Origin of the sequence: Campylobacter sp. RM10537 (genome assembly GCF_022369435.1) — a bacterium.
GTDB classification, from domain to species: domain Bacteria; phylum Campylobacterota; class Campylobacteria; order Campylobacterales; family Campylobacteraceae; genus Campylobacter_D; species Campylobacter_D molothri.
Window position 1 is genome coordinate 691,240 of record NZ_CP059597.1, and the last position, 57,671, is coordinate 748,910.

Here is a 57,671-nt window from a genome sequence, read left to right on the forward strand (position 1 = left end):
CTATCTTTAGCAAGTAAGATTTGTATTTCTTTGCCTCTTTCATCATCGATTAAAACATTTATTTTAACCTCTTTTGGACTAAAATTTGCCTTATTCCATTGAGTTATTTTCATAAATTCTCCTTTATTGTCTCCACCAAAAATCCTGCTTAAACTCATCGCCTATTTTATAACTTTCTCCCATTTTTGGCGTTATAAAAGCTATATCAAGATTTTTATAAAGAAATTCTACAACCTCATTCCAAGCATGAGTTCCTGCTAAAAATCTTCCCCAATGTATAGGCATTAAAGCTTTTGCATTTAGATCTTTTGCTTCTTGTAAAATTTGATCTGGAAAAGAATGCGAAAAAGGCCAAGCTTTATTAAATTGTCCGCTTTCAAGACAAACAAGATCAAATTCTTTAAAATATTCTCCAATTCTTTTAAAATGTGTAAAATATCCACCATCGCCACTAAAAAATACTTTTTTATCTACGCTTTTAAATTCCATCACAAAAGAAGCCCAAAGGGTTTTATTTTTACCATCTCCACGACTAGAGCTATGTTGTGAAGGTGTTGCGATGATATTTAAATCATTAAATGCAATGCCTTCCCACCAATCAAGCTCTATGATCTTTTTTTCACTCACTCCATAGCTTTTAAGATAATTTCCTACTTTTAAAGGTGTGATAAAAAATTTCGCTTTATCTTTTAAGGACTTTATGCTTTTTGCATCCAAATGATCAAAATGAGAATGCGTTATAATCACTGCAAAAATTTCACTAAAATCATCCGCACTATAAACAGGAGCATTTTTAAAAGCACGGTTTATAAAAGAAAAAGGTGAAGCGTGAGTATTAAAAATAGGATCAATTAAAATTTTATACTCTTTATAACTTACAAAAATCGAAGAATGCCCCAACCAAGTAATATGAGGTGAATTAAAATCGCTTAAATTGGGTTTATAAAAAGGAAGTTTAAAAGGAGCAATGGCATTTTTAGGGTAAAGAAAATAATACTTCAAAATTTCTTTAAAAGAAACCTTAAATCCCGCATGACTTTTGTTATTTTCATTTAGAAATATTTCGTATTTGCCTTGCACTCTTTTAGCTTTGAGTCTTTCTTTGCCATCGCAAAGATCAAATTTATAATACATGTTCTTTAATTTCTTCGCGGATCATATTAAACATTTTATTTATAATCTTATCTTTAAAATTGGAATTATTGTTAAATTCATTGAAAAAAACCGAATTTAAAAACAAGACCTTTTGAAATTGTTCATTAAAAATTTCTTTAAATCTAATATGAGCATTTTGGATATCTGCGGATTTTAAAGAATTGCGATCTTCTTCATTTTCTACAATTTTATTTTTAATATTATAAAGAATTTCTGCTCTTTCATTTTCTTCTTTAAAATTTATACCGCCTTGCTTGGTATTGAATTCTTTTATAATATTAAGAAGTTCTTCTAATTGACTTTGAGGTTTATTGGAAGTATTAAGCATGTTAGGCTTTAGTTCTCCATTGCCTTTTAAAATGATATCTTTGGTTGCTTCAAGCTCTATGCGATAAGCTTCTAAGCTTATATTATCTAAAATTTCACCCATAGCTTGTGCTTTTGGTAAGATGATCTTAGAAATAAGTTTTTTAAGTAAGATATTAAGTTTTTCTAATTCACTATCTTCATAAGGCAAAACTTGCGCAAGAAAAGAATATGCATTGATGTATTTTTTTGCTTTATTGTAAAAATCTATTTTTACTTCTTCATCTTTTGCATTAAAACGCATTATCATTTGATCTAATTTAGCATGGATGATATTTTCTCTTTCTTTTCTTAAAATAGCACTAGCAAAATCGTCAATTTCTATCTGAGTATAAATTTCATAGCTATTGAGCTCTGCTTTAAGATCATAAATTTTATCCTCACTATCTATATCTTTAAATAAATAAGTTTGTTCATAAAAAACACTAAAAGATTTTTCTATATCTTCATGAGTATTGACAAAATCTAAAACAAAAGTATCAAATTTATTTTGGCAAATTCTATTAAGCCTTGATAAGGTTTGAACGGCACTGATTCCACTTAAGGCTTTATCAACATACATTGTATGCAAAAGCGGTTCATCAAATCCGGTTTGATACTTTTGTGCAACGATTAAAAAACGATACTCATCTTTTTTAAATTCTTCTTTTAAGATAGATTCTGAAAAACCATTTAAAGAACTTTCGCTATAAGTTTCACCTTCAAAATTTAAATCCCCAGAAAAAGCTACTATGGCTTTAAATTGAGGATAATATTGGCTTAAATACCTTTTAAAAGTCAAATAATACTTCACAGCATTTTCTCTTGAGCTAGTAACAACCATAGCTTTTGCTTTTGCTGCGATCTTTTTAAAGCTATTTTGAAAGAAATGCTCGATCATGATTTTTGACTTTTCTTCTATGGCTTCGATATTGCCTTGCACATAGGCTTTTAATTTTGCATTGGCTCGTTTTTTATCGTATTTTGGATTTTCATTTGTATTTGATACGATTTTATAGTAACTTTTATAAGTGGTGTATCCTTTAAGCACATCAAGTATAAACTTCTCTTCTATAGCTTGTTTCATAGGATAAAGATGAAAAGGAATAAATTGTTTAATGCCATCAACCATACAAGCATTTCCAAACATTTCTAAAGTTGTTGATTTTGGTGTCGCTGTAAATGCAAAATATGATGCGTTAGGTTGAAATTTTTTACTTTTGATAAGCTCGATAATCTCATCTTCTAAATTCTCATTTTCTTCAGCACTTTTGCTTCTAATAACCTCTGACATTTTTTCTGTATTTTTTCCACCTTGGCTAGAATGTGCTTCATCGATGATAATGGCAAAATTTTTATCTTTAAATTCTTTGACTTCATCTAAGATATATGGAAATTTTTGAATAGTAGTGATGATGATCTTTTTACCCTCTTCTAAGGCACTTTTAAGCTGTTTGCTTCCTTGTGTTATCGCCTCTACTACGCCTTGTTTGTTTTCAAAAGTTTTGATCGTGTCTTGAATTTGTCGATCAAGAATTTTTCTATCAGTTACTACTATGGTAGTATCAAAAACATTTTTTAATTTCTCATTTTGCATTCTATGTAAGCTTACAAGATTGTGTGCAAGCCAAGCTATAGAATTACTCTTTCCACTTCCTGCACTGTGTTGGATCAAGTAGCGTTTTCCTACTCCATTTTCTTTAAGATCTTTAAGCAGTTTTTTAACAAGATCAAATTGATGATATCGAGGAAATATTATTGCATCTTTATCTTTTAAAATTTGCGCAAAATTAAAAAACAAATCCATTAAAGTATCTTTTTTAAAGATCTCTTCCCATAAATATGCCGTTTTCATCCCTTCACTTGGCGGGTTACCAGCTCCGCTTGGTAGCCCTATTTTACCGCTTGAGTTATTTAATCCGCGATTGAAAGGTAAAAATTTCGTAGCATTTTTTTGTAGCTTAGTGCTCATATAACAAAGATCACTATCTAGAGCAAAATGTATGATAGAATGACTAAATATAGGCTCTTTTGGATCCCTATCTTCTTTGTATTGATTTATAGCATCATATACATTTTGTCCGGTAAGGTAATTTTTAAGTTCTAAGGTGATGATGGGTAGGCCGTTTAAAAATATCACCATATCGAGTGAGTTTTTATTGTAAGTGCTATAATACAATTGACGAACAACCGAAAAAATATTTTGTGTATAATTATACAAACTTTGCTCATTTGCATCGGTATTTGGCTTTGAAAAGGCTAGATGGATTTTTACCCCTTTGATCTCTACATAAGTTTGCAAAGCTTTAAGCATACCTTGATTTTGAATTTGTGAAGAAACACGCTTATAAATTTCTTTTTTATAGTCTTCACCTAAACGCTTTTTAAGCTCTTCTAATGCTTTATTTTGCGTAGCTTGTAAAAATTTTTCAAAAAGCTCTACATCAAGACTTAAATTTTTATCATAATCTTGAGAGCTTCTTTTTATATAGCCATTTTGGTTTATCAGGTATGATTCTATAAATTCTTCAAAATCTTTTTCTTGGTAATTAGTCATTGTTAATCCTTAAACTTATTTTTCTAAAAACTCATCAATAATTTTTAAAATTACCTTAAAATTTTCAAAATCTTCTTCTGTTCCATGTTTGCAAATCCAATCGCACATTTCTTGTTTATTATTTATTTGACGATTTATGATTTTATCATTATTTTTTATGATGCTAATGGTGTCATTTTGATTATGTTTTTCTAAGAATTTTTCAAACAAATCACACTTAAAAAGATTTTCTATTCCTTTATTGAAAAAATTTCCTTCAAAAAGTGGCATTTTATTAATTCTTAGTTTTTTTCCAATCCATCTTTTTTGAGCTTTATTTTCTTCTGGATCATGCAATATTAAAACTTTATTTTTTAAAAAATTTTGATTAGCTTCTAAAAATTTTTCCGCACCAAAAAGTGCCTTATTATTTGAATTTTTAGCACCATTTTTATTTTCAAATCCAATTTGTTCTATCTCTATTTTTTCACTTAAATCATTTCTATTAAAAATTTCAATTGCTTTTTTAATATATTTAACATCGGTTTTACCCTCCACAAAAACTATAGGTTTTTGCATAGATTTTATTTTATTATTTATATCTTCTTCAAAAGTCTTTGTTTTTGTAAATGCTTCGTAAGCTTTTTGAAATTCACTAAATCTTTCCGCACTTATCCTTATGCCACTTGGCATTTCAAGCAAATCAAAACCATCATCTTTAAATTCTTTTTGCATACCTAAAACAAAAAGCGGAGAATGAGTTGTGATAATAAATTGAATTTTTGGAAATAATTTAATTAAACTAGGTAAAACTTCACTTTGCAAATTACTATGTAAATGCACATCAATTTCATCGATAGCAACTATCCCTTCAAGTTGATCAATGCTTTTATTAGATGAATCTGTATGTCTTACGATATTGATAAACAAATTTAAAAGTGTGAGCTCTCCTAAAGAAAGTTGTTTGATATTCTTTAGAAAAAATTCTTGATTTTTACGAATTGCAATTCTACTATTGAAATTTCTAGGACCTATACTAAAATGTAAAGCTTCATCTTGCTTAATTTCTTGTAAAATTTTATTGATTGCTTGCCATATATTCTCATCTTTTCCATTTTGAGCCATTATATCTAAGACTATATCCAAGATATAAGAATAATTTTTTTCAACTGAAGTTACGATTTCTAATTCTTTATTATACACATCATTATAAAATTTTTTTTCTTTGAAATTTACATCAAAATTCGGATTTTTCCAAAAAGGTTCTTCATATCTATTTGCAGGTTGGTAATAATGTGCTTGAGTATGCCATTCTTGTCGCAATTTTTCTATGCTATTTGCATCAAAATAAGTAGTTTCTTTACCAAACTTTGTTTCTAAATTAAAAGAGCAAAAATTTTTAATATCATCAGTATCACAATTAACATAATCTATATATTCTATAGGTTTTTCTATATTTTTACTTTTATATTTTATTATTGCAAAGCCTTTATCCTCATTAAAACTAAGATTTAAACCGCCATTTATTTTATAAAATTTTCTATTAGCATTTTCCATCTTAGCAACATTATTAAACAATTTAGCGACAATTTCATAAAAACTATCTATAACATTTGAAAGCAAAGTAGTCTTACCACTCCCATTTTTACCGACAATTACTATAGGTTTTGGATTTCCTTCTTCAGTGAAACTAGCAGTAAATTCAAGATTTTTTATAGCAGAGATATTTTTAACAATCATTTTTTCTAAATACATCTTTTCTCCTTTACTTTAAATCCATTCTGCCGCAGACGGCTTCGTTTATGAGTGTGGTTTTGTATTCTTTTATGAGTTCGATTTGCTTTTTGATTTTTGTTATAAGAGAGTCGATTTTTTCGCATTTTTCATCTAAGAAATTTGCGATTTGCTCTTGCTCTTTTAATGGTGGGATAGGAATTTTGATATCTTTTAAATTTGAAGCATATATATGAACTATAATTTCCCCTTTAGAGTCAATACCTTTTAAAGATTTAACATATTTTGTATTTAACGCATAAGAAAGAAATAAAGCATTATTTTTCTTTTGTCTAAAAATAATCACATCTCCACCCGCAAATGCTTTTTCTTTGCCTAGATAAACAATATTTTTTCCTATATCTTCTTTAGTTTCCCCTGAACCGGCAAAAAGAATATCTCCATTATGTATAGATGTTATATTTTGTGCTGTTTCTGTAGAAATTCTAGATTTTAAAGCTGTGGTGCTGATTTCATACTTTGTATAAATATCTCCATAATGAATAGCAGGCTCCCCATCTTCGATTAAATCTTGTCGTGATATTCCATTTCCTTTAAGAAATATTCCAAAATTTGCAAGTCTAACCATTTCCCAATGTTCTGGAATTTCGCCAAGCCATTCTATACCGCTGTTTTTTAATTTTACATTTTTATCAAGCCCTTTGGTGATGGTTTCATTTATCAAGGCTTGTTTTTGTTCTTGCAAAAGCGAGAGGAGTTTTTCTTTTTTCTCTATAAAATTTTGGATTTTTTCGCATTTTTCATCCAAGAAATTTGCGATTTGCTCTTGCTCTTTTAATGGCGGAAGTATTAATGGAATATCTAAAAGATGTTCTTGTCTTAAATTAATTCTCGTAAAACCACTGCAATTGGATAGAAAATATCTCTTATAAGTTAAGCTGATGAAAATATAATTTAAAAATAAGGGATAAGCCGATTTTTCAACCCTAAATCCCTTGCAAAAAGTATTTAAATAAACTTCTTTATCATCTAAATAAATAGCGGTTTTTCCGATATCATCAAATGTTTCGCTAGTCTGTAGAAATAAAATATCATTTTTCAATACTTTATTTTGAGTTTCCAAATCACCTATGCTTACATATTCCATTTTATTTGAATCAATTATTATATTATTGCATACATTTGTAAAAGTGATATAAGGCTTAAATCCTTTTTGATATTCTCGATTAAAATCTTTGGCAGTTTTGCCCGTAAGTCCTCCAAAAATATATCCTACATAACGTAATCTTTTTATCTCCCAATGTTCTGGAATTTCGCCAAGCCATTCTATGCCGCTATTTTTTAAATTTTTCATTGCATGATCTCGCCTAAAAGTTCCTGAACTTCTTTTTCTAAGGCTCTTAGTTCGTTGTCTATCTCGTCCAAACTTCTTGGTGGTGTGTAGGTGTAAAAATATTTGTTAAAAAGTATTTCATACCCTACGCTTGCACTTTCCCAAGCGATCCAAGAATTTTTTACATAAGGTTTTACTTCATTTTCATAATACTCGCGTATATCTTGCTTGAGTGGAATTTTTTCTGTATTGTTGGTTTTATCGTTATCTATAAGACAATTTTCTTCACTTTTTTTGAGTTTTACGCCTAGAAATTTTATAAATTCTTCTTTACTTTCAAATTCTTTAGGATTTTTTTCCAATTCTTTTAATTTTTCTAAAATTTTGTCTTTATCTTTAAGTTTTGCAAATCTTTCATCAAGCTCTAAATTTTCGATACTTTTTGGCTTTTCTATAGTGATTTTAGTATAACCAAATTCGATATTGTCTAAAATTTTGCTGTCTTCATTGCTGATGTTTTCCAAAAATAATTCAGTGATTTTTTCTAAGTGTTCTTTTGTCATCTCATTTTGTTTTGAACCCAAAGATTTTTTCATCTTAGAATAATACTTTTGGCTTGTTGCGTTGATAAGCTGAATTTTACCTCTTTTGTGTTTTGGTTTTTTATTGGCAAGGATCCAAATAAAAGTCGGAATTCCTGTATTGTAAAACATATTTGTAGGTAGTGCGATTATAGCCTCTAGATAATCATTTTCAATGATATGTTTTCTAATGGCCACCATACCGCTATCAGAATTAAAAAGCGAGCTACCATTATGCACACTAGCGATACGTGAACCTATAGAAGTATCAAATTTCATTTTGCTAAGCATATTTAGCAAAAACATCATTTGCCCATCACTTTTGCTTGTGATACCTACGCTAAATCTAGGATCATCGCAAATTGAATTTGAGCCTTTCTTTTCAACCCTTAGAATTTTTTGATCGTTTTCCCAAGATTTTCCATAAGGTGGATTGGTCAGCATAAAATCAAATTTTGTCTCTTTGTGCTGATCATCGCTTAAGGTTGAGCCGTATTTGATATTGTTAGGATCTTCGCCTTTTATCAGCATATCGGCTTTACATATGGCGTAAGTTTCTGGGTTGATCTCTTGTCCATAGAGATAAATTTTTGCTTTAGATTGTATGAGGCCTTGAGGATCTGTGATGAATTCTTTTGATTCGGTTAGCATTCCACCACTTCCGCAGGCATTGTCATAGATGAGAAAAATCTTATCTGGTTTGTTGATTTGTTCTTTTACGGGTAAAAATACAAGATGTGTCATAAGATCTATAATTTCTCTTGGGGTAAAGTGCTCCCCTGCTTCTTCGTTGTTTTCTTCGTTAAATTTACGAATGAGTTCTTCAAAAACATATCCCATACCAAGGTTACTTAAGCCTTCTTGTATAACATTGCCTTTGCTATCTAGTATAGGTGCTATGGATAAATTTATCTTAGGCGAGCAAAATCTTTCTATAACACCAAAAAGAATATTGGCATTTTCCAATCTATCTAGCTGATTTTTAAATTCAAATTTGGAAATGATATCTTTGATATTTTCACTAAAGCCATCAAGGTAATTTTCAAAATTTACTCTTATATTTTTAGGATCATTTAAAAGAGTTTGCAAGGTAAATTTAGAATAATTATAAAAGCCTAAGCCATTGCCTGTGCTCATACCTAAAAAATCAAAACTATCTATTTTATCTTTAAATTGCTCGTAAAGATCTAAAATCTTATCTTTTGTAGGCTCTAAAATCACATCCACTCTTCTTAAAACAGTCATAGGCAAGATAATATCGCGATATTTTCCCTTAACATAAACATCGCGAAGCAAATCGTCTGCTACTCCCCATATGAAATTTATGATTGGTTGAAAACGAGCTGTATCCATAAAATTCCCTTAAAAATAAAAAGAATTATAGGAAAATTTTGCTAAAAGTCATTTAAAAAATATTTGAATTTTAAAGGCCAAGCTAAAAAATAGCTTGGCGTGAAGATATAAAGAAGATTATTCTACTTCAGCATCGATAACATCATCGTCTTTTTTCTTTTTATCGTTAGCTTGTGCATCATCTTTTTTATACATATTTTCAGCTAATTTGTGAGAAACTTCGCTTAAAGCTTTCATTTTGCTTTCGATTTCTTCTTTGCTTGAATTTTCATTTTTTAAAGTCTCTCTTAGATCATCTAAAGCTTTTTGTATATTTGCTTTTTCATCTTCTGGAACTTTTTCTCCAAGCTCATTTAAAGATTTTTCAACTTGATGCGCTAAGCTATCTGCTGCATTTCTTGCATCTACAGCTTCTTTACGTTTTTTATCTTCTTCTTTGTGAAGTTCTGCATCTTTTACCATTTTTTCGATTTCTTCTTCACTTAGACCGCTTGAACCTGTGATTTTAATCTCTTGTGCTTTACCTGTTGCTTTATCTTTAGCAGAAACGGTTAAAATACCATTTGCATCGATATCAAAAGTTACTTCAATTTGTGGCATACCGCGTGGTGCTGGCGGAATTCCTTCAAGATTGAAATTTCCTAAAGATTTATTGTCACGGCTGAATTCTCTTTCACCTTGTAAAACATTGATAGTTACGGCACTTTGATTATCTTCTGCAGTTGAGAAAACTTGCTCTTTTTTGGTTGGGATGGTTGTGCCTTTTTCTATGATCTTAGTCATCACACCACCTAAAGTTTCAATACCTAAAGAAAGTGGAGTTACATCAAGTAAAAGCACGTCTTTAACATCACCTTTTATAACTGCACCTTGGATAGCTGCACCAATAGCCACAACTTCATCAGGATTTACAGATTTGTTAAGATCTTTTCCAAAAGCTTTTTTAACTTCTTCTTGGACTAAAGGAACGCGAGTAGATCCCCCTACCATAACGATTTCTTTAATTTCATCTTTTTTAAGTCCCGCATCATCAACTACTTCATTAATTTTAGCAATAGTTTCAGCTACTAAACTTTCTATCATGCTTTCAAATTTGGCTCTAGTGATAGTTTTTGTTAAGTGTTTTGGACCACTTGCATCAGCTGTAATAAATGGTAAGTTAATGTTAGTTTCATTAGCTGAGCTAAGTTCTTTTTTAGCATTTTCAGCTGCTTCTTTTAAACGTTGTAAAGCCATTACATCATTTTTAAGATCGATTCCTGTTTCATTTTTAAATTCACTTGCAAGAAAATCGATTAATTTATTATCAAAATCATCTCCACCTAAGAAAGCATTACCACCAGTTGATAAAACTTCGACTACATTATCGCCTGTTTCAAGTACGGTAACATCAAATGTACCACCACCCAAATCATAAACAACGATTTTTTCGCTATCTTTTTTATCAAGTCCATATGCTAAAGCTGCGGCTGTTGGTTCATTGATAATCCTTAAAACGTTAAGCCCTGCGATGGTTCCAGCTTCTTTAGTTGCCTTTCTTTGCGCATCATTAAAATAAGCAGGAACAGTGATAACTGCATCCACTACAGTTTCGCCCAAGAAAGCTTCAGCATCTTCTTTTAACTTCATCAAAACCTTTGCTGAAATTTCTTGTGGAGTATAAATTTTTCCTGCAATTTCAATTGCACAAGCTCCATTTCTTTCAGTAATATGATAAGGAAGTCTGCTTTTAGCTTCTTTAGCTGCTTCTTCGTTGATCATCAAACCCATAATTCTTTTAATAGAATATATAGTTTTTTCAGGATTGGTTACAGCTTGACGCTTTGCACTATCTCCAACTAAAATTTCACCCTTGTCAGTAAAAGCCACTACTGAAGGAGTTGTGTTTTTACCTTCTTTATTTGGAATTACTTTATTTTCTCCGCGTTCATAAACAGAAACACAAGAATTAGTTGTTCCTAAATCTATACCTATAACTTTACTCATTTTTTATCCTTTCGATTATAATTTATTTTGCTACACTTACTTTTGTTGGGCGTATCACGCGATCGTTAATTTTATATCCTTTTTGTAAAACTTGCACGATACTTCCGCTTTCATGATCCGCACTATCTACATGAAACATTGCTTCGTGTAAATTTGGATCAAAGTCTTTTAATTCTTCTATGGTTTTAATACCATTTTTTTCAAGTTTTTTAACAAACAAATCTAAAGTATTTTGCACTCCTTCTTTGATTTTTAAACTAATTTCATCTTTTGCTTCAACATTTAAAGCCGCCTCTAAAGCATCTAAAACATCAAGCAAATCTTTCGCAAAGCCTTCATTAGCATAAAGCATTGCGGTAACTTTTTCTTTTTCCATTCTTTTTTTGATATTTTCAAATTCAGCGTTTGCACGCATATATCTATCTTTTAATTCATCGAATTCTTTTTGCAATTTATCTTGTTCATTTTCTTCATTGCATGTATTTTCTTCTTGCAAATTTTCGCATTCTTGTGAATTTTCATTTTCGACTTCTTGCTTTTGTTCGCTCACGCTGCCTCCTTTATTTGTTTTAATATTTTTTTATAATCAGTATAAACACTACCTGCTAAGATAATATTTACATCTTCGCCCAAAAATTGCCCATCTACTTTAAGCCCCATAAATCCTTCTTTAAACAAAGGTTCAAATTCTAAGCTATCTTTGAAATAATGGTGCACACCGCAATCTAAGAGCTTAACAAATTCATCGTTTTGATAAATTTGATAAGCTCTTTCCTCATTGCTTCTATAATAAATCAAATTTTGTCTTAAACAAGTTATTTTATCTACAAGCTCCATAAAAGAAACTCTTAAAGCTATATTTTCTATGCTAAAAAGATCAAAACCGATTAAGGTTTTTAAAAATTCCCAAGCTTCTTTGGTGTATTTTAATACAAGTTCTTCATCTTCAAAATCCAAAATTATAAATTTAGCATTGAGATTAAAAATTTCTTTTAAGATTAAATTTCTACCTCCATAGACCAAGCAATAAATTTCAAATTCTTTGCTTAATTCTTTTAAAAAAACCTCATTAGTAATCTTAATAAGATTTTCATTTTGTTTTTCTTTCCAATAATTTTGCCAATAATTTTGCATTGTTAAAACAGTTGGAATTCTACCGCTACTTATATGAAGTTGAGTGATCAATCCTTCATCGCTCAATCTTTTCAAATAAACGCGTATAGTTGATGCTGGAATGCATAAATTTAAATTAAGTTCGCTAGAACCTATAGGAACATTATCTAATAAATAAGTTTCGATAATAGAATCTAAAATCAAATCTTTTTTATCGTGATTTTTCATAACTTCCTTCCTTTAAAATTAGCACTCTCTTTTTTAATTGCTAAGGTTATTATACAACTTTGAGTGTTATTTTGTCAAGTATATATGTAAAAAAATTTACTTAATTTAATTTAGTCTATATAACTAAAGTTTTATGAGTTAATATTATACAATATATTTTATTAACTTATATAAAGACACATTGAAAATATAAAAAATTCAATGTGTTATAAATTTATGGGGATTAAATTTGCATAAAAAGTTTGATATCTTTGTATTCTATTTTTTCTTGATCAAGTAAAAGTTCTGATAGTTTTAAAATTTTTTCTTTCATAGGACTTAAGAATTCATCCACTTCTTTTTTATATTCATCCAAATTAGCCTGTTCTATCATATCAAAATTAACCATATATTCTAGTAATTCTTTGATTTTTAAAAAGTCATTTTGTGAGTTTGTGTAGCTTTCATTGTAGATTAAATTCATAGCTCTAGAACCAGCTAAATAAACCTTGATACGATTAATAAGTTCAGATTTTGATCTAATATTTTTTTCATATTCTTTAAAGCGATCTTCAATAAGAGTAAATTTTTCAAATCCTATATCAAAATAATACGCACTTAAAGCTTTAGCGGCTTGATAAGTAGCTTGAATTTTCTTTTCTTCGTCATTAAAAGTTAAAATTTTCTTTTTACCTATAAGCACTTTATTAAGCACAGCATAAAAATCATTTTCTTCAACCAAAGTGCTATTTCTTCGTAAGGCATTAATTGCCGCTTCATTAACTAAAGTTTCAAGCCCTGCTCCGCTAAAACCAACGCTTGCTTTAGCAATTTTATTTAAATCAACATTGTTATTTTTATCTTTCATATAAATTTTTAAAATTCTAAGTCTATCTCTAAAATCAGGCAAAGATAAAAAAATTCTTCTATCAAAACGTCCTGAACGCAATAAAGCTGGATCCATAAGCTCTATTTTATTTGTAGCTGCTATAACGATAACGCCATTATTGTCTTCAAAACCATCCATTTGAGTTAAAAGCTGATTTAAAGTGCTATCTCTTTCAACATTTGACATTTCGCCTCTTGCTTTTCCTACTGCATCAATTTCATCAATAAAAATAATACTTGGCGCCATCATCTTAGCTTTAGAAAAAAGCTCTCTAACTCTTTTAGCACCCATCCCAACATAAATTTCTACAAAACTAGAGCCACTTTGATAAAAAAACGGAACCCCAGCTTCTCCTGCAACAGCTTTAGCTATGAGAGTTTTTCCTACTCCTGGGGGTCCAACCATCAAAACTCCTTTAGGCATTTTTACGCCAAATTCTTTATATTTTTTAGAATTTTGCAAAAAATCTACCAATTCGCTTAATTCCATTTTTACTTCATCAACGCCTGCAACATCTTTAAAGGTTATATTTGAAATTACGGGCTTGATATTAGAACTCTCTAATTGAGTATTTTGACTTAAATTGGATGCTTTATTTGTAGAAATTGGATATTTGGCAATTTCTTTTTTTTTCAAAAAAGAAAAGATTAGAAAAAATAAAATAATTAAAATAATAAAAATACTTATTATCCATAAAGTATTATCTTTTTTTATCTCAACTGGAACTTTAGTTAAAAGGGTTTTTAGATCTATTCCATCTTTAATAACTGCATAATTTCCTTCTTTGGTTTTTAACAAAACTTCTTCACTATTTATAATAGCTTTTTGGATTAAATTTTGACTTAAAAGACTTTGGTAAAGACTTTCATCAATATATTTTGGTTCATTTTTAATATATAAAATTCCAAAAAGAACACATAAAATCAAAAAAGATATTAGTATGATTTTTTTATTTTTCATTTCTTAGCCTTGTAAATTTGAAAAATTATATTTTTCTTGTATTTCATATCGGTCTATTAATAACCATTCTTTAGCTATATCACGATCGCTTTTTATTTTTATTTTATTAAAAAATTGGTCATAGCCCTCAAAAAGACCATCTTTTTGAGTTTCGACTAAAATTTCAAGTGGAGCTTTATTTTTCTTTCTAAATTCATAATTATTTTTTTCTACAATATCTTTTAAAAGATTTAATCTTTCTTTGGCCACATCCCCACTCACAAGATCTTCTTTCATGGTAGCTGAGTGAGTATTATTTCTAGGACTAAAAATAAAAGCGTGTATATGAGTGAGTGGAAAATTTTTAAAATGATTTAAAGCTTCACTCCATATATATTCGCTTTCCCCAGGATGCCCTACGATAAAATCAGTCCCTAAAGCAAAACCCTTACTTGCTATATGGTCAAAAAGTTTTAAATCATTATCAGTATGCGAACGCCTTCTCATAATACGTAGCATTTTTTCACTGGTATGTTGTAAAGCAATATGCAAATGTTTTTCAATCCAAGCTTCATTTAAAATTTCTAAAAAACTTTCATCAATTTGTGCAGGCTCTAAGCTACCAAGTCTTATACGCTTTATACCTGAAATTTTTCCCATTTTTTGTAAAAGTTTTCCTAAGGTTGTACCATTTTTTATACCATAAGATCCTATATTAGTCCCTGTTAAAACGATCTCAGAATAACCATTTTGTGCAAGAATTTCTACTTGTTTTAAAAGATCTTTTTCTTCTACGCTTCTTGATTTACCTCTTACACTAGGAATAATACAATATGAACATGCAAAATCGCATCCTTCTTGAATTTTAACAAAAGCTTTAGTGTGATTTTCATACTCACAAACTATATCTTTATCTATAAAATTTAAATTTCCGAGCTCATAAAAACTTGTTTTTGCACTTAAAAATTCATTGATTTTATCTTTATTTGACGCTCCTAGTACGCCAAAAATTTGCTTTTGTTCTAAAAGCTCTTTTCCTTTACTTACAGCCCCGCATCCTGTAAGTATAACTTTAATCCCCTGTTTTTTCATGGTATTAATATATGATTTTATTCCGCTATCAGCTCCATTTGTAACCGTACAGGAATTTACAACTACAATTTGTGCTTCTTTTTCATCATTGGTAATTTCAAAATCTTTCACATAGCGTTTCAAAAGCTCTGTATCATAAATATTTGTTCTACAGCCAAAGGTTTTAAAAAAAACTTTTTCTTTCAATCTTTATTCCTTTATGGGAAAATTTTTAATTTTATGATTTAAATCCATTTTATCTAAATACAAATTTTGTGCTGGATAAGCGATTTTTATATCTCTATGTTTTTTAAATTCTTTAATAATTTCTTTACTAATTGTACTTCTAAGCACTAAGGCTGCATAAGAACTCGTCATATACCAAGCAGAAATTCTCATCCCCCAATGTTCAAAAAATACAAAAAACCTAGGATCTACCTTAGGATTTTTAATACTATATTCATCTTGCAAACGATGCATGTTTTTTCTTGCAAGTTCTGTGTATTTTTTTGAGTGATGAGTTACGATTTTTTCCACTATTTCTTGTGCTTTTTCGATATTGCTATCAAAACTGATATTAATATCAATACCATCAAGAATAGTTTTCATGCCATGATGAGTATAATTAGCCAATAAATTTGTAAAAACGTAATTATTTGGTATAAAGATAATACGACCACTGCGACGATTTTTCATGTAAGTTTCTAATGTAAGTTCTTCATAAAGAGTGATTCTTAAAAAAGAAATATCTATGATATCACCCACGTAAGTAGTATCATTTTGAAAAACTTTAATACGATCTCCTACTCTAAAACTACCTCCAAAAACGATTACACACCATCCAAGCATAGACATAAACATATCTTTCATAGCAATTGCCAAACCTGCAGAAGCAAAACCTAATATCGTTACGAGATAGCTTATATTTTCTATGTAAGCAAAAAGTACAATAAGCAAAATAATATTGATATTAATAAAATTAATAATTTTGGTTGCTGTATAATATCTTTCATTATCTTTGATGTATTTTTTAGCAATATATTTAAGCAAAAACGAAACAGCAATAACAAAAACAATAAAAATAAGAATATTAATTGCTTTTAATGTTTGAAGTTTAATTTCAGAACTAACTCTTGAAATTTCTTCATCAATTTTTTTTTCATATACAGAATAAGAAGTACTGATAAAATTTAAAATTTGTTTAAATTCTTTTAATTTTTGATCAGATTGTTTTAAAGCTTGTATATTTTTAGGATCTGGATCAAAATCAACCAATTCTTTAAGTTCTAAATTCTTTTCTTTAATCCTATCAACTAAATTTTTAAATTCATTGAACTTAGATAGATATTCTTCTTTTTCTCCTCTTATTTTTTTAATATGAGAAAAAGCTCCAATTATAGCTAAAGGATTGGTAAGCTTTGGTAAAACTTCAACATGATTTGGAGCACTAAGAATTTGAGCAAAATTTAAATCTTTATATTCTTTTAACAAATTAAGCTGTTCTTTTAGATTATTGATTTTGCGTTTTATCTCTTCTTGTGTAAGAATATCTGTAGTTTTTTTAAGATCCAAATTTAAGACAAGAATTTCATCGTTAATATTTTGATATTTCATAAAATTTTCATATCTTATATTCCAAATACTTGCATTAATAATCGTATTTAAAGTATCAATTTTTTCTTGGATGCTCTTAGAAATAGTGCGATTAGTATCCGCAAAGGCTGTGATAAAAAATAAAGCCAAAATAATAATTTTTTTCATGAAAATTCTTTTAAAGTTTTAATGATAATTTTTAAATCAATATTATCTTTAATCAAACCCTTACCTAAAGAGTCAGGAAGAATGAAATTTAATTTTTGATTGGAATTTTTTTTATCCATAAAAAAAGCTTCATAAAAAGCATTGATATTATCGATTTTATAATGTGTCGGTAGATTAAATTTTTTTAAAATTCTTTCGATTCTGTGGCATTCTTTTTCGCTTAAAAGTTCTAAATTTAAAGCTAAACGATTTGCCATATTCATACCTATAGCAACAGCTTCACCATGTAAATATACACTATATTGAGTTAAATTTTCTATCACATGGGCAAAGGTATGACCATAATTTAAAAGCATCCTAAGATGATTTTCTTTTTCATCTTGTTCCACCACTTTAGCTTTAAGTTCTATGCTTTTAGCAATGATTTTAGAAAAAATTTCATTTTCACATCTTGCATTTAAAAAAGATTTTTCATCTATACTTTCTATAAAATCGAGTAAATTTTTATCAAATATAACTGCCATCTTAATGAATTCTGCTATACCAGCAGATAATTCTTTTTCGCCTAAAGTTTTTAAAAATTCACTCTCACAATACACAGCTTTTGGCTGATAAAAAGTTCCTATAAGATTTTTTCCAAAAGAATTATTGATTCCAGTTTTTCCACCAACAGCAGCATCAATACAAGCTAAAAGCGTCGTTGGGATATTAATAAAATCAATACCTCTTTTATAAATACTTGATACAAATCCTCCTATATCGCTAATTACTCCGCCACCAAAACTTATTAGAATGCTTTTTCTATCGAGCTTAGAATTAAACATTTGATTTAAAATTTCTTCTACAGTATTTAAATTTTTATACTCTTCTCCATCTTTTATTGTAGCAATAAAAATTTCTTTAGCTTTAATTTTATTTAATAATTTTTTTAGATGAAGTCCTGAAATTTTAGGATTTGAAAGTATAAAAACTTTAGTATCAAATTCTAAATTTTCTAACTCATCAATATAAACTTTATACGCATTTTCTTTTAAATTAACTTTTATTTGCATTTTTTCACTTTTTTGTTTTATTCTTTATAAATTTATTTTATCAAATTAGGACTAATTATTCTCTTATTTTGCTTAAAGTTGCTTTATTCAACCGGTATAAAAAGTTGGTAATTTTCCTTCATCTTAGCATAATGTCTATTTAAATTTGTACTTAAACTTTTGCTAAAATTTCCACCTAAAAGCTCTTTTTCAAAGCTTACAAATTGCAATAAATCATTGCGGTATTGCAAATTTAAAAGAGGATTATTGTCTCTTTTATTAATAATTTGAATATTTTTATCATAAAGCTTAGACAAACTGCTAAAATATTCTTTCATATTGCTAATATTTTGAGAATTAGGATTATAATAATAAAGCGTTAAATTAAAATCAAGCTGTTTGCTAAAATCAGTAATTACATTTGCATTATTTTCAAGTTCACTTTCATTAGCACTTAAAATTACTGATTCTTTTAATTTTTCAAAACTGCATTTTCCTATTTTCAGTATAGGAATTTTTAAATCAAAAAATCTCTTTTTCTCTTTTTGAAAATGTTTATAATCTGTAATAAGTATCCCTATATCATTATTTTGCAAAAAAGAATTTAAATGAGTAAAATCTGTATTAAAATAATCAAAAAATATTCCTTCTCTTTCGTAAAATAACTCTTTTAATCTATAAAATATAGGACCGATTTTAGGATTAATCACCCTTATAAAACTTTTCTTTGCATTACTTTTTTCTTCAAGATATAAAGTTGTATTAATCAAATTTTCTTGAGCTTTTTCACTCATATTTTTCATATCAATGAGAGTGAAAATATTGCTTCCAAAAGGTATAGGAAATTGTCCTGCTTTATCCCTAATATTATGAAAAATACTTTGAAGAACAACTGGATCTCCTACAATTAAAATACTATCATTAGGCTCTAAAACAAAACTAGGCTTTACAAAATAGATTTTTGAATTTCTATAAATTAATACTATACGCCATCTTTTTTGCTGAATAGATCTAATATGCCTATAGGCAAAAATAGATCCTGAAGGAATTTTAAGCTCCATTATTTCTCCCTCTCCAAGTCCTATATGCTGAGCAGTAAGAGCAATATCTGGAAAAAAATTCATCAATCTGCGGCTTAAAGTCATTCTTGCATCAACTAAATTTGCATGGGAATCGCTAATGCTTAAGCCCCAAAAATCCATAATTTCAATTTCTAAATTAATATCTAATAAACGTAAAGCTTCATAGGTTTTTTTTGCCTCAAATTCATCTTGCATATAAATAAAAGCTTGTTTAAATTCTTTACTCATAATCGTTTCAAGACGTGCTGTACTAGTAGGATCAAAGCGATATAACTCTAAATAATCACTTTTAATATTAAGTTCTTCTTGGCAAACAATTGTAAAAAAATACCCCAAACCTTTTTCAAAACAAAGCCTTTCTAAGAAATGCTTTGCTAAAATTCCATCAATTATAATTAAAATACGATTCATTATATTTATCTCCAAAAAAAGGAATTATATCAAATGGAATTTAAATTAAAGTATAAAGATGGTATGGCTAGAGTTTGTGAAATAACTACAGCACATAGTACTTTTCAAACCCCTATTTTTATGCCTGTTGGAACAGTAGGTGCGGTTAAGAGCCTTGATGCTAACGATCTTAAAAAAGAATTGGATGCAAAAATTATTCTTGCTAATACTTATCATATGTATTTGCGTCCTGGTTTGGAAGTAATTAGAAATTTTAATGGTTTGCATGGTTTTACTCAATTTGATAGAAGTTTTTTAACAGATAGTGGCGGTTTTCAAGCTTTTTCTTTAAGTAAAAATTCAAAACATTTTAATGAAGGTATAGAATTTAAAAGTCATATCGATGGAAGCAAACATCTTTTTACACCTAAAAGCGTTTTAGATATCCAATATACCTTTAAATCAGATATTATGATGATTTTAGATGATTTAGTTGCCCTACCTGCAACCAAAGAAAGAATTAAAATTTCTGTTGATAGGACTATTTTATGGGCAAAAGAAGCTATAGAGTATCATAAAAAAATGCAAAAACAAAATATAGGTTTAAACCAAAATATTTTTGGAATTATCCAAGGTGGAACTGACTATGAAGAAAGAAAACGTTGTGCTTTATCTTTAAATGAAATGGAATTTGACGGACTAGCTATAGGTGGGCTTAGTGTTGGAGAAGAAAATATTCTTATGTATGAAACTGTAGAAAATTTAAATCCTTTTTTAGATGAAAACAGACCAAGATATTTAATGGGCGTTGGCACCCCTGAGGATCTGGTAGAAAATGTTGCGCGTGGAGTAGATATGTTTGATTGCGTTATGCCAACAAGAAATGCTAGAAATGGAACATTTTTTACTAGTTTTGGCAAATTTAATATCAAAAAAGCAGAATTTATTAATGATCATGAACCCATAGATAAAACTTGTCAATGCTATACTTGCCGCAATTTTTCACGTGCTTATTTAAATCATCTTTTTAAAGCTAAGGAATTAACTTTTTTTCGCTTAGCAAGCTTGCATAATTTGCATTATTATCTTGATTTAGTAAAACAAATGAGAGAAGCTATTCAAAAAAATGAATTTAATAAATTTAGAAAAGATTTTTATTCTAAGAGGCTAAACAATGCAATATGATGATAATTTGGCTAAATTTTTAAGCAAAAATTCTAACACCTTGTATATGGATTTTTTAGGACAAAAAATTTTAATTTTATCTTCTTTAAATACTAAAACAGATAAAGAAAAGGTTCATGTTTTTGGTTTTGAGGATGAGTATATATTTAAATTAGAAAATACAGAATTTAAAATTTTTAATCTTAATGATTTTTTGAATATTATCCGTGCTAATTTAGATGAATATAAAGCTATAAATACGCATTTTGAAAATATTATAGAGCATAAAGAAAATATCCTTTTAAAGGGCAATTTGATTAAAAATTTTTTTAAAAAAAGTTTTATTTTAAAGCAAAAAATCAATAAAAATTTAAAAAGTCTTTCGCTATTTAATGAAGCTTTAAATTTACTAGCCGAATCAAGTCCGCACAAAAAAGCCTTAAGGCCTTTGCTTTTTGGTATTAATATAGCCTTAAAAAATAGCAAAGAAATTCTAACAAGACTTAACGAATTGCACTTATTTATCAATGCGATTAAAAATGAAAGAATCAATCAAAGTTTATATTTTTTAAGTGTGCTTTCTGCGATATTTTTACCTCTAAATTTAATCGTAGGATTTTTTGGGATGAATACAAATGGATTATTTTTAAGTGGCGATAAAAATGCTACTTGGTATATTTTTACACTTATGTGTTTGATTTTAGCATTTGGGCTTATTGTTTATTATAAGAAAAGAAAAAAAGAATTAGAATTTGATGACAAAATTACTAAAAAACCAAACAAATAACCTATTTTTAAGAAAAATATTATATAATAGCGTCTTTAAAAATGCGCTCATAGCTCAGCTGGATAGAGCATTTGATTGCGGTTCAAAAGGCCAGAGGTTCGAATCCTCTTGAGCGCACCATTAAACTTCAAAAATATTCATTTAAATTTATCAAAATACTAAAAATTAAGCTTTTCATCTTTTAAAATTACTATAAAAAATAAAATCATTTTAGTTTATGTATTTTTATAAAATATATAAATTTAAAATTAAGGTTCAATTATAACAGCGCTAGGAGATTATATTTTAGTTGCTTATAGGCTGCATTTATCATTTGTATTTTATAAGTTTTAAAAGGCTTAATGCCTTTTATCTTAGCTTTATTTTTTCAGACAATCCTATCTAAAAAGAAAAGTATTAAATTTATTGATTTTATATCATATGCAAATTAATTGCTTACATATCATCTTTGATAGTATGAAAATTACTGAGTATTTTATAACCCTAATACTTTTTTATAAGCATTATTATTAATTCTCGATTGTTGATTAGTTAAATCTTTATATTAAAATAGTTACAATAAAAAACATAATATATAATTTTTAATATTTTACAATAATTTAAATTTTTAATTTTAACATATACAAAAATGCAAAAAAATTTAAAGATTTTACTGCTTAAAATAAATATGCCTTTTTTAGATTTTGATGAGATAACAGCTGGAATTTATTGTGAGATATCTTAAAAATGGTAATATCTTTAGTAAATTTTTTTACACAAAAAAGCTAATAATATAAATCATTTAGCAACCAAATATCGATTTAAAATATCTCACAAGCTATTATAAAAATTTTTAATATTTACCTTATAAAGACTAATTAAAAACAAATGGCTTAAATTTATAACTTTATCTTTTAAGCATAAGCATTGTTTATGTAAATATTAATTATAAAATATCTACATAAAATCAAGCTATTTTATTTTAAAAATTTTCACCTATTGTTCTTCTTTAATTTTTCTCTTTGCTAGTCCCATCTGCTCATAAGCATCAATTTCTTTTTTATAAGAGGCAGAAATTTTCTTAAGTTCTTTATTTAAAAAACTTACAGTTTGAGGACTTGCATTTATATTTGAAGCCAGAGATGCCACAAATTCTAATTTTTTCTTTGTAGCTTCATCTAATTCTTTAGAGGTTTTAGAACCTAATTTATGTGTAGCAAGATATATTTTAACTAACTCCTGTAAATCAGAATCGCTTAAATTCGGATCAGCTGCTGCTGCAATCATATTGTCTAAATTAGTATCAAATACTTTTTTAGCTTTTTTTGGCTTAGCAGTAGGAATATTTTTATCTTTTTTAGATATTTTTTTACTACTGCCACTCGTAATAAGATAAGCAATCAAGCTTAAAAATAAAAAGAGTGCTAAAGCGACGCAAAAAATTACCATAAAAATATAATTCATTAAAGCCTACCTACAAAATGACGTTTTCTTCTTGAAAAATACGCTAAAACAAGCATAGCAATAAAAATCCAATAAACATAATTAGGAATTTGAACTGCTTCTCCAGCTGCATAAGAGTGCATACCGGTTAAAAAATGATTCACACCAAAATAAGTCATAGCAACAACCCAGTAAGCAAACATACTCCATAAGGCAAAGATAAATTGATTACAATACTTAGGAATCATTCTAAGATGTAAAATTGCAGCATAAACTAAAATAGTTATTAGAGCCCAAGTTTCTTTAGAATCCCAACTCCAATATCTTCCCCAGCTTTCATTTGCCCAAATTGCACCTAAGAAATTTCCAGCTGTAAGTAAACAAAGTCCTAAAATCATAGCCATTTCATTGATTCTAGTAGCTTCTGTAATATTTCTTAGAATATTAGGATTATATTTTCCATCTTTTTTAAGAAAGCACATTAATAATAAAACGAAAATGCCCAATAAAGCACATAAACCTAAAAATCCATAACTAGCAGTTATAACAGATACATGTATACTTAGCCAATAAGAATTAAGAACAGGTCTAAGATTTGTAATTTGAGGATTGATCTCATTTAAGTAAGCCACCATTAATACTATGCCCGATAAAATTGAAGTAAGAGATAAAGCTATAGGACTTTTTTTAGAGAAAAATATCCCAGATAACGATAAAGCCCATGCAATATAAATCATACTCTCATAAGCATCGCTCCAAGGTGCATGTTCAGATAAATATGCGCGAAGGATTAATCCTATGGTATGAATAACAAAGGCTAAAATATTTAAAGTATAAACAATTTTAAATATCTTTGTTATTTTTAAATTTGGGGTAATCATTTTAGCAAAAACAATTACCAAAAGTAAAATTCCTGCGATCAGATAAACAGGAATTAATTTTGAGAAAATTTTAATCTTATTTGAAAAAATTTCAGTCTTGATTTTATTTTCACTTGGCATAACTCTATATCCAACTTTGCTTTGATATTCTTTAATCAATTCCAAAGCTTTATCTGCCTTAGTCCAATCATTGTTTTTAAAAGCTTGATCAACAGCTCCAAAGTAATTTCTCACTAAAGCCAAAACAATCTCTCCTTCTTCCCCTTTTAAAGTTGTGATTGCAGAATAAGGCGCTAACCAAAGATTATTTTTGTCATTTTGTACAGGAATAAATTTAAAAAGCTCACCACTAAAAACCAAATTAACAATATTGGCTCTCTCATCTAATTTTATAATCTCTTTATCAAAAGTATTTCTAGTGTTTGGATTTTTTCTGTTTGCATTTTCTACATATTTTTGAAGCTTATAATGATTGTTTTCGTCAAAAAAATCCCTATAAGAAATATATTTTTCATCAGGAACCTTTAGAATTTTAGCAACATCTCTACGAATAGTACTATCGCTAGGCATCAAAATGAAGGGTTCATTTTGCCATTTATCCACACCTATAAGCATAGAAAGCATAATTGCATTAGCATCTTGACCCTTATAAGTATCACTTTGATGAATTTTTTCTAAAATTTCTCTTGATAGGGTATCAAAAGGCATCATTCTGCCATCTAAAGATTTTTGCAAAACCAAAGAAGCAAGTGCTTTAGAATGTTCTGGACTTACAACAGGTAAGTCATTATCTTTGGCAAAAGCTTTATTTGCTCCACAAAAAATAAAAAATACCAATAAAAAAGTTCCGATATTTTTCAAAGAATCTTGATTTATCAATCTTACTAAAGTTCTAAATCTTGAATTTGGATTAAAGAAATTTAAAAACATTCCTAAAATTAATAAAAAATAACCTATATAAGTTGGAGTTTTTCCTGGATCTTTATTAACTGAAAGAATTGTTCCTTTTTCATCTGAATCGTAAGAATTTTGATAAAATCTATAGCCATTATAATCTAAAACATTGTTCATAAATATTCTATAATCAAAATTTTTACTTCCATCTTTAACTGTAATTTCACTTGCATAAGAAGCAGCTGACATAGATCCTGGATAGCGATCTAAGACAAATTTATTTAAATAAATTTCAAAAGGTAATTTATTATAAGAAAGTCCCCAAGAAATAAAAAATTTCTGCCCTTCTAATTCGATCATTACAGGTTTATCGTATTCAAAAATATAAAAATCTTTACTTTTATTTTTATAAGTCAATTCCAGTTTTAAAGCTTTTTCACCTTTTAAATTTAGGGCTTGATATTCTTTACTCATTGCAAAATCTTTAAATCTTAAAAGCCATGAAGTTTTCCAATTTTGTGGCTCTCCGAAAGTTGAAACTAACATTGTTCTAGCTAATTCCATCCAAGAATATTTAAACCATAACCAAAAACTTTCATCTTGGGGTCTATTGACACCTTGAATTTCACGATCTCCATGTAAAGAAGCAAATTTTATAACAAAATTTAAATCACCGATATTATAAAGTCTAAGATCTTTAGCATTTTGAGCCTCTGTAGCTTTTAAGATAAAATTTTTACCTTCTTTCATGTTAAACGCATTTAAATCTTTACTTGAGCTTAAATTTAAATTTTGATCAATTTTTACATAAGGTTTTGTAACATTGTCATTCATAAAAGAAAAATTTATCCCATCGATATTTTTAATTTCTCCTTTTTTAAATTCCATTGTTACACCTTGCATATTTTTTTGAGAAAATGTTATGGCAAGTAAAGGATCTGAAGTATTGTTTTCTTTATAAACATAATCAGCATCTAAAATCAAATCTTTATATTTTAAAATCGCCTTATCATTACCCATATTTAAAGCAAGTTTAAAATGATTAGCAAAAGGCAAATTCCCGATATAGCGATCATTTACAACACTATATTGCTCTGCGTCTTTAATAGCGGAAATACGAACTGAAGTTTTCAAACTCTCTATTAATGAATTTTGCGTATGTTCTCTAATGGATAAAGTTCCTTCAAATCCGAAATATCTAGTAATTCCAGCCCCTACAAGAATAAAAAGGAAAGATAAGTGAAAAATCATTAAAGGTAACTTTTTTAAATTAAACATTTTATAGCGAAACATACCGCACAACAAATTAACACCTAGCAACAATTGAATATATTCAAACCAAAAAGCGTCATAAATCATAGCCCAAGCAGTAGGAGTTCCATAAGAACTTTCTATAAAAGTAGCCAAAGCACAAAATAGAGCAAAAATTAAAAATAAAATTATCGAAATTCTTAAATCCCCTACACTTTTAATTATTCTTTTCATGTTTTAATGTCCTTTTTTACAATCCTAAATATTTTTTTCTGATATCATCATTTCCAATTAAATTTTTAGCTTTGTCTTGCATAGCAATTTTGCCATTTTCTAAAACATATGCATAATCACTTATTTTTAAAGCAGAATAAGCATTTTGTTCAACTAAAAGTATAGTTATACCTTCATTTTTTAAACGAACTATAATATCAAAAACCTCACCAACAATTTTAGGTGCCAGACCTAAAGAAGGTTCATCGAGCATTAAAAGCTTTGGCTCACTCATTAAAGCCCTTGAAATAGCCAACATTTGAGCTTCTCCACCGCTTAAACTTCCAGCCATGCAATTTTTTTTACTTGCGAGTCGTGGAAATAATTTATACATTTGCTCTCTTAAATGTTCATAGTTTTCACTATTATTATAGGCTCCGATTTTTAAATTTTCCTCAACACTAAGATTGATAAAAACACGTCTTCCTTCTGGGACTAAAGCTATACCTTTTTGAACTAAGGTATGGGTTAAATGCCTTTTAGTATCATAACCTAAAAAATTAACTTCTCCGGTGCGTTTAACAGAATTTAAAAGAGCATTTAAAGTAGAAGTCTTACCTGCTCCATTCGAACCTATAAGTGAAACTATATTACCTGTATCAACCTTAAAATCTATGCCTTTAACAGCTTCAATTAAACCATAATATACATGCAAATCTTTAACTACTAGCATCAAAATCCCCTAAATAAGCAGCGATTACCTCTTTATGTTCAACCGCATCGCTTAATTTTCCTTCAAAAATTGTCTTCCCATAATCAAGGACTAAAACTTTATCGCAAAGCTGATTAACAAATTTCATATCATGTTCTATTAATAAAATACTAATTTTATATTTTTCTCTTAATTTTAAAATAAGTTCAGCTAATTCATCACTTTCGCTTGAATTCATACCAGCAGCTGGCTCATCCAATAATAAAAGTTTTGGATTTGTTGCCATTGCACGAGCAATTTCAACCTTTCTTTGCTGTCCATAACTTAAACTCGTAGCTTTTTCATTTGCTAGTTCTACTATTCCTAATTCTTCTAAAATATTAAAAGCTTTAAGATTAAATTCTTTTTCAACCTTGCAAAAACGACCTAAATGAAAAAATGCCTCTAAAATACTATATTTCATTTGTTTATTAAAACCAATCATAACATTTTCAAGAACATTCATACTTGAAAAAAGTCTTATATTTTGAAATGTTCTTGCTATGCCTAAATGTACAATTTCATAAGGTTTAAGATGATTGATTTTTTGTTCTTGAAAAAACACTTCTCCACTAGTTGGTTTATAATTTCCTGTGATGATATTAAATAAAGTTGTCTTTCCGGCTCCATTAGGACCAATTAAACCAAAAATTTCTCCTTTGTTAATGCAAAAAGAAGTTTCATTAATTGCTTGTACCTCTCCAAAAGATTTAGTGATATTTTTTAATTCTAGTATCATTTAAACCCTTTCTTTTTAGAGTTTTTATTTAAAAAGAAATTCAATTCTTTATCACCAAAAATTCCTCTTCTTGCAAAAAGCATAACTAAGATTAACACCAAAGAAAATGCAACCATACGAAGACCTGGCATAGATTCGATATTAATATTTAAAATATCAATTTTAATTTGCAATTCATCTAAAAATCTTAACCATTCCATACCGCCTATAACCAGTATAGAACCAATAATAGCTCCAGTAGTTGAACCAAGTCCGCCTAATACAATGATAATTAAAAGCACAAAAGTAAATTCAAAACCAAATTGTTCAGGAGAAACTGATCCAAGAAGACATACCAAAAGTCCTCCACCTACTCCTTCCAAAAAAGCAGAGGTTGAGAAAGCAAGAGTTTTAATCCAAAAAGTATTAATACCCATAGCACTTGCAGCATCTTCATCATCACGTATAGCTTTCATAGCTCTACCAAATTTAGAATATACCAAATTTAAAATCAAAACAACTGCGACAATTGCAATACCACCAGTCCAGTATAAATTAGAAAATAAAGGAACACCATTTAACCCCATGGAGCCATTGGTTAAACTTGGAAAATTAATGGCTAATTTTTGTATAATAATTCCAAAACCTAAAGTTACAATTGCTAAATAATCACCTCTTACGCGAAAAACTGCAAAAGAAAGAATTAAAGATAAAACACAAGCACTTATTCCAGCAATTATAAGAGCTAAAATAAAAGAATTCGTATGTAAAGCTAAGATAATAGGACTAGGATCTTCTAGATTAAACAAATCATTTTTTTGATCAACGCTTAAAAGCACCAAAGCAGCCGCATAAGCACCAATAGCAATAAAGCCATTAGGTTCTAACGAAAATTGTCCAGTTACACCATTAATAAGATTATAACTCACAGCTAAAGTAATATAAATAGCAATTTGATTTAAAATCCCCATTCCATAACTATCAAAAAAATGTGGTGCTACTGCAATAAAAACAATAGCTAAAATAATATAAATTAAAGCAGAAAATTTCATCTTTATCATTTAAAACCTACTTTTTTCAAAATTTATTCCTAAAATTCCTGTTGGTCTAAAAAGCAAAATAAATACTAAAAAGATAAAAGCGAAAGCATCTTTAAAACCTGAAAGATCAGGAAAAAAGGCAACAACCATCACCTCAGTAAGACCTATAATCAATCCCCCTAAAACAGCTCCAACAACAGAACCAATTCCACCTAAAACAGCTGCTGCAAAAGCTTTAAGTCCAACTAGTGTTCCCATAGTAGGATAAACAGAATAATAATTGCTTGACCAAAAAATTCCTGCTAAAGCTGCTAAAGCTGATCCTAAAGCAAAAACAATAGCTATAATACGATTTGCATTTATACCCATTAAATTTACTGTTTGTATATCAAAAGCTAAAGCCCGAATAGCAATACCGTATTTGCTTTTGTATAACAAAATAAGAACAATAAGCATTACAATCAAAGTCACTAAAGGAACCAGTAAAGAACCTAAAGTCATACTGATTTTACCTAAGGTAATCATTTTTTCAAAAACTGGAGGGACTGGAAATTGTTGTTCTGTCGAAGTAAAAATCATATTAAATAAATTTTGCAAAAAGAAACTAATTCCAATAGCTGTAATTAAAAGTGAAATTCTAGGAGCCTTTCTTAAAGGTTTATAAGCAATTTTATCGATAATCATTCCTATAAAAGAAGAAAAAATCATAGAAGCTATTAGAGCAACTATGAAAATTGCCAAAGTATAATGATTATCCAATAAAGTAGTATTGATAAATGGAGAAAGACAATTAATGAGTAAAAGTGCTATATAAGCTCCAACCATCATTATATCACCATGAGCAAAATTTATAAGCCTTAAAACACCATAAACCATAGTATAACCTACGGCAATAAGAGCATACATACTCCCTAAACTTAAACCATTGATAATTTGCTGAAAAAATAAAATAGAGTCCATTTTAGTCCTAAGGATTTATTATATCTTTATATATTGGTTTTTGATCTTTAATTTCTTTTACAATTATAGAACGAATAGCATTACCATTTTTATCAATACTGATAATTCCAGAAACGCCTTCATAATTTTTAGTTTGATGAATTTTATCATTAATACACTCACTTGTTAGTTGATCTTTGCAAGCATTCATAGCATGAAGCATTACAAAATATGCATCAGCACCCATTGCTGAGAAAGCAGGAACATCTTTATCTTTTTTCTCTTTTTCATAGGCTAAAATAAAATCTTTACCTAATTTTGTCACAGGATTATAAGAATCAAAACTGTCGGTAAAAATATAATTATTAGACGCTTCTTTTGCTAATTTTATAAAAGTTGCATCTGCAACACCATCAGCAGAACCCATAGGAGTGTTTAAGCCTATAATTTTTGACTGTCTTGCAAATAAAGCCGCTTCGCTATAATAAAGCGGTAAGTAAATAAAATCCGGATTTAAAATTTTAATCTGAGTTATTATAGCTCTAAAATCTTTATCTCCTGAATTTATTCTTAACACTTTTAAGATTTTTCCACCTTTTGCTTTAAATTCTTTTTCAAAAGCTTTTGCTAAACCTAAAGAATAATCAGTACTTTGATCTACTACTACAACTGCTTTTTTAAAACCAAATTTTTCACTAACATATTTTGCCAAAGAAGAACCTTGAAAACTATCCATAAAACACACTCTACTAGAATATTGTTTATTTTCCAAAAGTTTATCTCCAGTTGCTGCAGGCGCGATCAATGGAATTTTATTCTCTTCAGCCACCCTCATCACTTGCAAAGTATTAGCAGTAATCATCTCACCAATGATACCTAATACCTTATCTTGAGTAACAAGACGAGTTGCAGCACTTGAAGATTCTATTTTATCACCTTTAGTATCTAAAACCACCAATTTAATCTTATCGCCATTTTGCAAAGTTCCTTGCATCTTATTTGCGATCTCAATACCATCTAAGGCACTTTGTCCATAAGCTGCCGTAGATCCACTTAAAGGCAAAACTACCCCTAAATTAATATCCTTTGCTTCTAAATTTAAAATTAAAAATGCAATTAAAATTATTTTTTTACTCATAGGCTCTCCTAAGGTTTTATCAAAGTTTTATAAACCTGTTTGCCATTTTGAATTTCTTTTATAATAACAGGACGAACAGCATTTCCATTAGCATCAATACTTATAAAACCTCCAACACCTTCATAATTTTTAGTTTGATGAATTTTATCATTAATACACTCACTTGTTAGTTGATCTTTGCAAGCATTCATAGCATGAAGCATTACATAATAAGCATCAGCACCCATTGCTGAGAAAGCAGGAAGATTTTTATCCCCTTTTTCTTTTTCATATTCTGCAATAAATTTTTTGCCACGATTTGTCGAAGGATTACTAGAATCAAAACTATCAGTAAAAATCACACCATTAACAGCACTAGATCCTAATTCTATAAAAGTTTTATTATTAACCCCATCTCCTGCGGTTAATAGTTTATCAAATCCTAGTTGCTTAGCTTGTCTAGCTATTAAAGCTGCCTCTGGATGATAAATTGGCATATAAACAAAATCAGGATTTAAACTCTTTAATTGCGATACTATAGCCCTAAAATCTTTATCTCCCGAGCTGATTATTAATTTTTTTAAAACTTTTCCGCCATTGGCTTTTAAAGATTTTTCAAAAGCCTTTGCTAAACCCAAAGAATAAACATTACTTTGATCGATTATAATAACAGCATTTTTTAAATTTAGATCTTTAGTAATATAAGTTGCAAATTTATCACCTTGGAAACTATCGCTAAAGCAAACGCGAGAAGCATACTTCTTACCATCTAAAAGTTTATCCCCTGAGGCTACTGGAGCTATAAGAGGAATTTTTTTATCTTCAATAATAGAAATTGCTTGAATTGTATTTGGTGTAGTAGTTTCTCCAATAATACCTAAAACTTTATCTTGAGTAATTAAACGATTAATACCACTCGTTGTTTCAAATTTATCACCTTTAGTGTCAATTATAATTAATTTAACTATATCGCCATTATCAAGCTTTGGATTTAATTTATTAGCAAGTTCAATCCCACTAAAAACATCTTGTCCATAAGCAGCCACTGATCCTGTTAATGGTAAAACAACGCCTATATTAATTGTTTTTGCATATAAACTACAATTTATAAAAATAAGTATATTTAACAAAAAAACTACTTTTTTCATTTATTAATCCTTTTAAATTATTTTAAAAAAATATTATGCTCAGTTTTTTTAGGAGGTTCCTTTTCTATCAAATCTTTAACTTGTAAATCAAGAGCAAAATCACCTCCTTTAATATAAGCGATAATATTATCCATATCATCATGACTTAAATTTTTAGCATATAAGGCCATTTGAGAAGTCATAGTAGAAGCATTATCTAAAGTATAACCCATTAAAGCTGTTTTAATTTCTTCTGCAGACATATCTTTTAATGCTTTAAAGCGAGGACTACTTTTTTCGCCATTATCACCATGACAGATATTGCATTTATTATTAAAATAAATCTTTTTGGCTTCAATTAAATTATATTTTTTATTAGCATCAAAAGTATAGCCAAAAATAGATTTTAAGCTAACGCCAAAAAGTGCTACCATAAAAATAGAACTTGCAAAAAATAAACGAAAAATCATTATATTTCCTTAATTTATTTTACTCATATTAATATCATTTTTATTAAAATTATAACCATGGATATTTTTACCCTTTGAAGTTCCATAAGTATAACGTATAACTCCAGACACTTCAACATCTTTCAAAATTTCATCCAAAGCTGATGCATTACAAATATTTAAATAAACCATCATTAAAATAAAAAATAATATTACTTTCATATATACTTTCTATTAAAATTAAGAGTTGATTATATCAAAAAAAGATAATCAATCTTAATGATTTCCTTTATGTAAAAAATAAAGACCTAAACAAAGTGCTAAAATAGAACCTGCTAAAAAAGTCATATCCATAGGTGTTGAAAATTTCATTTGCAAAACTCTTTGAAAAAAGTTTACAATTAAAACCATAATAATAACTTTTGCTAATTTATCTTTAAGTTGATCTAAACTATGTACTTCCAAAACTTTACTTTGTTTCATTTGCTTAAATTCTTCAATTTCGCTAATAAAAAGCTCATAAACACCGAAAGAAAAAATAAATAAAACTAAAGCCATCAAATAAAGATCTACAGCTCCTATAATCAAAGCAACAACATCTTCGTGCAAGTCAATATTTGCATTTAAACCAAAAAAATAATTATAAGTATACAAAATCACCTTAAAAACATCATAACTTGCAATAATAAAAAGTACAAAAGCACCTATTAAACCAAATATCACAGGTAAAATGGTAACAATACGACTCTTAATCAACAAAAATTCAAAAATTTTTTCTAGCATTATTATTCCTACTACTTTTTCAACTCTAGCCATTTTTGAGCAATTCTAACAGCATTGGTAGCCGCTCCCACACGAATTTGATCAGCAACACACCATAAATGTAATATTTTTTTATCATATTGATCAAGGCGAATTCTTCCAACATAAGTTTCATTAGTATCACTTGTAGTTAATGGCATAGGATATTTTTTATTTTTTGGATCATCTAAAACAACAATATTTGGAGCCTTTTTTAAAATTTGATATACTTTAGCAATATCAACTTCTTGATTAAAATGCATAGTAATGGATTCACTATGGCTTCTAAGAACTGGAACTCTTACACAGGTTGCTGAAATTTGAAGTTTTTTATGTAAAATTTTTTGAGTTTCATTAATCATTTTTAATTCTTCTTTAGTATAACCACTATCTGTAAATTCATCAATTTGCGGAATTAAATTTAAAGCCAAAGTATATGGAAAAGTTTGGGCTTTAAACTCATCTAATTTAAAAGCAAAAAAACTTTGCATTCCTTCAACTAATTCTTGCATTCCTTCCTTACCTGCCCCACTAGAAGCTTGATAAGTGCTAACATCTACTCGTTTGAGATCAAAGACATTATCTAGAGGTTTTAAAACATGTACCATTTGTATCGTTGAGCAATTTGGATTTGCAATAATCCCTGTTTTTTTCCAATCTTTAATATCCTCAAAATTACATTCTGGAACGACTAAAGGAACATCTTTATCCATTCTAAAATGACTTGTGTTATCAATAACTACAGCTCCGCACTCAACAGCAAATTGTGCATATTGCTTACTTATATTTCCTCCTGCACTAAAAAAAGCAATATCTACTGGATTTTCTTTAAAAGTATCTTCTTTTAATTCTTTTACTCTATAAATTTTTCCTTTAAATTCTATCTCATCACCTACACTTTTAGCACTCGCTAAAGGTAAGATGCTCTCAACTGGAAATTCAAGTTCTTCTAAAACATTTAAAAGCTCTTCTCCAACAGCACCAGTTGCACCAACTATGGCTATTTTTTGTTTTTTTGCCATTTTATTCCTTTATTTTATATTGTTCAATTTTTTTCTCTAAAACTTCAGCACTCATTCCAAGTTTATCCGCTGCTTTTTGTTTATCAAAACATTCTTCTTGTAAAATTTGTTCCAATAATTCTTTTTCCATTTGTTTTACATCTTTTTTAAAAGTTCTAGCTTCTAAAAATAAATCTTGAGATAAAATTTTATCCCCTTCACTTAAAATACAAGCACGTTGCACTATAGAAATAAGTTCTCTTATATTGCCTGGATAATTATATTCTAATAAAGTTTTTTCAGCTTCCTTGCTTAAACATTTATTTTCAAAATTATACTCTTGACAAGTTTGCTCAAGAACTTTATTAGCGATTTCTAAAATCTCTTCTTTGCGCTCTCTTAAAGGTGGTATATTTATAGGAATGGTATTTAAACGATAATAAAGATCTGATCTAAAATCCCCATTTTTTATTTTTTCATCTAAATTAGCATTGGTTGCACTTATAATTCTTACATCGATTTTAACATTTTTAGTACTTCCAAGTCTAACAATCTCTTTTTCTTGTAGGGCTCTTAAAAGTTTTGCTTGTATTTCATAAGGCATTTCTCCAATTTCATCTAAAAATAAAGTTCCCCCATTAGCCATTTCAAAAAGTCCTATTTTAGTAGCATTAGCATCTGTAAAGGCTCCTTTTTCAAATCCGAACAATTCACTTTCTATTAAATTAGCAGGGATTGCTGCCATATTGATAGCTACAAAAGGTTTATCAAAACGTTGCGAATTTTCATGAATAAAACGAGAAAAAACTTCTTTGCCTACTCCACTTTCTCCAAAAAACATAACCGAAGCATCTGTTTTTGCTGCTTTTTTACTTAAATTTAAAGTTTGTTCTAGCTTTTCAGATGTAGAAAAAAAACCTGTATTCTTATGAGTATTTTGACTTTTAGATTTTTTATCAGAAGTTTTTTGACGTATGATCTTTGCACGCTTAATAGCCTCAACTAAAGTTTCTATATCAAAAGGCTTGGTTAAAAAGTCTTTAACCCCAAGACGCATAGCCTCAATAGCACGATTTAAGGTTGCATTCCCTGTCATAATAATAAAATCATATTTATTTTCACAAGCTTTAACAAATTCAAGACCATCCATTCCAGGCATATTTATATCTGTAATAATCAAGTCCGTATTAGAATCAATTTTTTTAAGTGCTTCAGTAGCTGATTTATAAGATTTGATTTTAAATTCCTCATATTCGCTTAAAGCTATTTCTAGAGATTTTCTCATATTAATATCATCTTCTACAATCACTAAATTCATTACTAACCTTTAGAATTTTTACAATAATAACAAAATAAGGCTTAAAGTCACTTTTTTTTAAGATAATATATCGTAGCACTTTTTAAACCAAAATCTACGCTAAAACGTAATGGTAAAATTCTAATATAAATTTCATTTTGAGCTCTCATAAGATCTGTTTTAGTAATATCTTTGATAGAAACATTTGCACCAGTAAAACAATCAATTAATTTCTCTTTATGAGAATTTAAAAAATTAAGTTTGATATTTTTTGTCATATAATTATCGATTATACCTAACTCGGTTTTGGGAAATTGTTTTAAATCATTATTACTATAGGGTATTTCGCAAGCAAATTCGCTGATAGTGTTTTTACTTTGAGTCATAGCCAAAGATATGTTTTGACTTTGATGAAAAAGAATTAAATTTTTACTTGAAAGTTCTGCCCAAAATATAAATTCATCTTGAGCAAAAATCTTCAAGCTTAAAAAAATCAATAAGCAAATAATTCTTTCCACTTGTCTGCATCGATTTTAAGTTCTACATTTACTCTATAAAGACCTTGATTGAAATTTTCATCAATAATACTTGCATTTTTAATCAATCCATTTACTTGAGCAGTAATAGTTGAACTTCTAAGCATAGCATCTTTAACAGTATCTTTACCATTTACTTTCACACCATAAAGCTTACTTGCAAGTTGTCGATAAGCATCTGTAATAGCAGCTCTTTTTGCTAATGCAAGTGCTTGAGCCGTAGAAACAGTATTCATTGGAGCAATACCTTCCCCAACAGCAGTAAAGCTAAGCTCACTATCAGTTGTATCAGGAGCTAACATTTTTTCTTGCTTGATGATATCACGCACATCATCTTTATCAACTTTTTGTACAATAATTTCTGGAGTCTGAGAATTTACAGAAGTATTACTTGCATTCTTACCAGCTACTCTATTAGTGCTTGGTACACAGCCAACAAAAATTCCTGCTACAACTAGCATCATAAAATTCTTTTTCATATTTACACCTTCAAAATTTTTTGTCATTAATTTAAAAGCAAAAAGCGTTCCAACTTTTTAAAAATTATTCTAAATTTAAATCTGGACTGTCATCGCTATTTTCCTCATCTATTTCTTCCTTAGGACATTTAGCAATGCTAACAACTTCATCATTTTCTACGTTAACAACAATAACTCCACTTGTATTGCGTCCGGCTTTTCGAATGCTTTGCATATCAACACGGATCATTTTTCCACTACTTGTAAGTGCCATCAAATCCATACATTCATCTACAATCACCACACTAATGAGTTCTTTAGTCTTATCAGTGAGTTTCATACAAATAACACCCTTACCTCCCCTGCTTTGAAGTCTATATTCTCCAGCATTTGTACGTTTTCCTATACCTTTAGCACTAATACTTAAAATTTCTTGTTCATCATTTTCTATAACAACAGCACCTACTAATTCATCATTTTTTTCTTTAAATTTAATAGCTGTTACTCCACGACTTACGCGACCAATTTCACGTACTTTTGCAAGAGGAAATTTGATACACATTCCTTTTTTTGTAACTGCAAAAAGCATCTTTCCTTTTGTTTCTTCTTCTAATGATTCCTCATTTTCTATTTCGCTTTCTGTATCAAAATTATCCAAACAATCAGCTGATTCTAAAGGAAATTCTTCATCATCTCTTTGAACAATAATTGCAGTAACTAACTCATCATTTTCATCTAAATTAATTGCTTTTACACCAACGCTACGTATATTTTGATATTCACTTAAATTAGTACGCTTAACAATACCATTTTTCGTAAAGAAACACAAAGATTTACTTTGATCAAAATCAGTGGTCGGAATAATTGCCATAATTTTTTCGTCAGCTTGCAAATTAATCAAATTAACAACGGCTTTTCCTTTAGCGGTTCTTGATCCTTCTGGAATTTTATAAACTTTAAGCCAATAAAGCTGACCTCGATCGGTTACAAACATTAAAGTATCATGAGTATTCGCTGTAAAGAAACTTTCTATAAAATCATCATCATAAGTTGTAACAGCAAGCTTACCCTTTCCGCCACGTTTTTGTTTTTCATACTGCTTGCTTGGAACACGTTTAATATAACCACGATGAGTTATAGTAACCACCATATTCTCATTTGGAATTAAATCCTCTACATCTATATCATCATAATCATCTTCTATTTGAGTAATGCGTGGTACATCAAATTTAGCTTTAATTTCTTTCAATTCATCACGAATTAAATCTTCGAGTAATTTTTCACTTTTTAAAATTTCATCTAATCTTGCAATTTCTTTCATGAGTTCTGCAAGTTCATTTTCAATTTTTTCTCTTTCAAGTCCTGTTAAACGTCCTAGTTTCATATCTAAAATAGCATTAGCTTGAATTTCACTTAAGCCAAATTTAGCCATTAAAGAATCTCTTGCACTAGTATTGTCTGGACTATTTTTAATCAAAGCTATTACATCATCAATATTATCAAGCGCAATAGTAAGACCTTCTAAGATATGGGCTCTTGCCCTTGCTTTTTGAAGTTCAAAAATAGTTCTTCTAATAATAACTGTTTTTCTGTGAGTTAAAAAAAGATTTAAAAGCTCGCTTAAAGAAAAAATCTTAGGTTCTTTATTATGGATAGCAAGCATAATCACACCAAAAGTGCTTTCCATTGTTGTGGATTTAAAAAGATTATTTAAAACAATTTCACTCATTGCTTCGCGTTTAAGTTCTATAACAACACGAATTCCTTCTCTATCGCTCTCATCTCTAACTTCAGAAATTCCTTCAATTTGTTTTTCTTTTACAAGATCAGCAATTTGTTCTATCAATCTTGCTTTATTAGTTTGGTAAGGAAGTTCATCTATAACAATAATATCTTTATTTGACTTCTTCTCTATATGAGTTTTTGCTCTAATCTTTACGCGGCCACGTCCTGTTCTATAAGCTTCAATAATACCTTTTTTACCATATATAATACCACCGGTTGGAAAATCAGGACCTTTGATAAATTGCATTAATTCTTCCAAGGTGGCATTTTTATTATCAAGCAAATATAAAAGACCATCAACTAATTCATTTAAACTATGCGGAGGAATATTGGTTGCCATACCCACTGCAATACCACTAGATCCATTAAGTAATAAATTTGGAACTCTAGCAGGTAAAACATCGGGTTCATTCATAGAATCATCATAATTTGGAATAAAATCTACTGTATCTTTATCAATATCACGCAAAAGCTCCTCAGCTAAAATTGTCATTCTAGCTTCTGTATAACGCATTGCAGCAGCGCCATCTCCATCTATAGACCCAAAGTTTCCTTGTCCATCTATAGTTGGATATCGCATAGAAAAATCTTGAGCCATTCTTACTAAGGCATCATAAACAGCAGTATCGCCATGTGGATGATATTTACCGATCACATCCCCAACAATACGCGCAGATTTCTTATAGGCACTACGACTCCCAACACCAAGATCATTCATAGCATAAAGAATTCTTCTATGTACAGGTTTTAAACCGTCTCTTGCATCAGGAAGGGCACGACCTATAATAACGCTCATAGAATAATCTAAATAACTACTTTTAATGGAATTTTCTATATCGACAATCTCAATATCAGAATCTTTGTTAAAAATATTTTCCATAAAAATCCTCTTCCACAATATTGAAATTTTTATTTTATCATATTAAACTTTTGCATCAGCTAAAACAAGAGCAAAAAGAACAGAAATTTTATTTTTTTCTAAAAATTTTTTAGCCTCCAATAAACTAGAACCTGAAGTTACAATATCATCCACTAAAATTACAGGATAAGAAATTCTTTTTAAAAGTTTGAAATTTCTTTTATTTTTTTGCCTATATATTAAACTTTTTCCAGAATATCTTAAAGAATTTTGAGAATGCAAAGCTCCAAATATAGGTTTAATAAATTGAGTTTTTAAGTATTTGGCTAAAATAGCCGAATGAGAATAAAGTAAATTTTCTACTTTATCATCCAAAGCTATAACATTGATTTTTTCATTAGGAGAAAAGAAGCGTTTAAATTTAGCAAAACTAAGTTTTGCTAAAAAATGAAAGACAAAATAACCATAAAAATGATGTTTGGAGTGCAATAAATGCTTTATCTCATGATATTTATAAAAAGAATATACTTTAAAATTATCCTCAAGAACTCTTATCCCTAGAGAAAAATCAGATAATTCTTGAGAACAACTATCGCAAAAACAAAGCAGAGTAAAACCTCCGCAATTTAAACACTTCAAAGCTCTGAAATAATACTTGCCGCTTTATTAGCCATTTGTTTTATTAGTAAATGTGTATAAAATGGAACATCTTTTAAATTTTCAAAACCTTGCACATCTTGTTTTGTACGTAAGGTAAATTTTCTATTTTTATTCACATCGCTTAAATTTAAAACTCCTACAAGTTTTGAATGCAATCCTGTGCCATCTTGTCTTGCGCTATATTTGGAAAAAGCAAGATCAACTTTAGTTACATAAGGAGAATCTGCACTATTATCATCAAGTACTACAATACCTCTAGCTTGAAGCTCTTGTTTCAAATAAACATAAAAAACAGCATTAAAATCTAAATCTACATATAATTTTTGATTTTTTGCAAAAAATACTTTTTGATCCTCTTTTAAATCATAAAAGCGATGCAAATAAACTTTTTTCAAAGCTACTGCAGTATCTAAAGTACGCTTATTGGCACAGCACTCAATTCCAATATCACTAATATATAAAAGGCCTTTTATTTTAGCCTCATAGCCACTTGGACTCTCACAAGGGCTGCATGCTGAATTTTTAGAAATTTGATTAACTTGATCAAAAGTATTCTTGCTAGCACAAGAATTTAAAAATAAAACTACAAGGGTAAAAAGTAGACACTTTTTAATCATTTCTTCTCCTTAAATTTATTATAAAAAATTATTTTTTAAGCATTGTATTAAAATTATCAACAAATTTCAAGTATATTTTAAAAATAAGTTTAATTTTAAAAATTTAATCAATTTTTAACACACTTAAAAAGGCCTCTTGAGGCAAATGAACTTTACCGATAGCCTTCATTCTTTTTTTACCTTCTTTTTGTTTTTCTAAAAGCTTTCTTTTTCTAGTAATGTCACCACCATAACATTTTGCAGTTACGTTTTTTCCCATAGATTTAACTGTTTCTCTTGCAATGATTTTATTTCCAATACTTGCTTGAATAGCAACTTCAAAAAGCTGCCTAGGAACAATTTCTTTCATTGCACTCACAAGCTCTCTTCCTTTACTAAGCGCTTTTTCATTTGGCACGATAATGCTTAAAGCATCGACATTTTCTCCCGCTACTTTAATATCAAGCTTAACCAAATCTCCAACACGAAATTCAATCGGTTCGTAATCAAAACTCGCATATCCTTTAGTTAAAGATTTTAATTTATCATAAAAGTCCATAACAATTTCATTTAAAGGTATATCATATTCTAATAAAACACGTTCAGGCGTAATATAATCCATTTTCACTTGCATCCCTCTTTTACGATTTAAAAGAGTGATTAAATTTCCTAGAAATTCACTTGGAGTGATAATCGTAGCTTTAACATAAGGTTCTTTAATATGATCGATTTTATTAACAGGTGGAAGTTCGCTAGGATTTTGAATTTTCAAAAGTTCCCCATTGGTCTGATAAATTTCATATGTTACCGTTGGAGCTGTAGCAATAAGATCAAGATTAAATTCTCTTTCCAATCTTTCCTTAATAACTTCCATATGCAAAAGACCCAAAAAACCAACCCTAAAACCAAAACCTAAGGCCAAAGAAGTTTCTGGTTCATAAGTAATAGAACTATCATTAAGCTTTAATTTATCTAAAGCATCTCTTAAATCCTCAAATTTATCTGTTTCTATAGGATAAAGTCCCGCAAAAACAAAGGCTTTTGCTTTTTCAAAGCCTCCTATAGCTTCTTTAGCTTTATTTTTAATTAAAGTAATAGTATCTCCAACTTGAACATCGCCCACTGTTTTAAGCCCTAAAACAACAACTCCAACCTCGCCTGATTTCAAACTTTGTGTTTTAATTGGATTTAAAGGGTGTGGGTAAAAAAGATCTTGAACAATATGTTTTTTACCAGTACTCATCACCAATACTTCATCATTTTTAGAAATTTGTCCTTCATAAATTCTAACTAAAGCTAAAGCGCCTAAATAATTATCAAACCAAGAATCGTAAATTAAAGCCTTAGTAGCAGCTTCATTATCTATTTTTGGTGCTGGAATTTTAGTAATAATTGCTTCAATAAGCTCTTTTATACCTAAACCCGTCTTAGCGCTCACACAAATTGCATCTTTACAATCTATACCGATAATATGTTCAATTTCATGCTTAACTTTTTCTACATCTGCATTTGGAAGATCGATTTTATTAATAACTGGAATGATTTCAAGATTATTTTCAAGTGCAATATAAACATTAGCTATAGTTTGCGCTTCAACACCTTGAGAAGCATCTACTACAAGTAAGGCTCCTTCACAACTAGCTAAAGATCTACTTACCTCGTATGAAAAGTCAACATGACCTGGAGTATCAATCAAATTTAAAATATATTTTTGATTATTAAATGCATATTCTAAACGAACAGATTGAGCTTTTATTGTAATCCCACGTTCTTTTTCTATATCCATAGTATCCATAACTTGAGCACTCATTTGTCTATCGCTAATCGCTCCACATTCTGAAATAATTCTATCTGCTAGAGTACTTTTTCCATGATCAATATGCGCTATGATTGAAAAATTTCTAATATTTTCCATTGTTTTCCTAGATAAAAATATACTTTCAAAAATTCTAGCAAAAATATTTTTCAGAAATAATTAAATTTAATCTTGAATAAATATATTTTCTATATTTTTACCAAATTTTAAGTATAATCATCTTTAAAATATTAAAAGCTTATCAATGCTTATTAATAAAACTTATGAAATTTCTTCTTGTGATGATGTAGAGCTTAATATTAAAAGAACTTCAAAACTAGAATATCGTATGACTTATGATGATGAAAAACAAATGAAAGCTATAGTTTTTGTAATTGGTGGATATGGAGCTAATGCTAATATTTCTTTTTTAGATTTTGATAGAGAATATATCGCTAAAAAATTTGATGTAGTTGTAGTAAATGTTTTTTATCATTGTTTTTGCCAAAGAAGATCAAATGAGGAAAAGTATAGCGTTTATAAGAAATTTGAACCAGAAGACATTACTATAATTAAAAGAAAATTTAAATCAATTTAATTTAATTGCAAAGGATGAAATTACTTCTCAGAATGCCCCAATAATTGCTGAAATGTTAGTGAAACATTAAAAAATCTAAAATCAAATCATCAAATCCCTCAAGATTATAAAGCTTGTTTTACTTCAACTTTTGTCCCACCCAATGATGAATATCAAAACTATGGCATTATGGCTGCTATTGATCATATCAATGCTTTAAAAGATATTGTTAAAAATTATCCACAATTTGAAAATTTACCAAAGATCTACGGCGGGGGGTCATATGGTGGATACTTATCTTTACTTATAGCAAAAATTGCTCCTTGGTATGTGGATGGAGTGATTGATAATTCGGCTGTAGTATTACCCTTTTTACCTAGTCTTTTAGGAAGAGAAATGCAACAACCAGAATTTGTATTTAATTTTAAAAATATCAATCTTTTTTGTAATATCAAAACCTATTGGACAAGAAAAGATCCTAATTCTCTTTATTATTTTAAAGATGAAAATTATATAATAAGAGCGATTTTAAATTCTTCTCATCTTATCCTTGGGGCTAATGTTAATCCAAATATTATTTATGTTTCTTACCATAGTATCAAAGATCTTGCGACTCCCGCTAAAGACAAAATAGAACTTTATAAATGTTTTAAACAACTTAATCTTGATGCAACTTTGCATTTAATCCAAGATGAAAAAGATATCGATGGTAAAATGATTAAAAGCTTAGAACATGGTATGAGAATGACAGATAAAGCTTTGTTTAGGAAAGAACTTCCTTTAATGCTTGAAAAATTAAAAGATAAAAAATCTCCCATGAGAGAAAATTCTATTTCTTATCCTTGCAAAAATAGAGTTTTCAAATTTAGAGATGAAGGTGATAAATTTAAACTTGAGATTGTTTAAATATAATTTTTTAAGAATTTTTAAAGTTATTTGAGTTTATTTTCAAGCAACTTAATCTTTCATAGCAAGTTCTAGCATTTTTTGAATATTTTCAAAGCTTTCAAAATTTTCAGGAGTTATAAATTCAGCTTTTAAAGGTTTTTTGTAATATTTTTCTATTTCAGCTACTAAAGCCATGATATCAATACTATCAATAAAATCTTCGCTAACCAAATTCGTCATGCTTTCATCAATATCGGTTCTTTCTATATTGATAAAAAATTGTTTAACGTTTTGCATTTTATTCCTTTGTAATTTTTAAAATCGTATTATCACTTAAATTTAAAATTAAGTCAAATTTTTGGTTTTAAAGGCCATTAAATATTTTCAAATTTCATTTAAATAACCCCTATCAATCTTACCATTTTGATTGAGTTTAAAACTATCAATTCTTTTAAAATGTTTAGGTATCATATAAAGAGGTAATTTATCTTTTAAAAATATTCTAAAATCAATTTCTTCTTTACTCTCATAAAAACAAATAATCTCTTCTTTAAAAACACAAGCAGAGTTTCTTACTTTATCATGGGAATTAATAATATTTTCTATTTCTCCTAGTTCTATTCTATGACCCATGTATTTAATCTGATTATCAGCTCTTCCATAGCATAACAATTCTTCAAATCCATTATAAGCAACAATATCTCCTGTCTTATAGAGTAAGTCTAAATAATTATCATGTAAAGGATTTTGTATAAAAGCTTTATTTGTTTTTTCTTTGTCATTGTAATATCCTAAGGATAAAGAAGTTCCTCTTATATATAATTCTCCTTTTTTACCTATTTCTTTAGTACTTATATAATTCATATTTTCATCAAAGACTAGAAGTTCTGTATTTTTACAAGCTTTACCAATTGGTAAGAGTTCATCATCTTTAAAAGGACGGTTGATGATGTAGTAGGTGCAAACATCAGTGATTTCAGTAGGACCATAAAGATTAGCAAATAAACTTTGAGGTAAATGTTTTCTCCAGATATTAAGTTGCTTATTGGGCATGATTTCACCACAAAAGAGTATTTTTTTGAGATGTTTAGAAGAAAAATTATCTAAAGCTTCTGTATTTGCAAAATAAATCAATACTGAAGGCACCCAAAATATCGTACTTACTTTTTCTTGTTCTAAGCATTGTAATACTTTAGCAGGAAAAGTAAAGATATGATTAGGGATGATATGTAAAGTTGCGCCCACTTTTACACTTGAAAAAATATCTAAAACACTATTATCAAAATAAAATGGAGCTTGATTAGCTAAAATTTCATTCTCATCAAAATCAAAAGTTTCACATACCCAAAACGTATAATCAATCACACTCTTATGAGCTATACTTACTCCTTTAGGAATTCCTGTACTTCCACTTGTAAAAAGTACATAAAGTAAATTAGTGTCAATGTGTTTTTCTTTGGCTTTAGTGATTAAATTTTCATCTGTATTAAAACTTTTAAAATCTTGTGTATATAAAGTAGGTAAATTTAAATCTAAATTTAAATCTTTAGAAGTGATTAGAAGTTTTGGTTTTAAAACTTCTATAACTTTTTCTATTCTTTCTTTGGGACTTTTTTCATCTAAGAGTGTATAAAAGTTTCCACTTAAAGCTACACCAAAAAAAGAAATCAAACAATCAATGCCTTTAGGTAAGATAATAAGAATGGCTTTTTGTAAAGGTAAAGTATCATTATTTAACTTTCTTAGAATTTCACTGGCAACTTTTTTAGAATAAAGATCAAATTCTTTATAAGTGATTTCTTTTCTTTCTTTGGTAAAAGGTTCAACAAAGGCTATTTTTTCACTAAAATTTTCAACACTTTTTTCTAGAAAGTTGTAGATGTGGGTGAGCATGCAAAAAAGCCTTTATAATAAAATCAAAAGATGATTATGCCCCTTCCCGCCAGTTAATATAAACATAAAAAATTAATACCTTTTCATTATAAAAAGCAGATAAATACCTCCTAATAAAGTCGCTATAATCCCTAAAGGAATTTCGTAAGGAAATAATACAATTTTAGATATAAAATAAGCTAGAAACATTAAACAAATTCCAAGTAAAGCTGCCACAAAAAGTTGATTGTAAAATTTTTTAATTCCTAGTAATCTCATAATATGAGGGGCCAACAAACCCACAAAACTAAAAGGACCTATACATAAAGCACTTAAGGCGCAAGCAAAAGCGCTTAAGATAAGAAAAACGATTCTAACTTTTACTACATTAAGCCCAACACTTAAAGCACAATTCTCCCCTAAAGAAAATATCTTTAGGTTGGGATATAATATATATAAAGTTGATAAAAAAATACCTGTATAAATCAATAAAAATAAACTTAAATTTTTATCTATATTGATTAATCCAGCTTGAGTATAAGCTAAAAAAGTATAAGCTTTAAAGTCTCCACTAGCTAAGAAAATTTTACCCAAAGCATCTACAAAAAACATTATAGCTATGCCCATAAGAATGATTTTTTGTATATTTATATTTAATTTAGTGCTTAAAAAAAATAAAAAACATAAAACCAATAGAGCACCTATAATAGCAAAAATTTGAATATGTTCTAAAGAAAAATATAAAGCAAATAATACACCTAAACTTGTTCCAGAATTAATCCCTAGCATCTCAGGTGATGCCATAGGATTAAAACTCAATCTTTGCAAGATAAATCCAACCAAAGCTAATAAAATACCACATAAAAGCAAAATAACAAGCTTGTTTAATCTTAATGCTAAAATTTCATCCGATATGTTTTTAAAACTCAAAGTTGAAAAATCAAAATACAAATTAAGAAAAAATAGCATCAAAACAAGTAAAATCAAACCTAAAATAATATATCTTTCTTTAAAATAAGAAAATATATAAATACCATCATCGCTAAAATTTTCTTTTAACATTTTAAAAACACCAAAAATAAACAACGGAGAACCGATTAATGCCAAAACTCCTCCAGTAGGCAAATCAATTCCTTTTGTAATTTGTAAAATTTGTAAAAATAAATCTACTCCAAATAACAAAAAAAAGCCTAAAAAACCGCAGATTAAAAACTCTTTTCTTAATTTTTTTATTTTAAAAAATTTCACAAAAATACTTGCAAATAAGCCTAAAAAACTAATTACTCCTACAAAAGAAACCACCAAAGTGATAAAATAAGCACTCAAGCACAAGGCAAAAAATTTAACATAAAAGATATTTTGTCCCACACTGCTTGCAAGTTCATCTCCTAAATTTAAAATTTTTAAATAAGGGATAAAAAAATACAAACTAATCAATGCTATACTAGAATAACAAAAAAGCTCTATAATATCTTTAAAACCATTTTGAGTAAAATAACCACTATTAAAAAGTAAAAAAGACTTACTTTCTTCTGGATAAAAAAGGATCAGTAAAGAATTTAAAGCGCCAAAAACCATCCCACTTATAAGGCCTAAAAGGATTATACTTGTGGAATTTAAATGCTTTTTAAGCATAAAAATAAAAATTAAAAACAAAATTAAAAAAGCTCCCAAAAAGCCCATTAACACTTTTGAAATATTTAAAAAATCAGGAAAAAATAAAGTAGCGATTAATATAGTAAAACTAGCACTAGGAGCCACACCTAATGTTGTATCGCTGGCTAAGGGATTTTGCATTACTATACGCAAAATCAAAGAAGAAAAAGCAAGTAAAAAACCGCACAATAAACACATAAAAAAACGGCTTAAATTGTAATTTAAAAAAATAAAAGAAAATAAATTTTCATGATTATATTTTTTTAAAAATTCAAATTCCAAAAAAAGAAAAACACAAAACAAAGCAATCAGTATAAACACACATGAAAAAATAATTTTTTTCACTCAATTACCTCTATAAGTTCTTTAGCAAAGCGTCTCATACTCATCAATGATCCTGCACTCCAAATAGGCTCTAATTCATTATAATCTTGAAAAATATTCATTTTTTGATAAAAAGGATTTTGTTTTAACTCTTCATCAAGCTTAAAAGGAGTTGGCTTAATGACTATAAATTTTGTTTCTTTTGGAAATTTTAAAAGATCTAAAAAACTTATAATATCAACACCCCAAGCGTTGTTTGTATTTTTATCATAAGCATTTTTCAAACCAAGTTGTTCTAATGCCGCACCAAAAAGACTGTGTTTTGTATAAATTCTTAAATGTTTTTTATCTACAAATTGAACTATAGCAATGGGCTTAGTATAATGTAATTTCTTTTTAGAACTTCTAAAAAAAAGCTTTGTATTTTTAATAAATTCTAAGGCTTCTTGTTTTTTGTTTAAAATTATTCCTATCTGCAAAACACCTTCATTGATACTAGTATATACATCTTTTTTATTTTGATAAAAATCAATAATTTTTATTTTATTTTTTAAAATATGATTATCGATGACAAATAAAGATGAAGTGATGATTAAATCGGGCTTTAAATTGATAATATATTCTATATTAGGTTGAACTCTAAGACCGACATCTTTTACACTTTGGGGTAAAGCGGGCTCTTTTACCCAAGTATTATATATTCTCTTATCTCCGACTGCTAAAGGCTGGGAATTTAACATCATCATTGTTTCAGCCATAGTCCAATCTAAAGCGATGATTTTCAATTCTTTAGCTTGTATAAGTTCTAATAAAATTAAAAGCAAAATAATAATTTTTTTCATATTTTAAAAAAGTGCAATAGGAGATTTTCTTTTAGGATGCTCTATAATACTAGCATCGATATTAAATATATCTTTTAGTTTTTCTTCTTGCATAAATTCTTGCTTGCTTGCATTAAAAACAACCTTTCCTTCTTTTAAAGCAATAATTTCATCGCAATATAATGCCGCTAAATTAATATCATGTAAAATTAATACTATGCCCACTTTAAATTCTTTATTTAATTTTAATATTAATTCCATTAATTCAAATTGATATACAATATCTAAAGCAGCTAAAGGTTCATCTAAAAATAAAAATTCACTTTTTTGTGCTAAAAGCATTGCCAAAAAAGCTCTTGTTTTTTCTCCTCCAGAAAGAGTATGAATTTCTCTATTTGACAAACTTAAAGTATTCGTTAATCTCATCACTTCTTCGATTAATTCTTTATCTTGATTTTTAAAAAATAATTTTTCATAAGAATAGCGCCCCATTTTCACAAGCTCTTTTACGCTTAAATATCCTAAATTAGGTAAATATTGCGGTAAATAAGCTATTTTTTGAGCTAATTGTTTGGAAGAAAATTTAGCTATATCTTGTTCATTAAAACAAATTTTTCCAGAAGTTGGCTTTAACTGCCTAGCCAAAATTTTCAATAAAGTTGATTTTCCTGAACCATTATGCCCCATAAGGCCGTAAATTTTGTTATTTTCAAAACATAAATTTGTAGGATAAATAATATATTGATTTTGATTTTTAAAATTTACATTGCAACTTTTTATGAGTGCCATTGCTCAATCATATCCTCTTTAAAAAACTTAAGCTCGGATTATAGCATAAAGAAAAATAAAAAATAAATAAAAAATAATTTTTCTTTAAATTTTAAAATTATATAATTCGCATTTTGAAAGTCAATTTCATTATTATAATTAAAAATTTTTCGTTTAAAAAAAGGAGAACCTATTTTTATGAATAAAGTATTCAATTCTTTTTTACTTATTTCAATAAGTGCTAGTTTAGCTTTAGCAAAAGAATCTTCTTATGAGCTAGGTGCTGTTAGTGTTGTGGGATCTATCGAGAAAGGAAATCAAAGTGTAGATTATCTCAGCCCAAAAAGTGTTTCTGTAATTAGCGCCAAGCAAATTCAAGAAGAAGGTGCGCAGCAACTTGATGAGATTACTAGATACGAAAGTGGTTTTGTTTCTCAAATTTATGGTGCGGATTTAGATACAACAGATTGGCTTAAATTAAGAGGATTTGATGCAAGTTTAGTTTTAGACGGAACAGCTATTTATAAAGGCGGATATTTTGGATGGTCACCAGATTTATATGGCTTAGAAAAAATAGAAGTTATTAAAGGGGCTGATTCTTTAAGTTATGGATCTTCTCAAAGTGGTGGCGTGATCAATTTAGTTAGCAAAAGACCTCAAAAAAACCCTATAGCAGAAATAGGAGCTAAAATAGGAAATTTATCCCAAAATGGCCTATTTTTCGATATTGGAGATAAAGCTTTTAACACAAATAGTAATTTTAGAATCGTAGGAAACTATTTTAGGCAAAATGGACAGCTTGATGGAACTTGGCAAGAACATTATTATTTTGCACCAAGCTTAGCTATAAATATAGATGATGATACATTTTTAACGCTTCTTAGTAGTTTTCAGTACGATCAAGGAGTGCCTACAACTGGATTTTTTCCTGTTTATGGAACCATCATTGATACACCACAAGGAACAATTAAGCCAAGTACAAATTTAGGATCACCTTTGAGTGATTATTTAAAAAGAAAACAATATTCTTTAGGATATGAATTTATACATTATTTTAATGATGAATTAACTTTTATGCAAAATTATCGTTATAATATGGAGGATAAAAGTCAATTTGCTGTAAACTTTTCAGCTTTAGACTCTAGCAATCCCGCTACAGCTAAAAGAAGTTCTATCATCTTAGATGGTATAGCAAGAAGCCATACTTTAGATAATAGACTGGTTTTAAAGCATAATTACAAAGAACTTGAAAACACTCTTACAAGTGGAATAGATTATCAATATATCTATGTCAATGGAAAATATGGTTATGGAAGCGCAAGTGATGTCAATATCTTTGATCCTAATCATACCCCACAAATTAAAAGTAAAGTGCCTACATATCTAGTCAAACAATCACAATTAGGTCTATATGTTCAAGATAGAGCTAAGCTTTATGATAAATGGATTTTAGATCTTGGCATGCGTTTTGATAAAGCTAAAAGTAATGCAAAAAGCTTTGGAAATAAAAGCGATTATAATGTCAATCATACAACTTTTCAAACAGGCTTGATGTATGTATTTGAAGATTTAGGATTAATGCCTTTTGTCAGTTACTCAGGAGCCTTTAGACCTATAGCAGGAAGTGACGGAGAAGGCAAGGGTTATAAGCCTTATGAAAGCAGACAATATGAAGCTGGTTTTAAATATCTTCCTTATTTTATCGATGGAGAACTTAATCTTTCTTATTTTGACATCCAAGAAAAAAATGCCTTAGTTAATGCCGATCCAAGTATGCCTACGCCTGTATCTATACAAGCTGGAAAGCAAAATGCTAAAGGCTTAGAACTAAGCTCAAATATAGCTTTGAGTGAAAGCATAAATTATACTTTAGCTTATGCACATTATTTTCAAACTCACACCTCTTTAGACGCGCTAAAAACTATAAGAACGCCAATGATGCCAAAAGACATTTTTGCCACTAAAATTTCTCATACTTTTAAAATCGATCATAAACAAAATTTTAAAAGTAGTTTTGGAATACGCTACGTAGGAAGTAGCACTGACGAGGCTGGGAATCCTAATATCAAAGTGCCTTCATATACACTTTATGATCTTGCTTTTAGCTATAATTATGATAAATGGAATGCTCAGTTAAATATCGATAATATTTTTAATAAAAAATATATTAGCGGATGTTATTATTCTTGCTATTATGGTGAAGGTATTAAAGGAATTTTATCCATTTCTTATAAATATTAATAAATACTAAATTCTCTTAAGCTTAAGTATGCTATACTCTAGCTTATGAGATTTTTAAATATTATTTTATTTTTACCTTTAGCATTGTTTGGCTCCAACTTAAAAGAACTTATAAATTTAAGTCAAAAAAATGAGCAATATTTTATCAAGCAAATTCAAAGCGAACAAGCTAAACTTACAAGTAATGAAGTTTTTAGAAATTATTTGCCAAGTCTTAGTTTAAATTCCGCCTATGTGGCTAACAATAAAGATCGTTTTATTATTGATCCTCAAGAAAGTTTATTTGCAAAATTTTCTCTGAATTTTCTACTTTTTGATGGTGGCGCTAGAGAAGCTAATTTAAAAGCCTTAAAAGAGCAAGAAAAAATTAGCTTACTTAGCAAAGAACAAACTAGAAATTATTTAGCTTTAAATGCAACTACTCTTTATTTTAATTCTTTAAGTCTTAGAAAAATCATTGCCACAAATGAACAGAAAGTGGAGTTTTTAAAATCAACCTTACAAAGATTAAAAAAATTTTACGCTACAGGATTAAGTTCTAAAGATGAATTAGAAAGTATAGAAGCAAAATTTCATTTAAGTGTTTTAGATTTGCATCAAAATGAATTAAAATTTGAAAATATCCAAAAAGAAATTAGAATTTTAACCGGAGAAAATATCATTCCTGAAGGCCAAGCAACATTGGAAAAACCTTTTTATGATAAAGTATTAAATAACTATGATGTGCTTATTGCTAGAGAAAATGTTAATTTAGCTAGAGAAAATGTTAATTTAGCCAAAGCTCAGTATTATCCTAAATTTTTTATTCAAGATAATTTCGGATTTTATAAAAACAATTATAACCCAAAAGTTCCTTATCCTTTTATCAATCTAACCAATGAAATCTTAGAAAAATATTCACAAAATAATCAAATTATTTTAGGAATAGAATGGAAAATTTTTGATTTTAATTCTAGAGCCAAAAAGGTTGAAAAAGAGCGTTTAAATGTTCAAATTGCAAATGCAAATGCAAGATTAAATGAAAGAAAAAACCGAGAAGAATTGTTGTATTTGCTTAAAAATATAAAAGTCTTAAAGGAGCAAATTATAGCCCTAAAATTAGCACTCAAAGCTGCTAATATAGCCTTTGAAAGCATAGATAAAAAATATAGCGCAGGGCTTGTTTCTTATGTAGAATATTTACAAGCTTTAGAGGCTAAATTTAAAGCTCAAAGTGATCTAGAATTAGCAAGAAACGAATTTGAAATCACAAAAGCAAATTATTATTTTAATGCTGGAGTACAAATCATTTCAAAGGTAAAACAATGAAAATATTTTTAATTTTAATATTTTCTTTTAATGTAATTTTTGCAGAAGAAATTTATGCAAGTTTTAATGTAGAAGCATCAAAGCAAAGCAAATTGGCTATTGAAGGCATAGGGATAGTATCACAAATTCCAATCACAATTGGACAAAAGGTTAAAAAGGGAGATCTTTTAATTGTCCTTGATCAAACCAGTGAAAAAATAGCACTTGAAAATGCCAAAAATTCATATAATTTAGCCCTAGCTCAATATGAAAATACAAAAAGCAAAATGAAAAAAATTAATTCTGTTCAAGATGTTATTGATAAACAAAGCTATGAAGATATGAAAACACAATTTAATATAGCTAGCTTAAATTTAACTAAAGCTAAAATCAATATGGATTATTATAAAAATATACTTGAAAAAAAAGAATTAAGAGCGCCTTATGATGCAATTGTTTCAAATAAATTTATACAGATTGGAGAGGGAGTTGGCGGAGTAGCTCAACCTTTAGTAGAAATTTTTTCTTATCCTCAAAGTAAACTCATTTTAAGTTTTGATGAAAAATATAAAGATAAAGTAAAAATTGGAGATGAATTTATTTATAAATTAGATCAAAGCAATAACCAAATTAAAGGAAAAATCAGCCTAATTTATCCAAGCATAGAGGTAAAAACGAGAAAAATTTATGCTGAAGTTGAAGCTTCAGGATTAACCCCGGGACTTTTTGGAGAAGGTAAGATAATTACAAAAGATTAGAATATGTTTAAATTAGCAATAAATAGACCTATTACCGTATTAATGTTTTTTTTAGCACTCGTTATCTTTGGATTTATTTCCGCATTTAATATGAGTGTTAATTTATTTCCAAATGTTTCCATTCCTCTTATTAAAATTACAAGTAAAGCTAATGGAGATTTAAATTTTATAGAATCAAAAATTACTAAGGAAATAGAAAATGCTCTAAGTGAAATTGATGGGGTTAAAACTATAACTTCGGTTGCATATGATAATTTTAGTATTTCTGTAGTCGAATTTAAACTTGGCAAAAATCTCGAAGTAGCTGCTAATGATGTAAGAGATAAAATAGGCACCTTAAGTCTTCCAACTAAACCTGAAGTTGAGAAAATAAGTTCTGATTCTGGTTCAGCTATATCACTTTTTCTTTACTCACCAAATAAACTTTCTCTTATGCAAAATATCAATGACAAAATCAAGCCTTTTTTACAAAGGGTCGATGGTGTAGGAAAAATTGATGCTAAAGGTTTTTTAAAACCTCAAATTCGCATTAATTTAAAACCAGAGCAATTACAAAAATATAATCTTAATGCCTATGATGTAGCCAATATCATTAAAAGTCAAAATTTTAAACAAGCCTTAGGAGAATTAAATAATCAAAAAAATAATTATATTATTAAAGGTTATTTCGAAGCTAATGATTTAAATGAATTAAAAAAATTACGTATTAAAACTGGTGTATTTTTAAGTGATATTGCTGATATACAGAATCTTTATGAGGATGAAAAGCAAAGTGCGATTTATCAAGGAAAAGAAGGTGTGCTCCTAGAGCTTGGCAAAGTGAATAATTATAATACACTCCAAATGATAAAAAATGTTAAAAATTCTCTAAGCACTTTAGAAAAGCAAATTCCTAGCGATATAAAATTTGATATTGTTTATGATAAAAGCTTAAATATCTATAAACATCTTTCACAAGTTATTTTTGATATGGTTTTAGGTATTTTCTTAACTCTAATTATTGTATTTTTATTTTTAAGAAATTTAAGTGCTACCCTTATTGCTTGCATTGCAATACCAACTTCAATAATTTCAACTTTTTTTATCATTGATATTTTAGGCTATGATCTAAATCGTCTTACCTTTATTGCCCTAACTTTAAGTATAGGAATTTTTATAGATGATGCTATTGTAGTGATTGAAAATATCGCTAAAAAATTAAAAGAACATCCGCCCTTACAAGCTGCTTTTTTAGGGGTTAATGAAATAGGTTTTAGCGTATTAAGCATTAGTGTTGTTTTACTTTGTGTTTTTATTCCTATTTCTTATATGAAATCTGTACCTGGGCTTTTTTTTAACGCCTTAGGAATTAGCGTTGCAAGTGGTATCGTAATTAGTTTTTTAGTTTCTATATTTTTGATTCCAAGTTTAAGTGCTAGATTTTTAAATCCTAAAGAAAGTCGATTTTATCAAAAAAGTGAAGCTTTTTTTCAAAAAATAGAAGAAAAATATGAAAATATACTTTATAAAATTTTAAAAAATAAAACTAAATTCATCTTAGCAAGTCTTGTTTTTGTAATTTTATCCTTTGGTTTAGCTAGTCGTATTGGACTTGATTTTTTACCTATGGAAGATGACAGCGAAATTCAAGTTTTGCTTGAGAGTAAACAAGATTTGAGTTTTGAAGCTATGCGAAAAAAAAGTCTTGATCTTTTAGAAAAAATTCAAACAGATGAAAATGTAAAATACGCTTTTTTAATTTTAGGATATGATGATGCTAAAGATGCCACAAAAGCTAAAATTTATATAAAGCTTAAAAATTTAGGTGAGAGAAAATTAAGACAAAGCGCAATAGTTAACTTATATCGTCAAAAATTTCAAGAAGATGGCATTAAAATCAAAGTTTTAGAGCTTCCAAAAATCGAAGGCGCTGGAATTGATGATCCAGTTCAATTTTTAGTTTTAGGCGATGATTTAGATTCTATAAAACAAGCTACTAATCGTGCCAAAGAGATTTTAGGAAGTAATTCTCATATTGTTGATATAAGCGATAATGCTAATTCAACAAAAGATGCTGTTGCTCTTCATATTAATAAAGAAAAAGCAAAGCTTTTAGATGTTAATCCAGAATATATTGCCGCAGTATTAAGTTACTCTTTTTCTCAATTAAGTGTTGGGGGTATGGACAGAGGAAATTCAAAAGACGATCTTATTTTAAGCTTTTCACCTGATTTTAAAAAAAATATAGAAGCTCTTAAGCGCATTAATATAAGAAATAATCAAGGTATTAACTTAGATCTTTCAAGTGTTGTTGATTTTTCTTATACTAAGGATTTAAAAACTATCAATCGTTATAACAAAAGTCGATCTATTAAGGTTACAGCTGGAGTTAATGATATTTCGCTAGGAGCGGTTCAAAAACTCTTACTTAATAATATGGATTATATTTTAGGTAAGAATTCAAATCTTAATTATGCTTTTTCAGGCTTTATAAATCTTTTAGGTGAAACCGTTCAAGGTTTTGCGATGGCTATAACTTTAGCTTTTGTTTTAATTTATCTTGTTTTAGCTGCACTTTATGAAAGTCTTATTTTACCATTAATTATAATGATCACTATGCCTTTGGCTTTTGGTGGAGCTTCTATAGGACTTTTCATTACTGGACATAATTTCTCACTTTTTGTTTTAATTGCCATCATCTTACTTTTTGGTATGGTGGGAAAAAATGCGATTTTACTTATAGATGTAGCCAATAAAAAATGTCATGAAGGTATAGAACCTAATAAAGCTTTATTGATCGCTGGAAAATCTCGCTTAAGAGCTATTTTAATGACAACTTTTGCGATGATTTTTGCTATGATTCCTCTTGCTATTTCAAGAGGAGCAGGATACGAATCTAATTCCCCAATGGCTATAGCGATTATTTTTGGTCTTGTTAGCTCAACTCTTTTAACTTTATTAGTTGTACCGGCACTCTTTAAATTTTGCTATACTCTTGATAGTAAATTAAGAAAAATATATGAAAGAAAAAAAATAGATTAAAAGACTTATTTAAGTCTTTTAAGCATTGTTTTTATATAGAGCTTTAAGATTATTGTAAGCGATTTGTATTTTTTCAAATTGTTCTCTAGTATAAGCTTTTTCTTCAGCACTTTTACCCTGATAAAAATCAGGATGATAAAGCTTTACCATCATTAAATATTTTTGTCTGATTTCACTAAGATCATTTTGAGGTGTACATTCTAAAGTTGTAAAATAATTATTAAAAAGCTTTGCTAAAGCATTAAATTTCCATTTTGCATTTTCTTTTTTAAAAATATCTTGGCGAAAATCTTTATATTCTTGACGATCCACTTCAAAATTAACACGATATCTTAAATGCTCACTCTCATCAGCAAAAGCTTCAAAAAGTTCCAAGGTGTTTTCATCTTTATATTTAAGCATTAAAATACTTGTTGCTTCATCATATTCTATATAATGCTCTTTAAAATAATTTTTCATATAGGCTATAAATAATTTTTCATTAGAACTAAGTTGCATTAGAATTTGATTTCCTGCAAAACTTGTTTTTATAAAAAGCATAGGTTTTAGCATGTTGTTTTGCTCAAAATTAAGTCTAAAAGTTTTAAAATGAGCATCTTTTAAATTCTCTATGCTTTCATTAGAGCTCTTACGATATTTTTGATCTAAGACTTTTAAAAAATATCGACGTTGCGGAATTTCATTTTCCTCAAAAAAAGAAAAAATCTTATTTTTTCGCCCTATAACTTTTGTGAAATTTTTGGTAATTAAGTCTTTAAAATACTGAAAAACGCTAATATCATCAGTATTAACATTAATCGTCTCTAAAGTTTGCACAATTTGCATCTTCTCTCTCCCATAAAACCTCATTTTCAAAAAGAGAACTTGTCCCTTTTAAAATTTCATTAGGTGTATAATCGGCTTTATACGATAAAGATTGACACTTTTTTACAAAATATCCCAAATAAATATATTTTAAATTTTTACTTTTAGCAAATTTGATCTCATTTAAAAGAGAAAACTTACCCAAGGAAAGATATGCAAAATCAGGATCGTAAAAACAATAAATACTTGAAATTCCATCCTCAACCTCATCAATAAGATCAACACAAACAAGCTTATTATCAACATAAAAAGCAAGCTCATAACCAAAATCCATAAATCCATCTATATAAAGATTATAATATTGTCTAAAATTTAAATCATATCTTTTCCACTTCTTTTTATCTTCCATAAAACGATGGTATTTATCATATAAAAATAAATGTTCATTACTCAAAGCTGGTCTTCTAAGTATCATTTTAGTATTGATATTTTTTTTAAAAACTCTTCTTTCATTGCGAGAAAATTTATATTCATTAGCTAAAATTCTAAGACTAAGACATTCTTGACAATCTCTACAAATTGGACGAGAAAAATACCTTCCAAAGCG

At 28.4% G+C, this 57,671-nt stretch carries 46 protein-coding genes, 1 tRNA gene and 1 pseudogene (2 of these 48 only partly in view); 8 read left to right on the forward strand and 40 right to left on the reverse strand.

Going from position 1 to position 57,671, the window contains the following annotated elements; all coding sequences use genetic code 11:
- The 14 genes from CMOL_RS03495 to CMOL_RS03560 all read right to left on the reverse strand — a co-directional run.
- On the reverse strand, positions 1-113 hold the start of the coding sequence (locus tag CMOL_RS03495; RefSeq protein ID WP_200281705.1) for a cupin domain-containing protein. Its footprint begins 241 nt before the window's first position; only the first 113 of its 354 coding nucleotides appear in the window; it begins with the start codon at positions 111-113; its stop codon lies off the left edge, out of view.
- Positions 114-123: 10 nt separating this feature from the next.
- The gene (locus tag CMOL_RS03500; RefSeq protein ID WP_200281708.1) at positions 124-1,134 is read right to left on the reverse strand and encodes an MBL fold metallo-hydrolase; all 1,011 of its coding nucleotides are present in this window, start codon (positions 1,132-1,134) and stop codon (positions 124-126) included.
- Complete coding sequence (locus tag CMOL_RS03505; RefSeq protein WP_239820703.1) at positions 1,124-4,057, reverse strand: type I restriction endonuclease subunit R; 2,934 nt, start codon at positions 4,055-4,057, stop codon at positions 1,124-1,126. The genes CMOL_RS03500 and CMOL_RS03505 overlap by 11 nt, the downstream gene beginning before the upstream one ends.
- 15 nt (positions 4,058-4,072) lie before the next feature.
- Entirely contained in the window at positions 4,073-5,791 is a 1,719-nt protein-coding gene (locus CMOL_RS03510; protein WP_239820704.1) for an ATP-binding protein, read from the reverse strand.
- A 10-nt stretch (positions 5,792-5,801) separates the two neighbouring features.
- Entirely contained in the window at positions 5,802-7,124 is a 1,323-nt protein-coding gene (locus tag CMOL_RS03515) for a restriction endonuclease subunit S (RefSeq protein WP_239820705.1), read from the reverse strand.
- Complete coding sequence (locus CMOL_RS03520; RefSeq protein WP_239820706.1) at positions 7,121-9,037, reverse strand: N-6 DNA methylase; 1,917 nt, start codon at positions 9,035-9,037, stop codon at positions 7,121-7,123. Before CMOL_RS03520 ends, CMOL_RS03515 begins: the two co-directional genes overlap by 4 nt.
- Before the next feature lie 117 nt (positions 9,038-9,154).
- On the reverse strand, positions 9,155-11,023 hold the full coding sequence (gene dnaK, locus CMOL_RS03525) for a molecular chaperone DnaK (protein WP_200283514.1): 1,869 nt from the start codon (positions 11,021-11,023) through the stop codon (positions 9,155-9,157).
- A 22-nt stretch (positions 11,024-11,045) separates the two neighbouring features.
- Positions 11,046-11,573, reverse strand: coding sequence for a nucleotide exchange factor GrpE (grpE, locus tag CMOL_RS03530; RefSeq protein ID WP_200283495.1), 528 nt, complete (start codon positions 11,571-11,573; stop codon positions 11,046-11,048).
- The gene (locus CMOL_RS03535) at positions 11,570-12,364 is read right to left on the reverse strand and encodes an HrcA family transcriptional regulator (RefSeq protein WP_200283492.1); all 795 of its coding nucleotides are present in this window, start codon (positions 12,362-12,364) and stop codon (positions 11,570-11,572) included. Before CMOL_RS03535 ends, grpE begins: the two co-directional genes overlap by 4 nt.
- Positions 12,365-12,587: 223 nt before the next feature.
- Entirely contained in the window at positions 12,588-14,192 is a 1,605-nt protein-coding gene (locus CMOL_RS03540; RefSeq protein ID WP_200283490.1) for an AAA family ATPase, read from the reverse strand.
- A 3-nt stretch (positions 14,193-14,195) separates the two neighbouring features.
- Positions 14,196-15,449: a tRNA (N(6)-L-threonylcarbamoyladenosine(37)-C(2))-methylthiotransferase MtaB gene (mtaB, locus tag CMOL_RS03545; RefSeq protein ID WP_200283486.1), complete on the reverse strand. Its 1,254-nt coding sequence runs from the start codon at positions 15,447-15,449 to the stop codon at positions 14,196-14,198.
- A gap of 3 nt (positions 15,450-15,452) precedes the next feature.
- Positions 15,453-17,003 carry a mechanosensitive ion channel domain-containing protein gene (locus CMOL_RS03550; RefSeq protein ID WP_239820707.1) on the reverse strand — a complete coding sequence of 517 codons (1,551 nt, stop codon included), beginning with the start codon at positions 17,001-17,003 and terminating at the stop codon, positions 15,453-15,455.
- Positions 17,000-18,055 carry a 3-dehydroquinate synthase gene (gene aroB, locus CMOL_RS03555; protein ID WP_239820708.1) on the reverse strand — a complete coding sequence of 352 codons (1,056 nt, stop codon included), beginning with the start codon at positions 18,053-18,055 and terminating at the stop codon, positions 17,000-17,002. The genes CMOL_RS03550 and aroB overlap by 4 nt, the downstream gene beginning before the upstream one ends.
- An 83-nt stretch (positions 18,056-18,138) precedes the next feature.
- A complete protein-coding gene (locus tag CMOL_RS03560) occupies positions 18,139-19,527 on the reverse strand; it encodes a COG3400 family protein (RefSeq protein WP_239820709.1) in 1,389 nt (462 codons plus the stop codon).
- Positions 19,528-19,560: 33 nt separating this feature from the next.
- On the opposite strand from CMOL_RS03560, the gene tgt reads away from it, so the two are divergent.
- The 3 genes from tgt (at position 19,561) to CMOL_RS03575 (ending at position 21,577) form a co-directional block, all read left to right on the forward strand.
- Entirely contained in the window at positions 19,561-20,691 is a 1,131-nt protein-coding gene (gene tgt, locus CMOL_RS03565; RefSeq protein WP_239820710.1) for a tRNA guanosine(34) transglycosylase Tgt, read from the forward strand.
- The gene (locus CMOL_RS03570) at positions 20,681-21,457 is read left to right on the forward strand and encodes a CorA family divalent cation transporter (protein ID WP_200283458.1); all 777 of its coding nucleotides are present in this window, start codon (positions 20,681-20,683) and stop codon (positions 21,455-21,457) included. The genes tgt and CMOL_RS03570 overlap by 11 nt, the downstream gene beginning before the upstream one ends.
- Before the next feature lie 43 nt (positions 21,458-21,500).
- Positions 21,501-21,577: transfer RNA gene (locus CMOL_RS03575), tRNA-Arg, on the forward strand.
- An 855-nt stretch (positions 21,578-22,432) separates the two neighbouring features.
- On the opposite strand, the gene CMOL_RS03580 is transcribed toward CMOL_RS03575, so the two are convergent.
- From CMOL_RS03580 to lepA, 19 genes are all read right to left on the reverse strand, one after another.
- A complete protein-coding gene (locus CMOL_RS03580) occupies positions 22,433-22,900 on the reverse strand; it encodes a hypothetical protein (protein ID WP_239820711.1) in 468 nt (155 codons plus the stop codon).
- A complete protein-coding gene (locus CMOL_RS03585) occupies positions 22,900-26,139 on the reverse strand; it encodes a cytochrome c biogenesis protein (RefSeq protein ID WP_239820712.1) in 3,240 nt (1,079 codons plus the stop codon). The genes CMOL_RS03580 and CMOL_RS03585 overlap by 1 nt, the downstream gene beginning before the upstream one ends.
- A 16-nt stretch (positions 26,140-26,155) precedes the next feature.
- A complete protein-coding gene (locus CMOL_RS03590) occupies positions 26,156-26,851 on the reverse strand; it encodes an ABC transporter ATP-binding protein (RefSeq protein ID WP_137623355.1) in 696 nt (231 codons plus the stop codon).
- Positions 26,838-27,608: an ABC transporter ATP-binding protein gene (locus tag CMOL_RS03595; RefSeq protein ID WP_200283223.1), complete on the reverse strand. Its 771-nt coding sequence runs from the start codon at positions 27,606-27,608 to the stop codon at positions 26,838-26,840. The genes CMOL_RS03590 and CMOL_RS03595 overlap by 14 nt, the downstream gene beginning before the upstream one ends.
- Positions 27,605-28,648, reverse strand: coding sequence for a branched-chain amino acid ABC transporter permease (locus CMOL_RS03600; RefSeq protein ID WP_200283220.1), 1,044 nt, complete (start codon positions 28,646-28,648; stop codon positions 27,605-27,607). Before CMOL_RS03600 ends, CMOL_RS03595 begins: the two co-directional genes overlap by 4 nt.
- Complete coding sequence (locus tag CMOL_RS03605) at positions 28,649-29,587, reverse strand: branched-chain amino acid ABC transporter permease (protein ID WP_239820713.1); 939 nt, start codon at positions 29,585-29,587, stop codon at positions 28,649-28,651.
- Positions 29,588-29,594: 7 nt separating this feature from the next.
- On the reverse strand, positions 29,595-30,704 hold the full coding sequence (locus CMOL_RS03610) for an ABC transporter substrate-binding protein (protein WP_239820714.1): 1,110 nt from the start codon (positions 30,702-30,704) through the stop codon (positions 29,595-29,597).
- 8 nt (positions 30,705-30,712) lie between these two features.
- Positions 30,713-31,831 carry an ABC transporter substrate-binding protein gene (locus CMOL_RS03615; RefSeq protein ID WP_239820715.1) on the reverse strand — a complete coding sequence of 373 codons (1,119 nt, stop codon included), beginning with the start codon at positions 31,829-31,831 and terminating at the stop codon, positions 30,713-30,715.
- Positions 31,832-31,848: 17 nt separating this feature from the next.
- Positions 31,849-32,280 (reverse strand): c-type cytochrome, encoded by a 432-nt coding sequence (locus CMOL_RS03620; RefSeq protein WP_239820716.1) that lies wholly within the window; start codon positions 32,278-32,280, stop codon positions 31,849-31,851.
- A gap of 9 nt (positions 32,281-32,289) precedes the next feature.
- Positions 32,290-32,481, reverse strand: coding sequence for an OprD family porin (locus CMOL_RS03625; protein ID WP_239820717.1), 192 nt, complete (start codon positions 32,479-32,481; stop codon positions 32,290-32,292).
- A 54-nt stretch (positions 32,482-32,535) separates the two neighbouring features.
- Positions 32,536-33,042, reverse strand: coding sequence for a YqhA family protein (locus CMOL_RS03630; protein WP_239820718.1), 507 nt, complete (start codon positions 33,040-33,042; stop codon positions 32,536-32,538).
- An 11-nt stretch (positions 33,043-33,053) separates the two neighbouring features.
- The gene (locus CMOL_RS03635; RefSeq protein ID WP_239820719.1) at positions 33,054-34,082 is read right to left on the reverse strand and encodes an aspartate-semialdehyde dehydrogenase; all 1,029 of its coding nucleotides are present in this window, start codon (positions 34,080-34,082) and stop codon (positions 33,054-33,056) included.
- A 1-nt stretch (position 34,083) separates the two neighbouring features.
- Entirely contained in the window at positions 34,084-35,379 is a 1,296-nt protein-coding gene (locus CMOL_RS03640; RefSeq protein WP_239820720.1) for a sigma-54-dependent transcriptional regulator, read from the reverse strand.
- Positions 35,380-35,426: 47 nt separating this feature from the next.
- Positions 35,427-35,876, reverse strand: a complete 450-nt coding sequence (locus CMOL_RS03645) for a hypothetical protein (RefSeq protein WP_239820721.1) — start codon at positions 35,874-35,876, stop codon at positions 35,427-35,429.
- Positions 35,852-36,373: an LPP20 family lipoprotein gene (gene flgP / locus CMOL_RS03650; protein ID WP_239820722.1), complete on the reverse strand. Its 522-nt coding sequence runs from the start codon at positions 36,371-36,373 to the stop codon at positions 35,852-35,854. The genes CMOL_RS03645 and flgP overlap by 25 nt, the downstream gene beginning before the upstream one ends.
- A gap of 64 nt (positions 36,374-36,437) precedes the next feature.
- Positions 36,438-39,017 carry a DNA gyrase subunit A gene (gene gyrA, locus CMOL_RS03655; RefSeq protein ID WP_239820723.1) on the reverse strand — a complete coding sequence of 860 codons (2,580 nt, stop codon included), beginning with the start codon at positions 39,015-39,017 and terminating at the stop codon, positions 36,438-36,440.
- A gap of 42 nt (positions 39,018-39,059) precedes the next feature.
- Positions 39,060-39,635, reverse strand: a complete 576-nt coding sequence (locus tag CMOL_RS03660) for a ComF family protein (protein WP_239820724.1) — start codon at positions 39,633-39,635, stop codon at positions 39,060-39,062.
- Complete coding sequence (gene mapA, locus CMOL_RS03665) at positions 39,632-40,273, reverse strand: outer membrane lipoprotein MapA (protein WP_200283161.1); 642 nt, start codon at positions 40,271-40,273, stop codon at positions 39,632-39,634. The genes CMOL_RS03660 and mapA overlap by 4 nt, the downstream gene beginning before the upstream one ends.
- Before the next feature lie 103 nt (positions 40,274-40,376).
- The gene (lepA, locus tag CMOL_RS03670) at positions 40,377-42,167 is read right to left on the reverse strand and encodes a translation elongation factor 4 (protein ID WP_239820725.1); all 1,791 of its coding nucleotides are present in this window, start codon (positions 42,165-42,167) and stop codon (positions 40,377-40,379) included.
- Positions 42,168-42,312: 145 nt separating this feature from the next.
- Between lepA and CMOL_RS03675 the strand changes: the two are divergent.
- A pseudogene (locus CMOL_RS03675) lies at positions 42,313-43,530 on the forward strand (DUF2920 family protein).
- 51 nt (positions 43,531-43,581) lie between these two features.
- On the opposite strand, the gene CMOL_RS03680 reads toward CMOL_RS03675, so the two are convergent.
- The 5 genes from CMOL_RS03680 to CMOL_RS03700 all read right to left on the reverse strand — a co-directional run bounded on the left by CMOL_RS03680 (position 43,582) and on the right by CMOL_RS03700 (position 48,974).
- Entirely contained in the window at positions 43,582-43,809 is a 228-nt protein-coding gene (locus CMOL_RS03680; protein WP_239819935.1) for an acyl carrier protein, read from the reverse strand.
- Positions 43,810-43,896: 87 nt separating this feature from the next.
- The gene (locus CMOL_RS03685) at positions 43,897-45,405 is read right to left on the reverse strand and encodes an AMP-binding protein (RefSeq protein WP_239819934.1); all 1,509 of its coding nucleotides are present in this window, start codon (positions 45,403-45,405) and stop codon (positions 43,897-43,899) included.
- A gap of 72 nt (positions 45,406-45,477) precedes the next feature.
- Positions 45,478-47,385: an iron ABC transporter permease gene (locus CMOL_RS03690; RefSeq protein ID WP_239820726.1), complete on the reverse strand. Its 1,908-nt coding sequence runs from the start codon at positions 47,383-47,385 to the stop codon at positions 45,478-45,480.
- The gene (locus CMOL_RS03695; RefSeq protein WP_239820727.1) at positions 47,382-48,206 is read right to left on the reverse strand and encodes an ABC transporter substrate-binding protein; all 825 of its coding nucleotides are present in this window, start codon (positions 48,204-48,206) and stop codon (positions 47,382-47,384) included. Before CMOL_RS03695 ends, CMOL_RS03690 begins: the two co-directional genes overlap by 4 nt.
- A gap of 3 nt (positions 48,207-48,209) precedes the next feature.
- Complete coding sequence (locus tag CMOL_RS03700; protein ID WP_200280590.1) at positions 48,210-48,974, reverse strand: ABC transporter ATP-binding protein; 765 nt, start codon at positions 48,972-48,974, stop codon at positions 48,210-48,212.
- A 177-nt stretch (positions 48,975-49,151) separates the two neighbouring features.
- Between CMOL_RS03700 and CMOL_RS03705 the strand changes: the two genes are divergently transcribed.
- Genes CMOL_RS03705 through CMOL_RS03720 form a run of 4 tightly spaced genes read left to right on the forward strand, consistent with a single transcriptional unit; the run spans position 49,152 to position 56,260 of the window.
- A complete protein-coding gene (locus CMOL_RS03705; RefSeq protein WP_239820728.1) occupies positions 49,152-51,194 on the forward strand; it encodes a TonB-dependent siderophore receptor in 2,043 nt (680 codons plus the stop codon).
- 45 nt (positions 51,195-51,239) lie between these two features.
- Entirely contained in the window at positions 51,240-52,502 is a 1,263-nt protein-coding gene (locus CMOL_RS03710; protein ID WP_239820729.1) for a TolC family protein, read from the forward strand.
- Complete coding sequence (locus CMOL_RS03715; RefSeq protein ID WP_239820730.1) at positions 52,499-53,239, forward strand: efflux RND transporter periplasmic adaptor subunit; 741 nt, start codon at positions 52,499-52,501, stop codon at positions 53,237-53,239. Before CMOL_RS03710 ends, CMOL_RS03715 begins: the two co-directional genes overlap by 4 nt.
- A gap of 3 nt (positions 53,240-53,242) precedes the next feature.
- On the forward strand, positions 53,243-56,260 hold the full coding sequence (locus tag CMOL_RS03720; protein WP_239820731.1) for an efflux RND transporter permease subunit: 3,018 nt from the start codon (positions 53,243-53,245) through the stop codon (positions 56,258-56,260).
- An 18-nt stretch (positions 56,261-56,278) separates the two neighbouring features.
- On the opposite strand, the gene CMOL_RS03725 is transcribed toward CMOL_RS03720, so the two are convergent.
- Together CMOL_RS03725 and CMOL_RS03730 are read right to left on the reverse strand one after the other, a co-directional pair.
- On the reverse strand, positions 56,279-57,085 hold the full coding sequence (locus CMOL_RS03725; protein ID WP_239820732.1) for an adenylosuccinate lyase: 807 nt from the start codon (positions 57,083-57,085) through the stop codon (positions 56,279-56,281).
- On the reverse strand, positions 57,054-57,671 hold the 3' portion of the coding sequence (locus CMOL_RS03730) for an arginyltransferase (protein WP_239820733.1). It continues 135 nt past the right edge of the window; the window shows 618 of its 753 coding nt (coding positions 136-753); its start codon lies off the right edge, out of view — the gene reads right to left on this strand; the stop codon is at positions 57,054-57,056. Before CMOL_RS03730 ends, CMOL_RS03725 begins: the two co-directional genes overlap by 32 nt.

What these genes read in the sequence shown, in the direction of transcription:
- CMOL_RS03600 (WP_200283220.1), bottom strand. Translation starts at nt 28,648, where the DNA reads ATGATAAAGATGAAATTTTCTGCTTTAATTTATATTATTTTAGCTATT.
- CMOL_RS03700 (WP_200280590.1), bottom strand. Translation starts at nt 48,974, where the DNA reads ATGGCACTCATAAAAAGTTGCAATGTAAATTTTAAAAATCAAAATCAA.
- CMOL_RS03720 (WP_239820731.1), top strand. Translation starts at nt 53,243, where the DNA reads ATGTTTAAATTAGCAATAAATAGACCTATTACCGTATTAATGTTTTTT.
- CMOL_RS03710 (WP_239820729.1), top strand. Translation starts at nt 51,240, where the DNA reads ATGAGATTTTTAAATATTATTTTATTTTTACCTTTAGCATTGTTTGGC.
- CMOL_RS03585 (WP_239820712.1), bottom strand. Translation starts at nt 26,139, where the DNA reads ATGAAAAGAATAATTAAAAGTGTAGGGGATTTAAGAATTTCGATAATT.
- CMOL_RS03610 (WP_239820714.1), bottom strand. Translation starts at nt 30,704, where the DNA reads ATGAGTAAAAAAATAATTTTAATTGCATTTTTAATTTTAAATTTAGAA.
- CMOL_RS03520 (WP_239820706.1), bottom strand. Translation starts at nt 9,037, where the DNA reads ATGGATACAGCTCGTTTTCAACCAATCATAAATTTCATATGGGGAGTA.
- CMOL_RS03505 (WP_239820703.1), bottom strand. Translation starts at nt 4,057, where the DNA reads ATGACTAATTACCAAGAAAAAGATTTTGAAGAATTTATAGAATCATAC.
- CMOL_RS03625 (WP_239820717.1), bottom strand. Translation starts at nt 32,481, where the DNA reads ATGAAAGTAATATTATTTTTTATTTTAATGATGGTTTATTTAAATATT.
- CMOL_RS03500 (WP_200281708.1), bottom strand. Translation starts at nt 1,134, where the DNA reads ATGTATTATAAATTTGATCTTTGCGATGGCAAAGAAAGACTCAAAGCT.
- CMOL_RS03595 (WP_200283223.1), bottom strand. Translation starts at nt 27,608, where the DNA reads ATGATACTAGAATTAAAAAATATCACTAAATCTTTTGGAGAGGTACAA.
- CMOL_RS03535 (WP_200283492.1), bottom strand. Translation starts at nt 12,364, where the DNA reads ATGAAAAATCACGATAAAAAAGATTTGATTTTAGATTCTATTATCGAA.
- CMOL_RS03685 (WP_239819934.1), bottom strand. Translation starts at nt 45,405, where the DNA reads ATGCTCACCCACATCTACAACTTTCTAGAAAAAAGTGTTGAAAATTTT.
- CMOL_RS03515 (WP_239820705.1), bottom strand. Translation starts at nt 7,124, where the DNA reads ATGAAAAATTTAAAAAATAGCGGCATAGAATGGCTTGGCGAAATTCCA.
- CMOL_RS03605 (WP_239820713.1), bottom strand. Translation starts at nt 29,587, where the DNA reads ATGGACTCTATTTTATTTTTTCAGCAAATTATCAATGGTTTAAGTTTA.
- CMOL_RS03725 (WP_239820732.1), bottom strand. Translation starts at nt 57,085, where the DNA reads ATGCAAATTGTGCAAACTTTAGAGACGATTAATGTTAATACTGATGAT.
- CMOL_RS03590 (WP_137623355.1), bottom strand. Translation starts at nt 26,851, where the DNA reads ATGCTAGTAGTTAAAGATTTGCATGTATATTATGGTTTAATTGAAGCT.
- tgt (WP_239820710.1), top strand. Translation starts at nt 19,561, where the DNA reads ATGGAATTTAAATTAAAGTATAAAGATGGTATGGCTAGAGTTTGTGAA.
- CMOL_RS03560 (WP_239820709.1), bottom strand. Translation starts at nt 19,527, where the DNA reads ATGAATCGTATTTTAATTATAATTGATGGAATTTTAGCAAAGCATTTC.
- dnaK (WP_200283514.1), bottom strand. Translation starts at nt 11,023, where the DNA reads ATGAGTAAAGTTATAGGTATAGATTTAGGAACAACTAATTCTTGTGTT.
- mapA (WP_200283161.1), bottom strand. Translation starts at nt 40,273, where the DNA reads ATGATTAAAAAGTGTCTACTTTTTACCCTTGTAGTTTTATTTTTAAAT.
- CMOL_RS03680 (WP_239819935.1), bottom strand. Translation starts at nt 43,809, where the DNA reads ATGCAAAACGTTAAACAATTTTTTATCAATATAGAAAGAACCGATATT.
- CMOL_RS03540 (WP_200283490.1), bottom strand. Translation starts at nt 14,192, where the DNA reads ATGAAAAATAAAAAAATCATACTAATATCTTTTTTGATTTTATGTGTT.
- CMOL_RS03705 (WP_239820728.1), top strand. Translation starts at nt 49,152, where the DNA reads ATGAATAAAGTATTCAATTCTTTTTTACTTATTTCAATAAGTGCTAGT.
- CMOL_RS03550 (WP_239820707.1), bottom strand. Translation starts at nt 17,003, where the DNA reads ATGAAAAAAATTATTATTTTGGCTTTATTTTTTATCACAGCCTTTGCG.
- aroB (WP_239820708.1), bottom strand. Translation starts at nt 18,055, where the DNA reads ATGCAAATAAAAGTTAATTTAAAAGAAAATGCGTATAAAGTTTATATT.
- CMOL_RS03640 (WP_239820720.1), bottom strand. Translation starts at nt 35,379, where the DNA reads ATGAATTTAGTGATTGTAGAAGATGATATTAATATGAGAAAATCTCTA.
- CMOL_RS03615 (WP_239820715.1), bottom strand. Translation starts at nt 31,831, where the DNA reads ATGAAAAAAGTAGTTTTTTTGTTAAATATACTTATTTTTATAAATTGT.
- gyrA (WP_239820723.1), bottom strand. Translation starts at nt 39,017, where the DNA reads ATGGAAAATATTTTTAACAAAGATTCTGATATTGAGATTGTCGATATA.
- CMOL_RS03695 (WP_239820727.1), bottom strand. Translation starts at nt 48,206, where the DNA reads ATGAAAAAAATTATTATTTTGCTTTTAATTTTATTAGAACTTATACAA.
- CMOL_RS03620 (WP_239820716.1), bottom strand. Translation starts at nt 32,280, where the DNA reads ATGATTTTTCGTTTATTTTTTGCAAGTTCTATTTTTATGGTAGCACTT.
- flgP (WP_239820722.1), bottom strand. Translation starts at nt 36,373, where the DNA reads ATGAAAAAGAATTTTATGATGCTAGTTGTAGCAGGAATTTTTGTTGGC.
- lepA (WP_239820725.1), bottom strand. Translation starts at nt 42,167, where the DNA reads ATGGAAAATATTAGAAATTTTTCAATCATAGCGCATATTGATCATGGA.
- CMOL_RS03580 (WP_239820711.1), bottom strand. Translation starts at nt 22,900, where the DNA reads ATGAATTATATTTTTATGGTAATTTTTTGCGTCGCTTTAGCACTCTTT.
- CMOL_RS03570 (WP_200283458.1), top strand. Translation starts at nt 20,681, where the DNA reads ATGCAATATGATGATAATTTGGCTAAATTTTTAAGCAAAAATTCTAAC.
- CMOL_RS03630 (WP_239820718.1), bottom strand. Translation starts at nt 33,042, where the DNA reads ATGCTAGAAAAAATTTTTGAATTTTTGTTGATTAAGAGTCGTATTGTT.
- CMOL_RS03635 (WP_239820719.1), bottom strand. Translation starts at nt 34,082, where the DNA reads ATGGCAAAAAAACAAAAAATAGCCATAGTTGGTGCAACTGGTGCTGTT.
- CMOL_RS03510 (WP_239820704.1), bottom strand. Translation starts at nt 5,791, where the DNA reads ATGTATTTAGAAAAAATGATTGTTAAAAATATCTCTGCTATAAAAAAT.
- CMOL_RS03715 (WP_239820730.1), top strand. Translation starts at nt 52,499, where the DNA reads ATGAAAATATTTTTAATTTTAATATTTTCTTTTAATGTAATTTTTGCA.